Origin of the sequence: Bradyrhizobium algeriense (assembly GCF_036924595.1) — a bacterium.
Taxonomy (GTDB): Bacteria; Pseudomonadota; Alphaproteobacteria; order Rhizobiales; family Xanthobacteraceae; genus Bradyrhizobium; species Bradyrhizobium algeriense.
Genome location: NZ_JAZHRV010000001.1, coordinates 6566341 through 6624011, shown reverse-complemented (window position 1 = coordinate 6624011; position 57671 = coordinate 6566341). Strand labels below are relative to the sequence as shown.

Annotated in this window: 48 protein-coding genes and 3 pseudogenes (2 of these 51 only partly in view); 20 read left to right on the top strand and 31 right to left on the bottom strand. The window is 63.6% G+C overall.

Features of this window, described 5'->3' with window-relative positions:
• Positions 1 to 788, top strand: the 3' portion of a protein-coding gene (locus V1286_RS31905; RefSeq protein ID WP_334486562.1) for an IS110 family RNA-guided transposase. It extends 226 nt beyond the left edge of the window; only the last 788 of its 1014 coding nucleotides appear in the window; the start codon falls outside the window, past its left edge; the stop codon is at positions 786 to 788.
• A gap of 427 nt (positions 789 to 1215) precedes the next feature.
• A pseudogene (locus V1286_RS31900) lies at positions 1216 to 1845 on the top strand (transporter associated domain-containing protein); the annotation flags it as partial.
• Positions 1846 to 1876: 31 nt separating this feature from the next.
• On the opposite strand, the gene V1286_RS31895 reads toward V1286_RS31900, so the two are convergent.
• Both V1286_RS31895 and V1286_RS31890 read right to left on the bottom strand, forming a co-directional pair.
• The gene (locus tag V1286_RS31895; RefSeq protein WP_334486559.1) at positions 1877 to 2164 is read right to left on the bottom strand and encodes a DUF1330 domain-containing protein; all 288 of its coding nucleotides are present in this window, start codon (positions 2162 to 2164) and stop codon (positions 1877 to 1879) included.
• A gap of 2 nt (positions 2165 to 2166) precedes the next feature.
• A complete protein-coding gene (locus V1286_RS31890; protein ID WP_334486557.1) occupies positions 2167 to 2391 on the bottom strand; it encodes a hypothetical protein in 225 nt (74 codons plus the stop codon).
• Between the two features lie 119 nt (positions 2392 to 2510).
• Between V1286_RS31890 and V1286_RS31885 the strand changes: the two genes are divergently transcribed.
• The 4 genes from V1286_RS31885 to ilvD all read left to right on the top strand — a co-directional run bounded on the left by V1286_RS31885 (position 2511) and on the right by ilvD (position 7777).
• Complete coding sequence (locus tag V1286_RS31885; RefSeq protein WP_334486555.1) at positions 2511 to 3401, top strand: LysR family transcriptional regulator; 891 nt, start codon at positions 2511 to 2513, stop codon at positions 3399 to 3401.
• Between the two features lie 93 nt (positions 3402 to 3494).
• Positions 3495 to 4424 carry a glycine reductase gene (locus tag V1286_RS31880; RefSeq protein WP_334486553.1) on the top strand — a complete coding sequence of 310 codons (930 nt, stop codon included), beginning with the start codon at positions 3495 to 3497 and terminating at the stop codon, positions 4422 to 4424.
• A 178-nt stretch (positions 4425 to 4602) separates the two neighbouring features.
• On the top strand, positions 4603 to 5796 hold the full coding sequence (locus V1286_RS31875; RefSeq protein WP_334486551.1) for a CaiB/BaiF CoA transferase family protein: 1194 nt from the start codon (positions 4603 to 4605) through the stop codon (positions 5794 to 5796).
• Positions 5797 to 5932: 136 nt separating this feature from the next.
• A complete protein-coding gene (gene ilvD, locus V1286_RS31870) occupies positions 5933 to 7777 on the top strand; it encodes a dihydroxy-acid dehydratase (RefSeq protein ID WP_334486549.1) in 1845 nt (614 codons plus the stop codon).
• A gap of 3 nt (positions 7778 to 7780) precedes the next feature.
• Here ilvD and modC read toward each other — a convergent pair whose 3' ends face one another.
• The 7 genes from modC to V1286_RS31835 all read right to left on the bottom strand — a co-directional run bounded on the left by modC (position 7781) and on the right by V1286_RS31835 (position 13849).
• Positions 7781 to 8440, bottom strand: a complete 660-nt coding sequence (modC, locus tag V1286_RS31865; protein WP_334486547.1) for a molybdenum ABC transporter ATP-binding protein — start codon at positions 8438 to 8440, stop codon at positions 7781 to 7783.
• A gap of 2 nt (positions 8441 to 8442) precedes the next feature.
• Positions 8443 to 9138, bottom strand: coding sequence for a molybdate ABC transporter permease subunit (gene modB / locus V1286_RS31860; protein ID WP_334486544.1), 696 nt, complete (start codon positions 9136 to 9138; stop codon positions 8443 to 8445).
• Positions 9138 to 9923, bottom strand: coding sequence for a molybdate ABC transporter substrate-binding protein (gene modA, locus V1286_RS31855; RefSeq protein WP_334486541.1), 786 nt, complete (start codon positions 9921 to 9923; stop codon positions 9138 to 9140). The genes modB and modA overlap by 1 nt, the downstream gene beginning before the upstream one ends.
• 199 nt (positions 9924 to 10122) lie before the next feature.
• Entirely contained in the window at positions 10123 to 10647 is a 525-nt protein-coding gene (locus tag V1286_RS31850) for a Spy/CpxP family protein refolding chaperone (RefSeq protein ID WP_334486539.1), read from the bottom strand.
• Positions 10644 to 11624, bottom strand: a complete 981-nt coding sequence (mepA, locus tag V1286_RS31845; RefSeq protein ID WP_334486537.1) for a penicillin-insensitive murein endopeptidase — start codon at positions 11622 to 11624, stop codon at positions 10644 to 10646. The genes V1286_RS31850 and mepA overlap by 4 nt, the downstream gene beginning before the upstream one ends.
• A 187-nt stretch (positions 11625 to 11811) precedes the next feature.
• Positions 11812 to 12618 (bottom strand): phytanoyl-CoA dioxygenase family protein, encoded by an 807-nt coding sequence (locus tag V1286_RS31840; RefSeq protein WP_334486534.1) that lies wholly within the window; start codon positions 12616 to 12618, stop codon positions 11812 to 11814.
• A 229-nt stretch (positions 12619 to 12847) separates the two neighbouring features.
• The gene (locus V1286_RS31835) at positions 12848 to 13849 is read right to left on the bottom strand and encodes a Bug family tripartite tricarboxylate transporter substrate binding protein (protein ID WP_334486531.1); all 1002 of its coding nucleotides are present in this window, start codon (positions 13847 to 13849) and stop codon (positions 12848 to 12850) included.
• A gap of 170 nt (positions 13850 to 14019) precedes the next feature.
• On the opposite strand from V1286_RS31835, the gene V1286_RS31830 reads away from it, so the two are divergent.
• Both V1286_RS31830 and V1286_RS31825 read left to right on the top strand, forming a co-directional pair.
• Positions 14020 to 15204: an FAD-dependent monooxygenase gene (locus V1286_RS31830; RefSeq protein WP_334486528.1), complete on the top strand. Its 1185-nt coding sequence runs from the start codon at positions 14020 to 14022 to the stop codon at positions 15202 to 15204.
• A gap of 317 nt (positions 15205 to 15521) precedes the next feature.
• Entirely contained in the window at positions 15522 to 17732 is a 2211-nt protein-coding gene (locus V1286_RS31825; RefSeq protein ID WP_334486524.1) for a putative bifunctional diguanylate cyclase/phosphodiesterase, read from the top strand.
• A 144-nt stretch (positions 17733 to 17876) separates the two neighbouring features.
• Here the strand turns inward: V1286_RS31825 and V1286_RS31820 are convergent, their stop codons facing one another.
• The 5 genes from V1286_RS31820 to V1286_RS31800 form a co-directional block, all read right to left on the bottom strand.
• Positions 17877 to 18350, bottom strand: coding sequence for a DUF1801 domain-containing protein (locus V1286_RS31820; RefSeq protein WP_334486521.1), 474 nt, complete (start codon positions 18348 to 18350; stop codon positions 17877 to 17879).
• Between the two features lie 73 nt (positions 18351 to 18423).
• Positions 18424 to 18822: a hypothetical protein gene (locus V1286_RS31815; protein WP_334486517.1), complete on the bottom strand. Its 399-nt coding sequence runs from the start codon at positions 18820 to 18822 to the stop codon at positions 18424 to 18426.
• A gap of 97 nt (positions 18823 to 18919) precedes the next feature.
• Positions 18920 to 20887, bottom strand: coding sequence for a methyl-accepting chemotaxis protein (locus tag V1286_RS31810; protein WP_334486515.1), 1968 nt, complete (start codon positions 20885 to 20887; stop codon positions 18920 to 18922).
• Between the two features lie 104 nt (positions 20888 to 20991).
• Positions 20992 to 22164 carry an acyl-CoA dehydrogenase family protein gene (locus V1286_RS31805; RefSeq protein WP_334486513.1) on the bottom strand — a complete coding sequence of 391 codons (1173 nt, stop codon included), beginning with the start codon at positions 22162 to 22164 and terminating at the stop codon, positions 20992 to 20994.
• A 100-nt stretch (positions 22165 to 22264) separates the two neighbouring features.
• Positions 22265 to 23500 (bottom strand): MFS transporter, encoded by a 1236-nt coding sequence (locus tag V1286_RS31800; protein ID WP_334486511.1) that lies wholly within the window; start codon positions 23498 to 23500, stop codon positions 22265 to 22267.
• A 169-nt stretch (positions 23501 to 23669) separates the two neighbouring features.
• On the opposite strand from V1286_RS31800, the gene V1286_RS31795 reads away from it, so the two are divergent.
• Both V1286_RS31795 and V1286_RS31790 read left to right on the top strand, forming a co-directional pair.
• On the top strand, positions 23670 to 24779 hold the full coding sequence (locus V1286_RS31795) for a DUF2652 domain-containing protein (RefSeq protein ID WP_334486509.1): 1110 nt from the start codon (positions 23670 to 23672) through the stop codon (positions 24777 to 24779).
• A gap of 493 nt (positions 24780 to 25272) precedes the next feature.
• Complete coding sequence (locus V1286_RS31790; RefSeq protein WP_334486506.1) at positions 25273 to 26532, top strand: hypothetical protein; 1260 nt, start codon at positions 25273 to 25275, stop codon at positions 26530 to 26532.
• Positions 26533 to 26751: 219 nt separating this feature from the next.
• Here the strand turns inward: V1286_RS31790 and V1286_RS31785 are convergent.
• Both V1286_RS31785 and lepA read right to left on the bottom strand, forming a co-directional pair.
• Positions 26752 to 28499 (bottom strand): annotated as a pseudogene (locus V1286_RS31785) (adenylate/guanylate cyclase domain-containing protein).
• A 456-nt stretch (positions 28500 to 28955) separates the two neighbouring features.
• The gene (lepA, locus tag V1286_RS31780; protein WP_334486504.1) at positions 28956 to 30767 is read right to left on the bottom strand and encodes a translation elongation factor 4; all 1812 of its coding nucleotides are present in this window, start codon (positions 30765 to 30767) and stop codon (positions 28956 to 28958) included.
• A 115-nt stretch (positions 30768 to 30882) separates the two neighbouring features.
• On the opposite strand from lepA, the gene V1286_RS31775 reads away from it, so the two are divergent.
• Together V1286_RS31775 and V1286_RS31770 are read left to right on the top strand one after the other, a co-directional pair.
• The gene (locus V1286_RS31775) at positions 30883 to 32481 is read left to right on the top strand and encodes a glycosyltransferase family 39 protein (protein WP_334486502.1); all 1599 of its coding nucleotides are present in this window, start codon (positions 30883 to 30885) and stop codon (positions 32479 to 32481) included.
• Between the two features lie 34 nt (positions 32482 to 32515).
• Positions 32516 to 33313 carry an SDR family NAD(P)-dependent oxidoreductase gene (locus V1286_RS31770; RefSeq protein ID WP_334486499.1) on the top strand — a complete coding sequence of 266 codons (798 nt, stop codon included), beginning with the start codon at positions 32516 to 32518 and terminating at the stop codon, positions 33311 to 33313.
• A 175-nt stretch (positions 33314 to 33488) separates the two neighbouring features.
• Here V1286_RS31770 and V1286_RS31765 read toward each other — a convergent pair whose 3' ends face one another.
• The 5 genes from V1286_RS31765 to V1286_RS31745 form a co-directional block, all read right to left on the bottom strand.
• Positions 33489 to 33815, bottom strand: a complete 327-nt coding sequence (locus V1286_RS31765) for an HPr family phosphocarrier protein (RefSeq protein ID WP_108512340.1) — start codon at positions 33813 to 33815, stop codon at positions 33489 to 33491.
• Positions 33812 to 34213, bottom strand: coding sequence for a PTS sugar transporter subunit IIA (locus V1286_RS31760; protein WP_024339151.1), 402 nt, complete (start codon positions 34211 to 34213; stop codon positions 33812 to 33814). Before V1286_RS31760 ends, V1286_RS31765 begins: the two co-directional genes overlap by 4 nt.
• A 132-nt stretch (positions 34214 to 34345) precedes the next feature.
• Positions 34346 to 34870, bottom strand: coding sequence for an HPr kinase/phosphorylase (locus tag V1286_RS31755; protein WP_334486493.1), 525 nt, complete (start codon positions 34868 to 34870; stop codon positions 34346 to 34348).
• Positions 34867 to 36684 carry a sensor histidine kinase gene (locus V1286_RS31750; protein ID WP_334486490.1) on the bottom strand — a complete coding sequence of 606 codons (1818 nt, stop codon included), beginning with the start codon at positions 36682 to 36684 and terminating at the stop codon, positions 34867 to 34869. The genes V1286_RS31755 and V1286_RS31750 overlap by 4 nt, the downstream gene beginning before the upstream one ends.
• 92 nt (positions 36685 to 36776) lie before the next feature.
• The gene (locus tag V1286_RS31745; protein WP_027541437.1) at positions 36777 to 37478 is read right to left on the bottom strand and encodes a response regulator transcription factor; all 702 of its coding nucleotides are present in this window, start codon (positions 37476 to 37478) and stop codon (positions 36777 to 36779) included.
• A 216-nt stretch (positions 37479 to 37694) separates the two neighbouring features.
• Between V1286_RS31745 and V1286_RS31740 the strand changes: the two genes are divergently transcribed.
• On the top strand, positions 37695 to 38429 hold the full coding sequence (locus V1286_RS31740) for a HugZ family pyridoxamine 5'-phosphate oxidase (RefSeq protein ID WP_108512339.1): 735 nt from the start codon (positions 37695 to 37697) through the stop codon (positions 38427 to 38429).
• 101 nt (positions 38430 to 38530) lie between these two features.
• The gene (locus V1286_RS31735) at positions 38531 to 39430 is read left to right on the top strand and encodes a tetratricopeptide repeat protein (RefSeq protein WP_417021202.1); all 900 of its coding nucleotides are present in this window, start codon (positions 38531 to 38533) and stop codon (positions 39428 to 39430) included.
• On the opposite strand, the pseudogene V1286_RS31730 reads toward V1286_RS31735, so the two are convergent.
• Positions 39378 to 40061, bottom strand: a pseudogene (locus V1286_RS31730) (CHAT domain-containing protein); the annotation flags it as partial. The gene V1286_RS31735 and the pseudogene V1286_RS31730 sit on opposite strands and share 53 nt — an antisense overlap.
• 393 nt (positions 40062 to 40454) lie before the next feature.
• On the opposite strand from V1286_RS31730, the gene V1286_RS31725 reads away from it, so the two are divergent.
• The gene (locus tag V1286_RS31725; RefSeq protein WP_334486486.1) at positions 40455 to 42071 is read left to right on the top strand and encodes a phosphoenolpyruvate carboxykinase; all 1617 of its coding nucleotides are present in this window, start codon (positions 40455 to 40457) and stop codon (positions 42069 to 42071) included.
• A 70-nt stretch (positions 42072 to 42141) separates the two neighbouring features.
• Here V1286_RS31725 and rocF read toward each other — a convergent pair whose 3' ends face one another.
• From rocF to V1286_RS31710, 3 genes are all read right to left on the bottom strand, one after another.
• Entirely contained in the window at positions 42142 to 43110 is a 969-nt protein-coding gene (gene rocF, locus V1286_RS31720) for an arginase (RefSeq protein WP_334486483.1), read from the bottom strand.
• Positions 43111 to 43256: 146 nt separating this feature from the next.
• Complete coding sequence (locus V1286_RS31715) at positions 43257 to 44075, bottom strand: acyl-CoA thioesterase (protein ID WP_334486481.1); 819 nt, start codon at positions 44073 to 44075, stop codon at positions 43257 to 43259.
• Positions 44076 to 44276: 201 nt separating this feature from the next.
• The gene (locus V1286_RS31710) at positions 44277 to 46817 is read right to left on the bottom strand and encodes a glycogen/starch/alpha-glucan phosphorylase (protein WP_417021294.1); all 2541 of its coding nucleotides are present in this window, start codon (positions 46815 to 46817) and stop codon (positions 44277 to 44279) included.
• A gap of 237 nt (positions 46818 to 47054) precedes the next feature.
• Here V1286_RS31710 and V1286_RS31705 point away from each other — a divergent pair, with 237 nt between their 5' ends.
• Positions 47055 to 47285: a hypothetical protein gene (locus tag V1286_RS31705; protein WP_334486476.1), complete on the top strand. Its 231-nt coding sequence runs from the start codon at positions 47055 to 47057 to the stop codon at positions 47283 to 47285.
• A 20-nt stretch (positions 47286 to 47305) separates the two neighbouring features.
• Here V1286_RS31705 and V1286_RS31700 read toward each other — a convergent pair whose 3' ends face one another.
• A complete protein-coding gene (locus V1286_RS31700) occupies positions 47306 to 47536 on the bottom strand; it encodes a hypothetical protein (protein ID WP_334486473.1) in 231 nt (76 codons plus the stop codon).
• A gap of 169 nt (positions 47537 to 47705) precedes the next feature.
• On the opposite strand from V1286_RS31700, the gene V1286_RS31695 reads away from it, so the two are divergent.
• Positions 47706 to 48137 (top strand): hypothetical protein, encoded by a 432-nt coding sequence (locus V1286_RS31695; protein ID WP_334486471.1) that lies wholly within the window; start codon positions 47706 to 47708, stop codon positions 48135 to 48137.
• A 104-nt stretch (positions 48138 to 48241) separates the two neighbouring features.
• On the opposite strand, the gene V1286_RS31690 is transcribed toward V1286_RS31695, so the two are convergent.
• Entirely contained in the window at positions 48242 to 49051 is an 810-nt protein-coding gene (locus tag V1286_RS31690) for a DUF2865 domain-containing protein (protein ID WP_334486468.1), read from the bottom strand.
• A 169-nt stretch (positions 49052 to 49220) separates the two neighbouring features.
• Positions 49221 to 49784 carry an orotate phosphoribosyltransferase gene (pyrE, locus tag V1286_RS31685; protein WP_214489055.1) on the bottom strand — a complete coding sequence of 188 codons (564 nt, stop codon included), beginning with the start codon at positions 49782 to 49784 and terminating at the stop codon, positions 49221 to 49223.
• Between the two features lie 214 nt (positions 49785 to 49998).
• Between pyrE and V1286_RS31680 the strand changes: the two genes are divergently transcribed.
• Positions 49999 to 50625 (top strand): glutathione S-transferase family protein, encoded by a 627-nt coding sequence (locus V1286_RS31680; RefSeq protein ID WP_334486463.1) that lies wholly within the window; start codon positions 49999 to 50001, stop codon positions 50623 to 50625.
• A gap of 50 nt (positions 50626 to 50675) precedes the next feature.
• On the opposite strand, the gene V1286_RS31675 is transcribed toward V1286_RS31680, so the two are convergent.
• The 3 genes from V1286_RS31675 to V1286_RS31665 form a co-directional block, all read right to left on the bottom strand.
• Complete coding sequence (locus V1286_RS31675; RefSeq protein ID WP_334486460.1) at positions 50676 to 51311, bottom strand: LysE family translocator; 636 nt, start codon at positions 51309 to 51311, stop codon at positions 50676 to 50678.
• 100 nt (positions 51312 to 51411) lie between these two features.
• Positions 51412 to 54486 carry a DNA polymerase I gene (gene polA / locus V1286_RS31670; protein ID WP_334486458.1) on the bottom strand — a complete coding sequence of 1025 codons (3075 nt, stop codon included), beginning with the start codon at positions 54484 to 54486 and terminating at the stop codon, positions 51412 to 51414.
• Between the two features lie 212 nt (positions 54487 to 54698).
• Positions 54699 to 55748 (bottom strand): acyltransferase family protein, encoded by a 1050-nt coding sequence (locus V1286_RS31665; protein WP_334486455.1) that lies wholly within the window; start codon positions 55746 to 55748, stop codon positions 54699 to 54701.
• A 180-nt stretch (positions 55749 to 55928) separates the two neighbouring features.
• Between V1286_RS31665 and V1286_RS31660 the strand changes: the two genes are divergently transcribed.
• Together V1286_RS31660 and hrpB are read left to right on the top strand one after the other, a co-directional pair.
• Positions 55929 to 57239 (top strand): UDP-glucose dehydrogenase family protein, encoded by a 1311-nt coding sequence (locus V1286_RS31660; RefSeq protein WP_334486452.1) that lies wholly within the window; start codon positions 55929 to 55931, stop codon positions 57237 to 57239.
• 173 nt (positions 57240 to 57412) lie between these two features.
• Positions 57413 to 57671, top strand: the 5' portion of a protein-coding gene (gene hrpB, locus V1286_RS31655) for an ATP-dependent helicase HrpB (protein WP_334486450.1). The gene runs 2219 nt beyond the window's last position; only the first 259 of its 2478 coding nucleotides appear in the window; its start codon is at positions 57413 to 57415; its stop codon lies beyond the right edge, outside the window.

The window sequence follows — 57671 nt, the reverse complement described above, 5'->3', positions numbered from 1 at the left end:
CCAACACGGCGGCGATCAAGCAGTACGAAGGACTGAAGCACAGCGGCGACGAGACCGATGCGCAGCACCTTGCGCACCTGCTGCGACTGGGCATCCTGCCGACCGGTACGATCTTGCCGAGGGAGCACCGAGTAGTGCGTGACCTGGCGCGCAAGCGCATGCAGCTGGTGCAGTCATGCACGACACGTGTCCTCGCGGTCGAGAACATCATGGCCCGGCAGCTCGGCGGGCGGATGACCAGCAATCAGATCAAGCGGCTGACCGACGACACGATCGACAGCCTGCCCCTGGCGGCGGATGTAGGCTTGGCAATCAAGGCCAACGTTGCTGTTATCGCGACACTGCAGTCACAGATCGAGCTTCTGGAGAAGCGCCTGCAAGAACGCGTCAAGCCGCGTCCGCAATACGCCTTGTTGACCACCGTGCCGGGCATCGGCCAGACGCTTGCCACGGTCATTGCTCTGGAAACCGGCCCGATCGATCGGTTCGCCGAGGTCGGCAACTTTGCGTCATACGCGCGCTGCGTCGACAGCGTGCACACCAGCAATCGCAAGAAGAAAGGCGAAGGCAACGTCAAGAACGGCAACAAATATCTCGCCTGGGCCTTCGTCGAGGCGGCGAATTTTGCCAGGCGTTTTTGCCCCGAGGCCAAGCGTTTCCATGAGCGCAAAAAGGCCAAGACCAACAACATTGTTGCCACCAAGGCGTTGGCACACAAGCTGGCGCGCGCCTGCTACCACATCCTGAAGGAGGGCAAGCCGTTCGATGTAACGCGCTGCTTTGCCTGAAGGACGACGACGATCCGGAGAGCCACGTACGGTGACTGGGGCTGCAACCAGCTGCACTGAATTGGACGCCGGATCGCCGTCACCAGTTGCGGTGACAGCGGATCGCCCGCACCGTAAGCCATCCGGAGATTGGCGCCGGCCTGCCGGCAACCACAGTTCTGCGAAACTCTTTTGGATACGGGACGGTACCAACGTTCTTCTGGGGCGGCTATGCCGCCAGGGCGCAGGCCTCACTCGGGCCGATGCTTGATCCCGATGGGTGTCTGGCGCGATCCGCAATGCGGACGTAGCCATCAACCGAAGAAACGGGCGCGGTACGAGCACAGTAGCTGAAAGCGACCAATCAAAGATGTTGGCAGCTGCCGCTGCCAAAAAAAAATTCTCTGCATCTTGACGACCGGCCGGCTAATGGGTGTCACCGTAATTCCGGTGGCTGCATGTGGCGCTGCCACGCGTCGACCGCGGTCCGCGGCGCGTCGAGCTCGATCTGCCGGGCCAGCTCGAACAGCAACTGGTCGGCTATCCGGTACGGCCGAAGAGTCTCTACTTCCGGCGTGGCCTGCTGCCATCCTGGTCGAAGCCGACGCTGGTGATCCGCGACGAGCGCATCCTCTCGCCTGTCGAAGCCGATCCGGTCGCGGCCGGCGACTACCTCTATCTGCTGGCGCCGCCGGAAAAAGCCGAGGCGCTGGATCGCTTCTTCGTCGACATGGCGCCGAGCTCGGCGCCCGACCCGCATCTGCTCGGTGATTTCATGGTCTCGGGCGAGCACACGCTCGGCGAGCTGGCCGAGATCTACGGCGTGTCCACAGGCGAAGAGCAGGCGAAGCTGACGCTGGCGGATTACTTCGACATTCATCTCGACCATGCGCCCAAGGAAGGCGCCGAGCTTGTGCTGGATCCCATTGTGCTGGTCGCACGCAGCATCAGCGGCGGGCGGGTCAACGTGGTCGGCCTGCGGCTGCCCGAGGATGAGGAGCAGGTCGTGCCCCTGACGCGCCGGCAGGCGTTCAGGCGCAAGCTGGCCGATATCTGGTCGTCGGTGGCGGGGGTTTGAGCGCACCGTCGCATAGCGCTGCCGACCTTCATCAAGCGCCTTCGACGATGATGAAGTCGGCATCCGCATATTGCTGGCGGATCGTTCTCGCTTTCTGATATTCGGCGCTCCGGTAGCAGGCCATCGCCGTTTCGCGATCGGCGAACTCCACGACGACGTTACGATCGCGCGCATCGCCTTCCATGAGTTCGAATGGGCCGCCGCGCACGATGAACTTCGCTCCGAATTTCTCGAAGGCCGGTCGCGCCGCGGCGAGGTAGTCCGGGTAGCGTTCGGGCTGCCGAACGCTGACGCGCACGATCCAGTAGGCTTTGGGCATGATCAATCTCCGTGTTCAGGTTCAGGCGGCGGCAGGCATGGCGGATGGCTCAGCCGCGTTGCGAAGGCGACGACCGCTGCGATCAACCCGGCAAACGCCGCTCGAACAGCTGCAGCCTGCGCGACCCGCGCTTCCCGAATGAGCTTTTCCTTCATTGCGGCATAACCAGCAGGCGACTTCAGCTGGATTTCGGTGACGCCGGCCTCGGTCCGGTTTCTCATCTGCATCTTGGCCCCCACCGTTCGTGCCCGCGCTCCTCGAAGCGCCGCAATGCGATGGCTTTACGCTGCAGATATAATCACATAAAATGAATTATAATGATAAATATGATCTCCATGAGAGATAGATGGACCTGTCCGATTTGAAGATATTCAGTGCCGTGGTCCGCGAAGGCAGCGTGACCAGGGCCGCGCAGCGGCTGTATCGCGTTCAGTCCAATGTGACGACGCGCATCCGCCAGCTTGAGGAAGATATCGGCGTTTCACTGTTCATTCGCGAAGGAAAGCGCCTGCATCTGTCGCCGGCCGGGCAAATATTGCTCGACTATGCGGACCGGCTCCTTGCGCTGGCCGAAGAGGCGCGCAATGCGGTGCAGGATCCGCGGCCGCGCGGTGTTTTCCGCCTGGGCGCAATGGAGAGCACCGCCGCCGTCCGCCTGCCCGGACCGGTGAACGAGTATCATCGGCTTTATCCGGACGTGGCCTTCGAACTTCGCACCGGGAATCCGCCGGCGCTTTCAAAGGCGCTGCTGGCCCGTGAACTCGATGCCGCGCTGGTGACCTTGCCGGTTGCGGACGCGCTGTTCGAGAAGGTGGCGGTGTTCGAGGAAGAGCCCGTCATCGTTTCCGCCGCCGGCACGCCGGCGATTGGCAAGGGCAAGAACGCCTACTTTCCGCGCACCATCATCGCGTTCGAGCACGGCTGCCCGCACCGCAAGCGATTGGAGGATTGGTATGCGCTACGCGGTCAAATGCCGGAACGCACCATCGAACTGGGCTCCTATCACGCCATGCTCGGATGTGTCGTCGCCGGCATGGGCGTCGCGCTGCTGCCAAGAAGCGTGCTGACGACATTTCCGGAGAGCCGGCGGCTGAAGGTCCATCGCCTGCCGCCGGGCGAGAATCGCGCCGATACCTACCTGATCTGGCGGAAGGGAGCCGATTCGCCAAAGGTGCAGGCGCTGCGCGATCTACTGACCAGGCAACGCGCCCGGAGGCGCGATCCTGCGCAGGTCTGATGCAATATCCGCAGTTGAGGAATGAACGGAGTATCATTAGCCTCAGGGCAAAGGCCGTGTGACGGCCCGGTGGAAACGCAAGGAGACACAACAATGTCCGGCCCCCTCGACGACCAGCTCGGCTTCGCGCCCGACTATGATTCCCCGGTCCCCTATATGCAGCGGACCCGCGACTATTACGCCGCGATCGGCTACACCACGCCCTATCGCTGGGCGCATTATGTCGACGCGCCGTTCCAGCCGCTGAAAAAGCCGCTGGCGAAATCGCGCGTCACCATCATCACGACAGCCGCGAAGTATGATCCCACCAAGGGCGATCAGGGGCCCGGAGCGGCCTACAACGGCAGCGCCAAGTTCTACCAGGTCTACGACGGCGACACCGCCAAGCAGCACGATTTGCGGATCTCGCACATCGGCTACGACCGCAAGCACACCACGGCCACCGATAGCGGCACCTGGTTTCCGTTGCCGCAGCTCCTCAAAGCTGCCGCCGCGGGACGTATCGGCGAGGTCGCGCCGCGCTTCTTCGGTGCGCCGACCAACCGCAGCCACCGCGTCACCATCGATGTCGACGCGCCGGATATTCTCGCCCGCTGCCAGGCCGACAAGGTCGACGTCGCCGTGATCGTCCCGAACTGCCCGGTCTGCCACCAGACGTCCGCCTTGGTGGCGCGTCATCTCGAAGCCAATGGCATCGCCACCGTCGTCATGGGTTGCGCCAAGGACATCGTCGAACATGCCGCCGCGCCGCGCTTCCTGTTTTCGGATTTCCCGCTCGGCAACTCCGCCGGCAAGCCGCATGATGTGGAGTCGCAGGCGCTGACGCTCGAGCTGGCGCTGCGCCTGCTGGAGTCTGCGCCGGGCGCGCGCACCACGATGCAGTCGCCGCTGCGCTGGAGCGAGGATGCCTCCTGGAAGCTCGACTACAACAACATCGCGCAGATGAGCCCGGAAGAACTGGCGCGGCGCCGGGCCGAGTTCGACAAGCAGAAAGAGATCGCGCGCGGCAACCGCGCGGCGTGATGCTCTTCCCCTCTCCCCTTGTGGGAGAGGGTGGCGCCTCACGAAGTGAGGCGACGGGTGAGGGGTTCTCTCCCCGAACACCGAATGCGCGGAGAGAACCCCTCATCCGTCGCTTCGCGCCACCTTCTCCCACAAGGGGAGAAGGGGAGAAAAAAGAAATACGCAGGAGGACGTCCACGTGACCCGACCGTTCGAAGGCGTGAAGATTCTCGACTTCACGCAGGTGCTGGCCGGCCCCTATGCGAGCTACCAGCTCGCGCTGCTCGGGGCCGACGTCATCAAGGTGGAGCGGCGCGAAGGCGAGGACATGCGCCGCACGCCGCTGAGCCGCGAATGGGCCGAGCGCGGGCTAGCGCCGGGCTGGCAGGCCATCAACGGCAACAAGCGCAGCCTCACCCTGGATTTGCAGAAGCCGGAGGCGATCGCCATCGTCAAGCAACTCGCTGCCCAAGCCGACGTTGTGATGGAGAATTTCCGCCCCGGCGTGATGGACAAGCTCGGCATCGGCTATGCCGCGCTGTCGGCGGTCAATCCGCGGCTGATCTATTGCGCCATTTCGGGTTTTGGCCAGACCGGCCCGGAACGATCGGGCGCCGGCTATGACGGCAAGATCCAGGCCCTCTCAGGCATCATGTCGATCACCGGCCACGCCGAGACCGGGCCGACGCGCGCGGGCTTTGCGGTCTGCGACGTCCTGTCGGGCGCCACCGCCGCCTTTGCCGTGTCGAGCGCGCTGTTCCAGCGCACCCATACCGGCAAGGGGCAAATGGTCGATGTCTCCATGCTGGAGGCGACGCTGGCGTTCCTGTCCGGCCAGGTCGCGGACTATTCGGTCGCCGGCCATCGCCAGCAGCTCTCCGGCAACCAGGCGGTGAGCCGCCGCCCCACCGCCAATTTGTTCAGGGCGGGTGAGGGCTATCTGCTGCTCGCGGTCAACAGCGAGAAACAATACCGCGCGCTGATGACCGCGCTCGGCCGTGCCGATGCGCTGGACGACCCGCGCTTCGCCGACTGGTTTGCCCGTCAGGAAAACGAGAAGGCGTTGCGGGCCATCATCGAGGAGGCGCTCTCGAAGAAGGACCCGCGCGAGTGGGAAAAGGTCCTGGAGGCCGCGGGCGCGCCCTGCGCCAGCATCTGGAAGGTCGAGGAGGTCATCGACCATCCGCAGATCGCCGCGCGCGGCGCTATTCAGGAGATAGATACGCCCTATGGACGCCTGCGTTTTGCCGGCAGCGGCTTTCAGCTCGCCCATGGCGGCGGCCGGCTGGATCGGATGGCGCCCGCGCTCAGCGCCCATACCGACGAGGTGCTGGCCTCGCTCGGCTATGACGCGAAAGCGATCGCGGAACTGCGCGCGCGCGAGGTGGTCTAGCGGTAGCCGGGGCAGGGGCGCTGGGCCCTGTCCCGTTTTGGGTGGGCCCGCGCATGGCGACCCTGCGCCAAGCCGCTTTTATCGATCCGGCTCACCGTCTAAAAGACGCCTTTTCCGCTTCCCAAAAGGACAGATCATGCCCGCCTACCGCTCCCGAACCACGACCCACGGCCGCAACATGGCGGGCGCCCGCGGCCTCTGGCGCGCCACCGGCATGAAGAACGAGGACTTTGGCAAGCCGATCATTGCCGTGGTCAATTCATTCACCCAGTTCGTGCCCGGCCACGTGCACCTGAAGGATCTCGGCCAGCTCGTCGCGCGCGAGATCGAGACGGCAGGCGGCGTCGCCAAGGAGTTCAACACCATCGCGGTCGATGACGGCATCGCCATGGGCCATGACGGCATGCTCTACAGCCTGCCGTCGCGCGAAATCATCGCAGACAGCGTCGAGTACATGGTCAATGCGCATTGCGCCGACGCCATGGTCTGCATCTCGAACTGCGACAAGATCACGCCCGGCATGCTGATGGCCGCGCTGCGCATCAACATCCCGACCGTGTTCGTCTCGGGCGGCCCGATGGAGTCGGGCAAGGTGAACATCAAGGGCAAGCTCCGCGCGGTCGACCTGATCGACGCCATGGTCGCAGCCGCCGACAGCAATGTCAGCGACGCCGATGTGGAAGTGATCGAGCGTTCGGCCTGTCCGACCTGCGGCTCGTGCTCGGGCATGTTCACGGCCAATTCGATGAACTGCCTCACCGAGGCGCTGGGGCTGGCGCTGCCGGGCAACGGCTCGGTGCTGGCGACGCATGCCGACCGCAAGGGATTGTTCGTCGAGGCCGGGCATCTGATCGTCGACCTGGCGCGGCGCTATTACGAGCAGGACGACGAAACCGCGTTGCCGCGCAAAATCGCAAACTTCAAGGCATTCGAGAACGCCATGACGCTCGACATTGCCATGGGCGGCTCGACCAATACCGTGCTGCATCTGCTGGCGGCAGCCTATGAAGGGCAGGTGCCGTTCACGATGCAGGATATCGACCGCCTGTCGCGGCGGGTGCCGGTGCTCTGCAAGGTGGCGCCGTCGGTGGCGGACGTGCATCTGGAAGACGTGCATCGTGCCGGCGGCGTGATGGCCATTTTGGGTGAGCTCGATCGCGCAGGCCTGCTCAACCGCGGCCTGCCGATGGTTCACTCCAGGACGCTGGAAGATGCGCTTGGCCGCTGGGATATCGTTCGCACCAAGAGCGAGAGCGTCCGCAAATTCTTCATGGCGGCGCCGGGTAATGTGCCGACGCAAGTGGCGTTCAGCCAGGAACGCCGGTTCGAAGAGCTCGATACCGACCGCGCCACAGGCTGCATCCGCGACGCCGAGCATGCGTTCTCGAAAGACGGCGGCCTCGCCGTGCTGTCAGGCAACATCGCGCTCGATGGCTGCATCGTGAAGACTGCCGGCGTCGATGAGAGCATTTTGAAGTTCGAGGGGCCGGCACGGGTCTTCGAAAGCCAGGACGCCGCAGTCGAAGGCATCCTGGGCAACAAGATCAAGGCCGGCGACGTCGTCGTGGTCCGCTATGAAGGTCCGCGCGGTGGCCCCGGCATGCAGGAGATGCTCTATCCGACCAGCTACCTCAAGTCGAAGGGCCTTGGAAAAGTTTGCGCACTGGTCACCGATGGCCGCTTCTCCGGCGGCTCGTCAGGCCTGTCGATCGGGCATCTCTCGCCGGAAGCCGCCGAAGGCGGGTTGATCGGCCTGGTGGAGGAGGGCGACCTTATCAAGATCGACATCCCCGCGCGTTCGATCAGCCTCGTGGTCGATGACGCCACGCTGGCGAAGCGCCGCGAAGCGATGCTGGCCCGCGGCGCGGAGGCGTGGAAGCCCGCCAAGAAGCGCAGCCGCAAGGTGACGATGGCGCTGAAGGCCTATGCGGCGCTGACGACCAGCGCGGCCCGCGGCGCGGTGCGCGTCGTTCCGGAGTAAGCGCTACGTCAGCACCTTGACGCCGCCGAGCGCGGTCACGCGGCCGCGCTGGAGCATCACGATCTGCGTCGCCAGTTGACGCAGCTCGGCGGCATCGTGGCTGACATAGACCATCGGAATGCCCTCGTCGCGCAGCCGCACCAGGTAGGGCAGGATTTCCTCCTTGCGGCCCTCGTCGAGCGAGCCCAGCGGCTCGTCCAGCAGCAGCAGGCGCGGCTTCGATAGCAGCGCACGGCCGAGCGCGACGCGCTGGCGCTCGCCGCCGGAGAGCTGGCCCGGCCGGCGGCCGAGCAGTTGGCCGATGTCGAGCAGGTCGGTGATACGCTTGTGTTGCCCGGAATCCACGGCAAGGCGGTTCATGCGCCGACCGTAATCGAGATTTTGCAGCACGTTGAGATGCGGGAAGAGCCGCGCGTCCTGAAACACGTAGCCGATGCGGCGCCGGTGCGGTGGCACGTGAATGCCTTTCGACGTGTCGTCCAGCGTATCGCCGTCGAGTGCGATAACGCCACGGTCGGGCCGCAACAGTCCTGCGATCATGTTGATCAGTGACGTCTTGCCAGCGCCGGACGCACCGAACAGGCCAGTGACGCGGCCCTGGCTTTCGAACGCAGCTTCGAGCGAGAATTCGCCGAGCTGTTTGGTGACGTCGACCCGCAGCATGGTCAATTCCCGTGCAGGCGTTTGGTGGCGCGCCGCGCGAACCACTCGGATGCGATCAGGGCGCCCATTGCGATCACGGTGGAAACGACAACCAACCGCCCGGCGGCTGTATCGCCGTCCGGCGTCTGGATCAGCGAATAGATCGCCGAAGAAATGGTCTGGGTCTCGCCGGGAATGTTGGAGACGAAAGTGATGGTGGCGCCGAATTCGCCGATCGCCTTGGCAAAGCCGAGCACCATGCCGGCCAGCACGCCCGGCAGCGCCAGCGGCAAGGTTACGGTGGCAAACACCTGCCAGGGTGCGGCGCCGAGCGTGCTCGACGCCTGCTCCAGCCGGCGGTCGATTGCTTCGATCGAGAGCCGGATCGGCCGTACCAGCAGCGGAAACGACATGATGCCGCAGGCAAGCGCAGCGCCGGTCCAGCGAAACGCGAACACGATACCAAGGTTGTCGGCGAGCCACGCCCCGACCAAGCCACGGCGGCCGAAGGTCAGCAGCAACAAATATCCGGTGGCGACCGGTGGCAGCACCAGCGGCAAATGGACCAGGGCGTCGAGGACCGACTTGCCCCAGAACTCACGCCGCGCCAGCAGCCATGCCAACGCGATACCGAACGGCGTCGCCACCAGTGTTGCCATGACGGCGACCCGCAGCGACAGCAGGATGGCGGTCCATTCGGCGGGCGAGATCTCGAACATCAGGTTGACGGGCTGACGAGGAATTTGAAGCCGTAGTTTTCAAAAATGGTCTTCGCCGCGGTCGAGCGCAGGAAGGCGAGATAGTCTGAGGCCTCCGGCTTCGCGGTCATCGTCGCCGCGACCGGATAGATGATCGCGGGATGGGAATCGGCCGGAAAGGTGCCGACGATTTTGACGCCGGGCTCGGCCTTGGCGTCGGTGGAATAGACAATGCCGAGCGCGGCCTCGCCGCGCGCCACCAGCGTCAGCGCGGCGCGAACGTCGACGGCCATCGCAAATTTCGGCTCGGCGGCCTGCCATGCGCCGAGCTTCTCCAGCGCTGTCTTGGCGTATTTGCCGGCGGGCACGGATTTCACGTCGCCGGTGGCGATCCGGCCGTCGCCGGCGAGTTTTGCAAGATCGAAGCCGGGGCCGATGTTCACATGGTCGATTTTCGAATCCTTCGGTGCGATCAGCACGATGCTGTTGCCGAGCAAATTGATCCTGCTCGGTTCGTTGACGGTCTTCTTCCCGATTGCGTAGTCCATCCAGTCGGTATCGGCGGAGATGAATATATCGGCCGGTGCGCCCTGTTCGATCTGTCGGGCGAGCGCAGAACTGGCGGCGTAGCTGACGGTGATCTTGATGCCCCTCTTAGCGGCATAGACGGCGTCGATCTCGTCGAGCGCATTCTTCATCGAGGCCGCGGCGAAGATGGTCAGCGATTTTTCCTGCGCGGCGGCGGGTGAGGGGATGGCTGCCAGTGACACGGCGAAGGCCAGGACGAGGCCGGCTAGACGATTCATCGGGCGCTCCATGCATGATTGCGAGCTGCGGTTGCCGCGCGCAAGACAGGCGTTGGTTGGGTAAGGCGACCATCGGAAGCGCCGTTCCGGTATTCCCCGAAAGACTTGCGGTCGATCGGATATCGCCAGCCCTGACCATAGTCAGGATGGGAAAGGAGGTAAAGGCGGCTGCACCGGCTTGCAAGGTGCAGCCGGGCCGTCAATGGTGATGGTGTCGCTTGTGCCCGCCACCGCCGTAACCCCGCAACTCCGCATATTTGGTCATCTGCGACGGGGTCAAAATGCTGCCGGTCGACAAATGATATTTCAGATGGGTCTCGCGCAGCATTCCTTGCGTGGCGGCAACGGCCGCGGTGGACGCCTTCAGGCTTTCGGGCGTGACGGTGCGGGTGGCAAACTGCTTGTCCAGTTCGGCTTCCTGGTCGATCAGCTTGGCGCCCAGCGGCATCGCTTCGGCCTTCATGGAATCGAACAGGCGCTGCATGCTGGCGCGTTGCTCGGCGGAGAGTTCGAGCTTGTCGGCAAGCTCGAGAACGTGCGACGGCCCCGGATAGCCGTTCAGCTCGGCCGCGAGCGCCAGGCCCATTCCGCGGCCGGCGCCAAGATCAGAAATCTGCTGCTCCGATAGCGCCTTGATCGAGCGCGTCTGCATTCCTGCATAAGGGGTCTGTGCGTGCACGCTCGTGACGAATGCGATCGATGCAATCAGGGGCCAAATCTTCATCGTTGTTCTCCGCTGGGTCTGCTTGACACTTCGTGTTTGGCATCCGGCGCGTTCAGCACCGTCTTGCAGACCGGCGGCAGCGCCGCCATGGTCATCGGCGGCTTCGGCTTCGGCGGCACTTTGGGTGGCTTCGGATGCAGCACCGCATCGCTGAACCAATAGGCGAGATCGGCAGGTTGGCAGCCTTCGCCCTCGTTCGGATCGGGCTGGCTTTCGCATTCGCCGGCGCCGGGCGGGCATTTGATGCGGATGTGGAAGTGATAGTCGTGGCCGTACATCGGCCGCACCTTGTGGAGCCAGTAGCGGTCGCCTTTTGCCTCACGGCAGAGCGCCTTCTTGATCGCGGCATTGACGAAGATGCGTTGCACGCTGGGCTCCAGCGCGGCGGCGCGGATCACCGCAAGATGCGTCGGCGTCCAGGCGTGCGGATCGATGTCGAGCCGGTCGGCGCGCACCATCATCACGGCCGACATCTCCTCGCGCTCGTTGCGCGACAATTGTCGGCCCGGCATCGGCGTCAGCCAGATGTCGGCGTCGAGCCCGATCTGATGGCTGGCGTGTCCGGTAAACATCGGCCCGCCGCGCGGCTGCGACATGTCGCCGACCAGTATGCCGTTCCAGCCGGCATCTCTGCGCGCTCTTGCGGCCAGCCGCTTGATCAGCGCGACCAGGTCGGGATGGCCCCAGTAGCGATTGCGCGACAGCCGCATCACCTGCCAATTGTCGCCGTTGATCGGCAACCCTTCCGCGCCCGCGATGCAGCCATGGGCGTAGAACCCGTGCACCCGCGTCGGCATCGCCGCCGGCAGCATCTTGCGGCCGAACAGCTCCTTGGCGGCGATGTTGGGATCGTTCGGGTTGGCCAGCGGCGGCAGCGGTTTTGGATGGACCGTGCCCTTGTCCTGCGCCCATGCGCTCGCGGCACTGGCGGCGATCATCAAGGTCAGGAGGGGGATCAGAATCAGGCGGGGGTTCATCGGATCACTCTATTCGCGAAAAACGTAGCATGAAATTGGCAACGGGCGACAGGCGCTGCAACCGCTATTGCGGTGCTGTTTGCCCTGTTCCAGCGCACCGGTCCGCGCAACACGCGCATCGGGATCAACTAGAACGGGGACACCCCCTCGTTGGTGGCCCCGCCCTAGCTTTCATTCTCGGCTCTTGTTATCCGCGCGCCTGCAAGGCCTGCCGGATGGCTCGCTCAACCGGCGAATAATCGCCGTCCGCTCGCGCAAGCCTGAACGGCTGAGACGGGTGCAGCGGCGGCTGCGCCATGAAACGCGGCGCGGATCCCCGGTGCATTTGCGCGGCGTGAACGAGGAACGGGTGGCACAGATAGACTGTGCCGGTATCGCCGGTCGCCTGCATCTCGGGCCGGCCGCTTCCCATCTCGTCCAGCCGCAAATGCGACATGCCGGCCTCGCCCGCCGGTTCGAGAAAGCGCGCCATGTCCAGATGCGAGCCCGGCCTTATTCGGGTGGGCGCGTCGGCTTCCCCGACATCGGAGAACAGGAACAGCATCAGCAGCGCACGTCCGCGCGACGTCACGTTGACCCGCCATGCGGCGTAATCCTGGCGGCCGACAGGTTCGTCTTCGCCGGGGAAGCTGAGATCGACATGCCAGCCGGCGTCGCCGGGATCGTGCGGGCTCGGAAACCGCACGGGGAAGGTGCCGAGGTCGGCTCGCGGCCACCAGCGTCCCTTTCCGACGAGCTGGTCAAAGGCGGCATGAAGCCGCGGGCTGTTGACGGCTTTCCTGAAGGGGGCGTCGCTGTAATAGCCGAGGCGGATCACTGGCCGCGTCCAGGTTGCGGGGTCGTCGGGGTCGCATGGCAGATCGCGCCACAGGATGGCGCGACCCTGCTCGGCGAGCTCGCGCGAAAAGGCGCGATCGATCCGGACGAAGCCGTCCTGAATGAATTGCTCGATCTGCGCGTCGCTGAGCGCGCGCGCTGGTTTGCTGGCAGGCATGAGAATCCTCTTTATCGCTGGGCAAACGACCGTGGCCTGCGCGAAGCAGGAGCGGCCGGGCTATTTCTGTCGGAAACTTCCGCCCGCCTGAGCGGGCAACGCGGTCAGCGCGCGAGAAAGAAGACAGAAGCGATATGGGAGGTGCGGATCATCATGGCGCGCACAATCTATCACGTGCACGGCGGCGTTCAACCGGCACGTGGCGGATCGAGATCAACTGAGGCCGCGACTACTGTAGCTCGATATTGGCCGACTTGATCACCGCCGCCCATCGGTCGACTTCCTCGCGCATGTATTTGGACGATTTGTCGACCGAGCCGCCGAAAATGACGGCGGACAGCTTCTTGAGTTGTTCCTGCACCGCGGGCTGGCGTAACGCCTCGTTCACATCGGCATTGATCTTGTCGACGATGTTCTTCGGAGTCTTGGGCGGCGCCACGATGCCGTACCAGGCGACCGCTTCAAAACCCGGAAGCGTTTCGGCCATCGTCGGCACGTTCGGTAGCGCCGGCAGACGATCGGATGAGGCCACCGCGAGCAGTTTCAGCTTGCCGGCCTGAACCAGCGCCAGCGAGACGCCGAGATTGTCGAACATGACGTCGACGTCGCCGGCGACGAGACCCTGCAGCGCCGGCGCCGAGCCGCGATACGGAATGTGCCGCAGCTTCACCTTTGCCATCAGCTGAAACAGCTCCGAGGTCAGATGCGAGGTCGTGCCGTTGCCTTGCGTGGCGCAGATGGTCTTGTCGGAATTGCCCTTCAGGTATTCGATCAACTCGGGCACGCTCGATGCCTTGACGTTGTCCGGATTGACGATCAGCGCATTTGGCACCTGGGCCATGACGATGACAGGCTCGAACTTCGTCGGATCGAAGCCTAGCTTGGGGTACAGATTGTGATTGATCACGAGCGGCGGCGGCGGCGACGAGAGCAGGGTGTAGCCGTCGGGCGCCGAATGATAGACCTGTTCAGCGCCGATGTTTCCGGCGGCGCCCGTGCGGTTCTCGATGACCACCGGCTGGCTCCATTTGCGCGACAGCCATTCCCCGACGATACGTGGAATCACATCTGCGGTGCCGCCGGCGGGAAAGGGAACCACGATTTTTACGGCGTGGTCGGGATAGTCACCAGCCCGTGCGGGCGCGTAACCAAGCGCTGATAACGCCATGAGCAGGGTCGAGGCCGCCAGACAACGGCCGGCATGGGATAGCATATGCGCAGAGCCGTGCATCGAAACTCCTCCCGCTGCAGCTTCCAGTCAGCATTGTGGGCTCGGGCGCTGGTGTTTCCCGCTGGGAAGGATAACGTGAAATAGGCAACCGTCGAAGCTCTTTCGATGCTGTTGCTTGCCGGAGTTTACGCGTTTGCGCCTTGTACCTTCACCAAAACGAGGATAGGGCGATGCAGCGGTCGCGGCTGGGAGTAATTGTCGTCGGCGGCGGAATTGGCGGGCTGTTCGCCGCCAACGCGCTGATCGCCCGCGGCTTCGATGTTTCCGTCTATGAGCAGGCACCTGCGCTCGGCGAGGTCGGGGCAGGGGTATTTTTGACGCCGAACAGCGTGCGGCAAATGCAGCGGCTAGGCCTGGGGCACCAGGTCGAACGGTGGGGCGCCAGGGTCGGCCACGGTTCTCACTATTTTCGCCACGACGGCGCGCCGATAGCCCCGGTCCAGGTAACGGATTCTGCCGGCTGGAACGCCACCTTCGGCATGCATCGCGCCGACCTCGTCGAGATGCTGTCGGGCGCATTGCCACCAGGCGTGGTGCGCACCGGACATCGCGGCACGGGCTTTGAGCAGGCCGGCGAGGTCGCGCGCGTGTCATTCGCCAACGGTGCGGTGGCCGAAGGCGATGTCGTCATCGCGGCCGATGGCATTCACTCCGAACTCCGGCCCTATGCCGCGCCGCCGTCGCGGCCGGTCTTCCACGGCTCCGTCGCCTATCGCGGCGTGCTGCCGCATGCGCGCATTCCGCACTGGCCGACCGATTGCTGGCAGATGTGGCTCGGCAAGGGAAAACATTTCCTCAGCTTTCCGGTGCGATCAGGCGAACTCATCAACTATGTCGGCTTCGTGCCGGCCGATGCGGAAATGAAGGAATCATGGTCGGCGCCCGGAGATCCCGATGTGCTGCGCCACGAGTTTTGGGGATGGGACCCGCGCATCGCAACCCTGCTGAGCCAGGTTGAAACGACATTCCGATGGGCGCTGTACGACCGCGAGCCGCTGCCGAGCTGGACGCGTGGCCGCTTGACGCTGCTCGGCGACGCCGCGCACCCGATGCTGCCGCATCTCGGCCAGGGCGCCAACCAGTCGATCGAGGACGGCATGGCGCTGGCGACAATTCTGGCACAGGCGACGCGCGCCAGCGTACCGGCGGCGCTGCTTGCGTATGAGCGGCTGCGACGCGAGCGCGTGGCGGCGGTTCAGCGCGGTGCGCGCGAGAACGGCATGCGCTACGACTCCTCCTATTCCGATCTCGGCGTTCGCGATGCCGAGATATCGGCGCATGCGGCGTTTCGCAGGCGGCTTTACGATCACGACGTCGTGCCCGAAGCGCAAGCCGCGGCGGCTGCTTTGGGTTGAACGGGCGTTATGCCGCCACCGCCCTTAACCGCGCGATAACCCTGTCGATCGTTGACGTATACTCATGCGCACGCGCGGCGTTTCGCGCATTCCTTGTGCATCAGGGATGGCGTCGCACGTCCGCCGCGCGAGCGCGACGATTTTGCCCTGCTAACTTGCGATTTTCGTCAAAAGCGATACACGCAGAGCGTGCGTCCGCCTTTCCGGCGGGCAGTGAATGCGGGCGCGCACGAGCCCTTTATGCGGCAGGAGATACCTTTTTTTCAGACACTTTTCTGCAAACATCGCCCGCAGCAATGCGCGGGGTAGGCCTAGCGATGTCGACGAAGAAGCGAAGAACTCTAGGGAAGCCCAAGCAGGCGGCGATTGTCCGCTTTCGCGGTCGTCCGGCAAAACCCGTGCCCAAGCCATCAGCCAAACGCGAGCGTCGCCTGTCCGCCGCGGCCGGCGAGATCGCGCGCAAGCGCGCCGAGGTCGACGCAGCGCTTGCCGAGGCGCGCAAATCGCACGAGCGCTTGTGCGAGGCGATCGACATCCTGCCGCAGGGCGTCGTGTTTCTCGATGCCGAAGGCCGCTATATTCTCTGGAACAAGAAATATGCGGAGATGTACCGCCGCAGTTCGGACCTGTTCAAGCCCGGCGCGCGGCTGGAGGATACGATCCGCCTCGGCGTCGCGCGCGGCGACTACCCGGAAGCGATCGGCCGCGAGGAAGAATGGATCGCCGCGCGGCTCAAGAAGATGTACCAGCCGGGCGCGCGGCATGAGCAGACGCTGGCCGATGGCCGCGTCATCCTGATCGATGAGCGCCTGACCGAGGATGGCGGCATCATCGGCCTGCGCGTCGATATCACCGAATTGAAGCAGCGCGAGGCTTCGTTCCGGCTGCTGTTCGACAGCAATCCGGTTCCGATGATCGTCTGCGCGCTGGGTGACGAACGCATTCTCGCCGTCAACGACGCTGCGATCCAGCACTACGGTTACAGCCGCGGCGAATTCGAGAAGCTGACGATCCGCAGCCTGCAGGCCTTCGACGCCGAACTGCCGTGGACCGGCGACGAGCGCGCGGCGCGAACCTGGAAGCACGTCAGGGCCGACGGTACGCTGATCGATCTGGCGATCTATTCGCGCCAGCTCGTTTACGGCGATCGGCCTGCGGCCCTGCTGGCGCTGATGGACACCACCGAACGCAAACGCGCCGAGGCGCGGCTGACCTTCATGGCCCAGCACGACGGCCTGACGGGACTGCCGAACCGCAATTTGCTGCGTCAGCAGATGGACGACATCCTGCTGCGCACACGCCGCAACGCCGAGCAGGTGGCGGTGCTCGTGCTCGGCCTCGACCATTTCAAGGCGGTCAACGATACGCTCGGCCATGGCATCGGCGACAAGCTCCTGCGCGGCGTCGGCAAACGATTGCGATCGATGCTGCGCGACGACGATGTGCTGGCCCGGCTCAACTCCGACGAATTCGCCATCGTCCAGAGCGGGGTGACGCGGCCTGAGGATGCAGCGTTCCTGGCGAGGCGCCTCCTGGACGCCATCGGCGATCCCTATCTTCTGGACGGGCATTCGGTCGTGATCGGCGCCAGCGTCGGCATTGCGATGTCGCCCGGCGACGGCGATGAATCCGAGAAGCTTTTGAAGAACGCCGACCTCGCATTGTCGCGCGCCAAGAACGATTCGCGCGGCACATTCTCGTTCTTTGAGGCCGGAATGGACGCGCGCGCCCAGTCCCGCCGCAAGATCGAAACCGAGCTGCGCGAGGCCGTCCAGGGCGATACGCTGCGGCCCTATTACCAGCCGCTGGTCGATCTTTCGAGCGGGCGCATCACCGGCTTCGAAGCGCTGGTGCGTTGGCCGCACCCCGAGCGCGGCATGATCTCGCCGGCCGAATTCATTCCCGTTGCGGAGGAGACTGGACTGATCAACGCGGTCGGCGGTTTGATGCTGCGGCGCGCCTGCACGGATGCGGCGCAATGGCCCGACGACGTCCACGTCGCAGTCAACCTGTCGCCGCTGCAGTTCCGCCTCGGCAATCTCTTGTCACTGGTAACGGATACGCTGAAGCAATCCGGCCTGCCGGCGAGACGCCTGGAGCTCGAGATCACCGAGACGCTGCTCCTGGAAAAGAGCAGCGAGGTGCTGGCGACGCTGCATGCGCTGCGTGCGCTCGGCGTTCGCATCTCGATGGACGATTTCGGCACCGGCTATTCCAGCCTGAGCTATCTGCGCAGCTTTCCGTTCGACAAGATCAAGATCGACCAGTCCTTCGTGCGCGACCTCGCCGCCAACCCCGACGCGCAGGCGATCGTGCGTTCGATCATCAGCCTCGGCAAGGGCCTGGGCGTCACCATCACGGCGGAAGGCGTCGAGACCGAAGCCGAAGTAAACTGCCTGCGCAACGAGGGATGCCACGAGGGGCAGGGCTTTCTGTTCAGCCGCGCGCGGCCCAATGCGGAGATCGTGGGCCTGTTGAAGACGCAGGGCAACTGGAGCTCGCCGGCGGGCGCGGCGCTGGTGGCGTGAAGCTGGCGCTACTTTCGCAGCCGTCATCGCGAGGAGCTCGCGACAAAATTGTCGTAGCAATTTTGCGCTGAAGCGAGAAGCAATCCAACCGCTCAGCGTCTGGTGAGATGGATTGCTTCGCTTCGCTCGCAATGACGGAGGAGGCTACTTCACTCGTCCCGCCTTCTTCCTCGCGTGATACGTCAGCGCCAGCGCGACGCAGTGGCGTAGCGCCGCCTCGGGCAGCTTCTCGCCGGCGTCGAGCAGAATGCTGCGGTTGCCGCCATAGCGCAGTTCCGGATAAAGCTCGCGAAAGGTCTCGACCAGATCGGTCTGGCAGTGAAAATAGACGGCGTATTGGCCGGCTTCCGCCTTCACCTGGTCGATCCGGATCGTGCTGCCGCTCTTGCTCTCGTTGGTGAGATAGCTCGGCTGCCCCCATTTCAGCGTCTCGTCCAGCGCGCCGACGCCTTCGGTGGTATCAGCGGTATCGAAGATCAGCCGGCGCAGCGCCAGCAGCTTTGATTTGACCGGATTGGGGTAGGCACTGAAGATCGCATCCACCGCGGGCTCTGCAAAATGCCCGCGCGGCCGCGCAACGGCGCGCTTTGTGGCTTTCTTCGCTGTCGGCCTCTTCATCCGTCCTTCCGTGTATATCAGCCGCTCGCACAACCCATAGCACGGACAGACAGCCGGAAGCGACTAGTGGCGGCTAGCGCTTCCGCGCAGCCTTGCGTGCGCCTGTCCGCGTCGTCTTGCGAGCACCGGATCGTGTCGTCTTGCGGGCGCTGGATCTCGCGGCCGTCTTTCGTTTGCGCGTTGCAGCCGCCTTCTTGGCCGAGCGCGATCGCGCCGCTGCGGGCCGGCTCGCAGCGGCCTTGCCACCACGCGGCCCGCCGATCCGGCCGCCCTTTTTCGCCGCCACATTGGTGTCCTTGACGCCGCGGCCCGAGCCGCTCTTGTTGCCGCCGCCGGTTTCCTTGTTGACGGTCGCCCAGGCGCGCCGCTCGGCTTCGTCCTTGCTGATGCCGCGCTTCTCGTAGCCTTCCTCGATATACTCGGCCTTGCGTTTCTGTTTGTTCGTGTAGCTGGACTTGTCACCACGGGGCATGCCGTATCTCCCTCGTTGTTGCGGCTGCTGAAGAAGCAACGCAGGCCCAGCGAGGGGGTTCCGAACGCGACGGGAGACGGCCTGCCGTTTCGAATGACTACGCGGCGTCGCGCAGGCCCGCCAGGAACGTGTCGACGCTTTTATTCAGCGCATCGGCCTGCTGGCTGAGCTGGTTGGTCGCGGTCGCCACGTTATCGGCCAGTGTCCGGGACTGGTTGGCGGACTGGCTGGCGCCGGTCACGTTGAGCGAGACTTCGCCGGTGCCGGTGGCGGCCTGCTGTACGCTGCGGGCGATTTCCCGCGTCGCCGAATCCTGCTCTTCCACGGCTGCGGCGATGGTGGTGGCGATCGCGCTGATTTCGCGGATGGTGTCGCTGATGCCGCTGATCGCCGTGACGCAGTCACCGGTGGCCGACTGGATTGCAGCCACCTGTCCGGCGATTTCCTCGGTCGCCTTCGCGGTCTGGCTGGCGAGCCCCTTGACCTCCGATGCGACGACGGCAAAGCCTCTGCCGGCCTCGCCGGCACGCGCGGCCTCGATGGTCGCGTTCAGCGCCAGCAAATTGGTCTGGCTGGCAATCGCCCCGATCAGGCGAAGCACATCGCCGATCTTTTCGGCGGCCGAGGCCAGGCTGCTCACCATTTCGGTGGTCTGTCCGGCCTTGACCACGGCGTTGTCGGCGACCTGGCTGGAATGGGTGACCTGACGGCCGATCTCGGCCACCGAGGATGCCAGTTGTTCGGTCGCGGCGGCAACCGCGTTGACGCTGCCAGACGCCTCGTCGGAGGCGGCTGCGGCTGCGGCGGCCCGCTGCGAGGTGCCGTTCACGCTGGTCGCGATCTCGCCGGCCACACGCTGCATCTCGGTGGTTGCGCGGGCGACCGTGGCGACGACGCTCTTGACGTCGGTCTCGAAACGATCGGCCATCTGACGCTGCAGCGCCTTCTTCTCGAGTTCGGACTGCTGCTTGGTGGCCTCCTGCGCCTCGCGCATGCTGCGCGACTCGATCATGCTGCGGCGGAACACGTCGACTGCGCTCGCCATGGTGCCGAGTTCATCCCGGCGCTCGCTGCCGGGGATCGTGACGTCGATCTCGCCGCCGGAAAGGCGGTTCATGACCGCGGTGATCGCGGCCAATGGGCGCGACAGGCCGCGACCGAGCAGGAACGCCAGCACGATTGCGCCAAACAGGATCGCGATCGTGCCGAGGATAAGGTTGCGCTGCGAGTTCGCCGCTGCGGCCTCGTACTCGGTCGTATCCTTGATGACTTCCAGAATGCCGACCGGCTGGCCGGCGTAATTCTTGATCTGCCCGAGATAGAGCGCGGAGGGGCGTCCGCCGATCGTGGCGTCCCGGCGCAACGGCTGGCCGTCGAACACGCCCTTCAATTCGCCTGATGTCGCGACCACTTCGTCGCCGAAGGTCGAGGATAGCTTCTTGAAGTCCTTGCCGTCGAACGAATAGACCGCAAGGTCGATGCCAAAGCGCTTCTTGGCGCGATCGACGAATTCCTTGCCGAAGGCGGCGCCGACGTCGACATTGGCCAGCGTCTTGCCGTCGCGCACGATCGGCGTCATGCCGAAGATCGAGAGCGCCTCGCGACCGGGCTCGACGCCGACGATGGTTTTGCCGGTCTTTATCGCTTCGACCACCGTGGAACGCCGCGCGGAAGCATCGTCGTCGAACACCTTCGGCGCATGGACGCGGTAAAAGGAAATCGCGGGCGCCCGCCAGAACGAAATCAACGGGATGCCTTGCGCCTTCATCGGCTCCATGGCCTCGCCAAGCAGCTTGCCTAATCCGTCGCGGTCGCCCTTTGCTATGGCGTCAGCGACCGGCGGCAAGGATGCGATCACGGTTGAGACCGCAAGCGCGGCGCGCCCCTCATAGTCGATGGCGGCGATGACGCTGTCGTATTGCAGTTTGAGCTGCTGATCGAGTGCGAGCTGCGTTAGCGAGCGTTGCTGGATGATCGAGAAGGTTCCAAGGATGCCGCAGGCGACGGCTACCGTCAGCGAAATGGCGAGGATCAGCCGAACGGCGATCGAACGAATTTTGAACATGAGAAATACGGAAGCTCCAGCGGACGAGGCTCGTTAAGAGATTTCATGAATTATTTAACAACAGGGGTGCGAGCCGGTCCGTAGAACTACGGATTAAGAATCCGTTACCGCATCGTCGGCGGTGTATCGAGATTGCCTGACAGGATTGCCTTGCCGGCATCTTCATAATGGGCGTCGCGGCCCTGGATCTGTTGCGCGATCGCGTGCATGTCGCGAAAGCGGCGCTCGAACTTGTTGGCGTTGAACACGGCCGTGGCGCCGGCCATGTGATAGGCGGTGTCAACCACGGCCGCCGATTGATGGATGGTCCAGGTGGTGGCAATGCGAAGCGCGATGCGATGCGCCTCCGTGGTGGCCTCGCCGCGCGAAAGGTCGCGCCAGACTTCGGCCGCGGTCGCGTAGAGATAGGCGCGCGCGGCACGCAGGCTCGCCTCGGTGCGGCCGATCAATCCCTGCACGGCATTGTTGTCGCGCATCGGCTTCTGCGCCTGCGGGGTCTTGGCGCGGGCAAGGTCGATCGCCGCATCAAGCGTCGCGCGGGCGACGCCGAGCGAGGTTGCTGCAAAGCCCATGCCGAACACCATGTTGGTGGAAAGCTTGTACAGCGGCCCGTTTTCGCGCCGGGCTTGCGGTTCGTCGCGAAGTGCTGCGAATTTTTCGGGTATGAAGAGATTGTCGACCGAATAGGAATCGGTGCCGGTGCCGCGCAGGCCGATCACCTCCCAGACGTCGTACATCGTGGCGCTGGTCACCGGAAACAGGATGGTGCGGATCTCCGGCGAACCATCCGGCTTGCGCCGCGGCGTGCCATCGGCCTCGACGACGCGGACATGGGCGCCCAGCCAGCTTGCCTGCCGCGATCCGGAGGCAAAATCCCAGCGCGCGCTCGCCTTGTAGCCGCCCGGAACCGCCTGCACTTCATGATTGATCGCGCCCCAGGCCAGAATGCCGGGTGCGACATTGAAGATCTCGTTGGCCGCATCAGGATCGAGATAGGCCGCGGTCATGGCGCAGACGCTGCACTGGCCAAGGCACCACGCGGTCGAGGCATCGGCCTTGGCGATCTCCTCCTGCATCTGCATGAACGCTTCCAGCGAAGCCTCGATGCCGCCAAAACTCTTCGGCAGCAGCGCGCGATAAAGCCCGTTCTCGATCAGCGCCTGTGTCACCGCTGATGTCAGCCGCCGCGTCCGCTCGATCTCGTCGGCGTCGCGAGCGATCAGCGGCGCGAGTGCCCGCGCGCGCTCGACCAGGTCGATGCCGGGAGGCTTGTTCATGCTTCCTCGCGTTTTCTTGTTCTCCGGAGCAACAGTGATGGTGGCCCATCCGCCGCCGCCGATCAAGGCGGCGTGGACAGGCAGTCTTCCGGCTTCCTCCTCACGCCGCTGCGCGGCCGAGACCCAGCGACGGCTGCGATGGCCGCTTTGTCGACGGGAAGCTGAGCGCTACCGCTACCGCCGCTATTCCGATCGCAAAAGAGCCGACATAGAGCCAGTTATAGGCGTGGAAGGTGTCGAACACCCATCCGCCGGCCAACGGCCCCAGCGCCATGCCAAGGCTCGCAAAGGCGGAGACGGCGCCGAACACTGTGCCCATGATCCGCGCGCCGAAATATTCGCGCACCAGAACCGCGTAGAGCGGCATCACGCCGCCATAGGCGAGGCCGAACACCACCGACAGCGCATAGAATTCGCCGAGCTGGCCGACGGCGAGATAGCTCGCGACCGACAAGGCCTGCACGAACAGGCCGCCGACCAATACGTGCTTGGCACCGATTCGATCGGCCAGCGCGCCAAGCAGCAGACGGCCGCCAAGACCGGAGAACCCGGCAAGACTATAGACGGTGACGGCGGTTAGCGGCGCGATGCCGCAGACCATGGCGTAGCTCACCATGTGGAAGATCGGCCCCGAATGCGCCGCGCAGCAGGCGAAATGCGCGAGCGCGAGCGTGATGAATTGCGGGGTTTTGAATGCCTGAGCGGCCGTCCACTGCACGTCAGGCGCGCCGTCCACGCCTGCTGTTGCAGACGCCGCGGCCTGCGGCGCCGGGCGCACCAGCAGCGAAGCCGGAATCAGCAGCGCCAGTGCCACGATGCCGATCACCAGCATCGCCGTGCGCCAGTCGTAAGTGGTGATCAGCCAGCTCGCGAACGGCGCAACCGTCAGCGGCGCCACGCCCATGCCAGCCGACACCAGCGCAACCGCGAGGCTGCGCTGATCCTCGATCCAGGCGCTCGCGGCTGCCATCATCGGCGCGTAGAAACTGCCGGCGGCAATCCCGATCAGGACGCCGAACGCCAACTGAAATTGCCAGAGCATGGTGGCCTGGCTCGCCGCGATCAAGCCGGCTCCCAGCAACAGCGTGCCTGATAGCACGACGGTGCGGGTACCAAACCGGTCGGACAAGGCGCCCCAGAAGAACGCCGCCACCCCCATCGCAAGAAAGTCGATCGTGGCCGCCGCCGAGACGCCGCTGCGCGACCAGCCCATCGCTTCCGAAATCGGCTGCAGGAACACGGCCAGCGACAGCATCGACCCGAACGCGACGCATGTCATCAGCGCGCCCACAGCGACGACGACCCAGCCGTAGGAAAATCCGGAGGACTTGCTCATGCGTTTCCTTCGCTCTTTTGTAGTTATGATCTGAGCAGGAGGATGGTGGCTTATCGAGCCTCGCGGAGCAAGGCGGGGACGGGAATACCTCTCATTCTCCGGCGCGCGGACCGCAACTTTCTGCTAAACTGGCCGCATTTCGCGTCGTAATCCTCCGGGAGTACACGCCATGGCGCAACAGGGCTTTCTGCTCATTGCCGATATTACCGGCTACACCATGTTCCTCACTCGCTCCGAGCTCGAGCATGCGCAGGGAATTCTCGATGCGCTGTTCAAGAGCATTTTTGCCGAGATCAAGCCGCCAATCATCCTGTCCAACCTGCAGGGCGACGCGGTGCTGACCTATCTGCCCGACGCGAATCTGCCGCAGCGCCAGTTTCCGCTCGATGCGATCGAACGCATCTATTGCAGTTTTGCCAATACGCTCGGCGCCATGCGCCTGAACACGACATGCACCTGCAACGCATGCCGCAACATGAACCAGCTCGATCTGAAATTCTTCCTGCATCACGGCACCTATGCCACGCAGGAGATGGCGGGACGTACCGAACTGCAGGGCGCGGAGGTGATCCGTCTGCACCGGCTGATGAAGAACTCAGTGACGGCGGCGACCGGCATCAAGGCTTACGCGCTGGTGACGGAGCAGGCGGCAAACGCGATCGGCCTGCCGGATTTCTTCGCTAGTGCGATCCGTCATGTCGAGAACCTTGGCGAGTTCGGCGACACGGTTTGTTACGTCTACGATCTAGCCCCAATCTTTGCGCGATGGCGCACGACGCGCCGCGTTGTGGTGCAGCACGACGAGCCCTTGGCTTTCGAATCGATGGAATGTGACCTGCCGGTGCCGCCGGCGATTGCCTGGGCCTATGTCACCGACATCGAGAAGAAGATCCGCTGGCAGCACGGCATCGACGGCATGACGATGACCGGACTTGCCCGGGGGCGGATCGGGCTGGGAGCGACGCAGCATTGCGCCCATGGCAAGGATTCGACGGTGCACGATATCGTCGACTGGCGGCCGTTCGACTACGTCACCTGGCATATCCACCTCCCGATGGGCGCCGTCGTGAGGCAGATGGCGGAACTCACGCCGCTCGAAAACGGTGGCACGCATCTGTCGCTACGCTGCGCGAAGCCCGAAGGCCCCAATCCCGTGGCGACTGCGGTGGTGCGGACGATCACGCGGCTCGCGATGGCGAAAAAGCTGGTCAGCGATCAACGCGCCTCGAAGGTCGCGCTGGAGCGTTTGGTAGATGAGGAGACCGCGGCGTTCACTTAAGCCGCCCGCCCGTTCAATCCGCCTCAGCTATCCACCTTCGGCGCCGCGATGAAGGCTTGCTGCGGGATGTCGACCCTGCCGTACTGCCGCATCTTATTGCGTTCTTCTCCAGAAGTCCCTAACGAGCACATGCGCTGCGATGATGGCGTCGTGCCGCTAATTTGCCGATCTGTCAATTTCGGAAAGTTCGCAAAGTATTACGCCGGCGGTCACCGGCTACTTGCATAGGGTCGTTGCGCAGCGCCCGCACGGTCCTGGCGTGGCGCGCTTTGGAGAAGACCAGATTAGGCCGTGTACTTATCATAAATCTGGCGGCGTGCGTGCCGAAGTGCTTTGCTATCAAAGCGACGTGGTTGCTGCGTAGCAGCGATACGACGCGATGGGCCATAAACTGCCATGAAGATGAAGGCACGATTTTTTACTCGATCCTGACCTGCTATCTTCCCTATATCCCAAAGTCTATCTTGGTTGAAAAGACACGAGAGGCAGCGAAATGCTACCGGAACCAATTACTTACTGTTTCTACCGTTATCGCGGGCTCTGTCTTCACACCTCGATTGTCACGACTTTCACAATCATGATGGCCGCCGCTCCACTACAGGCTTCCGTAGCACCAAAAGCGTCAGCGTGCGGATACCTCGCTGGTCTAATTGATAAGGCACCGCCATCGGGACCGTTGTTCCTACCCAGCTATCCGACCGTCGAATCGGGGCCTCTCCATGCCGCCGCCTATCTCTATGACAATGCGGTAGCCGCCATCGCATTGGTCGGTTGCGGTGAGCAGGACAAAGCGTATCGGATTGGCTCGGCGATTCTCTGGGCCATCGATAACGACCGCATCTGGCATGATGGACGGCTCCGGAACGCTTACGCCGCGGGTGTGGTGGCGAATGGCCCCGTCAAACTTCCGGGGTGGTGGGACAATACTCAGAACAAATGGTTAGAGGATCGATATCAGGTGGGCAGCGATAATGGTAACATGGCATGGGCCATGTTGGCGTTGCTGTCGATTGATGATGTGAACACCGGCTCTCGGTTCCGCGATGGTGCAGCACGGCTTGGCGCCTGGGTCGCGCAATGGGCCGATACGCGCGGTACTGGCGGTTTCACGGGCGGTACGTTTGGGCACGAACCGACGCCGGAAGTGCGGACGTGGAAATCGACTGAACATAATACTGACCTCGCCGCCGCGTTTGGCCTTCTTGCGATCCGTACAGGCGATTCGCGCTGGCGTGATAAGGCAACGGCTGCTGAGCACTTCATAAATACGATGTGGGATTCGGCATGCGCCTGTTTCGCCGCAGGTACCGCTGAAGACGGCGTCACGCACAATCCGATTTTGGCTCTCGATGCTCAGGTCTGGCCTTTAATAGCGCTCCACGGAGCGGTCGAGAAATTTGCATCGGCAATTACGACCGCCGAACAGCGAATGAGTGTCGATGAGGGTTTTTCTTACGGTGAAGACCGGGACGGTGTGTGGACCGAAGGAACGGGCCAAATGGCTCTCTTGATGAAATTGCTCGGCAGGACTGGGAGAGCAGACTCGTTGATCGCTGTAGTCGAATCCCAGAGATCGCCCGATGGTGGGTTCTATGCCACGACTGTCCGCGAGTTACCGACTGGGTTCGTGTTGGACACCGACCCGACCAAGCCGCGACTCTATTTCCGATTGTCACATCTTGGCGCAGCTTCGTGGGCTGCCCTCGCGGAACGTGGGTTCAATCCCTTTACGATGACAAAAGGACTTCCGTAGTTGAGCCGCAGCGCTTCTCGTCTCGGCCTTTTCGGTCTTTTTTGATTTCGATATGTCCGCAAAGGGTCACAAGCGGCGGTAGATGCGAGCATGGACCGGCGTCCGGTCTGCCCCTGCCAGCCGACATGACAAAGGCTTGTGCGGTGTTCGGCTTAGGGCCAACAGCAGAAGTCACGCCATTATTCCTCGTCACCACGGCTGAGCACCTGGCTGCGATGGTCATTCCGGCAGCCCGGCTCGCCGCAATCCTTCTTCAAATCGCGAGAGGTCTACCGCCCGCCTAAAAGGGCCCACTACGTCTTTTAGAGTGGAAACACATAGCGTGGGGTTGAGTTGCCGCACCCGAGCCACGGCCTGACGTGCTTGCTCCGGGCGTCCGGCCATCGCATTGCTTGCGGCGGCGATCCGTAATCCAGGTTGATAGTTGTCCTGCAATGCCATTGCCACCCACGATGCCGCTTCGGCATAGCGGCCCAGGAAGAAATGTGCATGCGCGGTCCCAGCCCGCGCGGCTGACGCCCGCGGATCAAGTGGGCTCAAGCGCATGGCGCGCGCGAAGCGCTCGATCGCCAGCTCCGGCTCGCCGAGGTAGTTTTTTGCCCAGCCGCCGTAAAACCATGCCTCGGCCAGATTGGAATTGAGCACAAGCGCGCGATCGATTAAGCCGGCCCCTGCCTCCAGATCGCGAACAACATGCGCTAATGCCCACCCGCTGGCGGCGAGCGCCATCGCATCATCTTTGCCCAACTCAACCGCCCGCTGAGCGAGCCTCGTCGCTTCGGCAATCTCGCTCGGTGTGCCTGAAATCCAGCCATTGCCCTTGGCATAGGCGTAGCAAGAGGCGGCGCGAGCGTAGGCCGACGCAAAATCCGGGTCGATCTCGATCGCGTTGTTGAACAGGCGCAATGCCTCGTCGTTCACTTGCCGGCCAGCAACTGATAAAACCTGGCCAAACCGCGCAAATAGATGGCATAGGCGTCGAGACTCTCGGTCGGCTTGCGCTTGGCACGCTCGATCTCGGCTTTCTCCAGCGCTGGCGCGATCGCCCCGACAACGCTCTCGGTCACCTGATCCTGCAGATCGAAGACGTCGCCGAGACCACCATCAAACCGGTCCGCCCATAGATGTGCGCCGGTGGCGGCATCGACGAGCTGTCCCGTGATGCGCACTCGGTTTGCTGCTTTGCGAACGCTGCCTTCCAACACGTAACGCACGCCTAGTTTTCGCCCGATCTGCTTCACGTCAACGGCGCGCCCCTTGTAGGTGAAGCTCGAATTGCGGGCGATGACGAACAGCGCCTTGAACCGGGATAGCGCCGTGATGATGTCATCGACCATTCCATCAGCGAAGTAGTCCTGTTCCGGATCACCGCTCATGTTGGTGAATGGCAGAACAGCGATGGAGGGTTTGTCGGGGAGAGCGAGCGGCAGGGCAGTCTCGATCGGTGGTTTTGTTAGCTTTGCCGGCGAAAAGCTTGGGCCGGTGCGCACGCGCCAGACGCGCATTGGATCGGCGATATTCTTCAATACCTGCGGACCCATATCGTCATAATCGATACCGATCTTGCCCCGAACTTGCCGATGAGCATCGTCTGAAATGCTGACGCCGCCAGGTTCCGCGATCCCTTCGAGACGCACCGCAATATTGACGCCGTCACCAAAGATATCATCATCTGCGATGATAATATCACCAACGTGAATGCCGATGCGAAATTCGATCCGCCTGTCCTGCGGCACATCGGTATTTTGCTCCGCCATGCTGCGCTGGATTTCGTCGGCGCATCGGATGGCATCGACCACGCTGGCGAACTCAACGAGAGCGCCGTCCCCGGTATTCTTGACGATGCGTCCGTGATGCTCAGCGATTTTGGGATCGAAAAGCGTCTTACTGAGAGCTTTCAGTTGCGCCAGCGTGCCTTCTTCGTCGATCCCTATTAAGCGGCAAGAGCCCGCGACATCCGCCGCCAGAATAGCCGCCAGTCGCCGCTCTACGTGCTCGTTGCTCAAGATCGACCCCCGGGCTCGGGGAAATTGAATGGTTATATAGCAGGATTGTGGGCCGATGTCCGGCTATGCTCATGTCCGAAACGGGTCATTTTAGACCGAGCCTTCGGCCTTTACCTGCCATTTGATGTCCGCTCTGCCCCCAATGCAACCGGTGCCGAGGCCAGGCTAACGGGGCGAGGCGGGATTGCGCCTGTTCGATGGTTCGGAAAGGGCACCACCGATCACACGCCCAGGCGATGATGGCATCGTGCCGGTGATTTGCCCGACGCGTCAAATGATTTCTTAAAATGCGAAGGACGTCGCGCCGGCCCCGCCGGCTACTTTGCATGGGGTTGTTTTCGATATTTTTGTTGTCCAGTCGCGGACGCCTCAGGCCGGACCTGATCTCATCATGCTTTGGCGGTTTGAGCGCTCGCCTCAGCTATCCACCTTCAACGCCGCGATGAACGCTTCCTGCGGGATGTCGACCTTGCCGAACTGCCGCATCTTCTTCTTGCCTTCCTTCTGCTTCTCCAGAAGTTTTCGTTTGCGCGTGATGTCGCCGCCGTAGCATTTGGCGGTGACGTCCTTGCGCAGCGCGCGGACGGTTTCGCGGGCGATCACCTTGCCGCCGATCGCGGCCTGGATCGGGATCTGGAACATGTGCGGCGGGATCAGTTCCTTCATCTTCTCGACCATGGCGCGGCCGCGCCCTTCCGCGCGGGTCCGGTGCACCAGCATCGACAGCGCGTCTACCGGCTCGTTGTTGACAAGGATCTGCATCTTGACGAGATCCGCCACCTTGTAATCGGTCAGATGATAGTCGAACGAGGCATAGCCCTTGGAGACCGATTTCAGTCGGTCGTAGAAATCGAACACGACCTCGTTGAGCGGCAGGTCGTATTTCACCATCGCGCGGGAGCCGACATAGGTCAGCTCCTTCTGCGCGCCGCGGCGGTCCTGGCAGAGCTTCAGCACGCTGCCGAGATATTCGTCGGGTGTGAGGATCGTCGCCTCGATCCACGGCTCCTCGATATCGGCGATCTTGACGACATCAGGCATGTCGACGGGATTGTGGATCTCGATCTCCTGGCCGTCGGTCAGGTGCATCTTGTAGATCACGCTCGGCGCCGTCGCGATCAGATTGAGGTCGAACTCGCGCGACAGCCGTTCCTGGATGATCTCCAGATGCAGGAGCCCCAGGAAGCCGCAGCGGAAGCCGAAGCCCAGCGCGGCCGAGGTTTCCATCTCGTAGGAGAAGCTGGCGTCGTTGAGCCGTAGCTTGCCCATCGCCGCGCGCAGCGTCTCGAAATCGTTGGCGTCGACCGGGAACAGGCCGCAGAAGACGACGGGGATCGCCGGCTTGAAGCCCGGCAGCATCTCGGTAACCGGCTTCTTGTCGTCGGTGATGGTGTCGCCCACTCTCGTGTCGGCCACTTCCTTGATCGCCGCGGTGATGAAGCCGATCTCGCCGGGGCCGAGCTCGTCGACCTGCTCCATCTTGGGCGTGAAGAAGCCGACGCGCTCGACGTCATAGGCCGCATTGGTGCCCATCATGCGGATGCGGCTACCCTTCTTCATGGTGCCGTCGACCACGCGAATGAGCACGACGACGCCGAGATAGACGTCGTACCAGCTATCGACCAGCAGCGCCTTCAGCGTCGCATCGCGGTCGCCCTTCGGTGGCGGCAGGCGGGTGACGATCGCTTCCAGCACGTCGGGCACACCGAGGCCGGTCTTGGCCGAGATCATCACGGCATCCGACGCATCGATGCCGATCACGTCCTCGATCTGCTGCCTTATCTTCTCGGGCTCGGCCGCGGGCAGGTCGACCTTGTTGAGGACAGGAACGATCTCGTGATTGTTGTCGAGCGCCTGATAGACGTTGGCGAGCGTCTGCGCTTCGACGCCCTGGCTGGCGTCGACCACCAGCAGCGACCCCTCGCAGGCCGCCAGCGACCGCGAGACTTCGTAGGCGAAGTCGACATGGCCGGGCGTGTCCATCAGGTTGAAGATGTAGTCCTTGCCGTCCTTGGCGCGGTAGTTCAGCCGCACCGTCTGCGCCTTGATGGTGATGCCGCGCTCGCGCTCGATATCCATGGAATCGAGCACCTGTTCCTTGCCCGCCATTTCGCGATCGGTCAGGCCCCCGGTCATCTGGATCAGGCGGTCGGCCAGCGTCGATTTGCCATGGTCGATATGGGCGACGATGGAGAAGTTGCGGATCTTGGAGATGGGCGCAGTTGTCATGGGGCGCGGGATAGCATTCACATCCCCGTGCGGCAACCATATTGCTGTATTCTAAGGGGGATTCTTCACGCCAAGCTGATTCCACTCAAGCCCAAAACGCGCTACGCACGGGGCCATGTCGAGTACCTCTGTTTCGTCAGCAGCTGCGCGCCCAAAACGCATTCCCTCCCTCCGGCGGCTGGCGGCGTGGCTGGCCTCGCTCGCCAGCGATCCCAAAACCGGCCTGTGGCTGGTCACCGGCTTTGCGGCGGTTCACGCCGTCCTGTGGACGCTGATTCTGGTCAATCTGAAGGCCGGGCAGGACGTTCATATGGACGTCGCGGAAGCCTACGCCTGGGGGCAGAAGTTCCTGCTTGGCTACGGCAAGCACCCGCCGCTGTCGGGATGGGTCGCCGGCCTCTGGTTCATGCTGTTTCCGGTCACCGACTGGGCGACCTATGCGCTGGCGATGGCGACGCTCGGCTGTGGCCTCGTGATCTGCTGGCTGTTGGCGCTGCGCGTGGTCGATCGCCGCCGCGCGTTCTTCGTCGTGGTGATGCTGGCGCTCTATCCGATCTTCAACTTCAAGGGTTTCAAGTACAATCCGGACCTGCTGCAGCTCGTCACGCTGCCGCTCGTGGTGCTGGCCTATCTCGACGCGTTCGAGAAGCGCACCATCAAATCCGGCGTGTGGCTCGGGCTCGCCGGTGCGCTGGCGCTGATGACCAAATATTGGGTGCTGACCATGATCGGCGCCGTCGGCCTTGCCGCGCTGATCCATCCCGACCGTCTGCAATTCCTGCGCTCGCCGGCGCCGTGGGTCGCGATTGCCACGCTCGTGGTGGTGATGCTGCCGCACTTGATGTGGCTGAAGCAGGTGAATTTCGTCCCGCTCACCTATGCCGGCAATACGTATTCGCTCACCGACCGCGCGATGATCGACGATCTCGCGCTCGGCTATGTCTTGCATAATCTGGCGCTGCTGGCCTTGCCGGTGGTGCTCGGCGCGATCGCGCTTGGCTGGCGGCCGCTGCGTTTGACGCCGTTTCCAGCCCTGGCGCGCGGCGCCAACTCCGGCGTGAACACGTCGCAGGCGTTCAATGTCTGGATCGTCCAGGCGGTGGTGGCGATCGGGCCGCCGCTCGGCGCCGTGCTGTTCCACATCTACATCAAAACCGATTGGGGCATCTCGCTGTTCTTCCTGATGCCGCTCGCGTTGATCGCGATATCAGCAGTGCGGGTCCGGAAAATCGCGCTGTTGAACCTGACGGCGACCTGGCTGGTGATTTCGCTCGTCGTGCTGGTGGTCTCGCCAAGGATCGTAGCCTATGAAATGAATGAAAAGCGCACCGCAGGCGCGACCTACCGGGCGCGTTCCGAACTCGCCCACGAACTGACGGAAGCCTGGCACACGCGGTTTTATTCGCGCTGGCCGGTGGTCGCGGCCTATACCGATACCGGCCAGCCCGTTACCTTCTACAGCCCCGATCATCCGGCGCCACTGACACCGGACGAGCCGTGGTCGTCGGGCCTGACCTCGCTCGACGAAGCGAAGCGATCGGGCTTCATCGGCATCTGCGAGGTCGGCGACTGGAAGCTGGAAAAATGCGAGGCGTGGATGAAAGCCCATGCCGCCAATGCCGAGCGCATGGTGATGACCACGCGGCGGTACTTTCTGGGGATGCCCGGCCCCGCGACGGCCTGGAACATCTTCATCGTGCCGCCGGCCAAATAGCAGCGGCCATAAGAAAATCGAAAGAGGGTAACGCATGGATCTCGACCTGACGGACAAGACGGCGCTCGTCACCGGTTCGACGCGCGGCATCGGGCTCGCGACCGCCAGCGGGCTTGCGCAAATGGGTGCGGAAGTGATCGTCAACGGGCGCGACAAGGCGGCGGTCGGCGAGGCCGTGGCGAAAGTCCAGGGGGCCGCGCCGTTAGCCAAGGTGCATGCCGCGGTGTTCGATCTCGGCAATGCGGCCGGCTGTGCCGCGCTGGTGAAGCAATTCCCTGACGTCGATATCCTCGTCAACAATCTCGGCATCTACGATCCAAAGGGATTCTTCGAGATAGAGGATTCGGACTGGTCAAAGATGTTCGAAGTCAACGTCATGAGCGGGGTCCGGCTGACGCGGCATTATTTGAAGCGGATGCTTGAGGACAAGGACTGGGGCCGCGTCGTGTTCGTCTCCAGCGAGTCAGGCGTCTACATACCGAAGGAGATGGTGCATTACGGCTTCTCCAAATCGGCGCAGCTCGTCATCGCGCGCGGCGCGGCGGAGACGACCAAGGGCACCAACGTAACAGTCAACTCGGTGATGCCGGGCCCGACCTGGGTCGAGATGGCGCCGGTCCGTCTCGCCGCGCGCGCAAAGACGATGGGAACGACGGTGGAGGATCTCGTCGCGCGCACCTTCACCGAACGCCGCCCGGCGTCGCTGCTGCAGCGCTACGCCAAGCCGGAAGAGGTCGCCAACCTGATCTGCTACGTCTGCTCGAAAGCCTCCAGCGCCACCAACGGCGCCGCGCTCCGCGTCGACGGCGGGATTGTCACGAATCCGTTTTGAGATGCAGGTTCTGCTCCCTCGCCCCGCTCTTGCGGGGAGAGGGTCGGGGTGAGGGGCTCTCACCACGAGCGCCGTGCGAGTTGATAGACCTGTACCCCCTCACCCGGATCGCAAGAGCGATCCGACCTCTCCCCGCAAGCCGGGCGAGGTAAGAAGAGCCGTCACGCTCTCGGCCTCACACACCTTCTTCGTTGAACTTGTCGGCGACCAGCGCGGCGATCGCATCGACCGCGGCCTGGGCTTCGGGGCCGATCGCGGAGACCGTCACGGAGGTTCCCGGTCCTGCCGCCAGCATCATCAGACCCATGATCGAGGTGCCGCCGACGGTCTCGCTGCCGCGCGTCACCCAGACCTCGGCGTTGAACTTTTCGACCATCTGCACGAACTTGGCCGAGGCCCGCGCGTGCAGGCCCCGCTTGTTGATGATTTGAAGTTCCCGCGAAATGGCGCCCGCAGGCACGGTCGGCCCGAGTTCCTTTTCGGGCGCGGCCTCGTCGCTCATTTGCCGGCGAGTACGCGGCTGGCGATGGTGACGTATTTGCGGCCGGCTTCCTGGGCCATGGCGATGGCATCGGGAAGCGAGCGCTCTTCGCGCACCTTGGCAAGCTTGACCAGCATGGGAAGATTGATGCCTGCGAGCACCTCCACCTTGGGACGGCTCATGCAGGATATTGCGAGGTTGGAAGGTGTGCCGCCGAACATGTCGGTGAGGATAGCGACACCATCGCCACTGTCGACGCGATTCACCGCTTCGATGATATCGCTTCGACACAGATCGGAGTCGTCCTCGGCTCCAATCGTGATGGCTTCAATTTGTTTTTGCGGACCCATGACATGTTCGAGCGCCGCCTTGAACTCGTCGGCAAGGCGCCCATGGGTCACAAGCACTAGACCAATCATCGGAAACTCCTCGCGGGTGCTTTTTGGTGCACCGCACGAACGCGCCACTTTGACCATCCAGAGGCCCCGCGCAAGAGGGCATCTTGGCTATTGTTCCAGTACTTGGCGGTAAACAGTGAGGCCTGTGCCGGTTTAATCGGTGGCGATATTGGGGCTTATATGGTTACCAATCCCCTTCGAACAATCATCCAAAGGTTGGACGGAACCTGAACTTGCGGTTGTGGTCAGGGCTGCTGCAATCATCGGGAGGGGGTCATAGCCGCTTCCAACGGGGATTCGCGGTAACAAAACACCGTTTAAGCGAGTGGAGAGCGCTTCTGGCGGCGGCAGCCGCGCCGCATCGCCGGCCGCCAGATCGACCACAAGCCCAACGATGGCCTCAATGACGACGTCGCAGCGGCGGATTCCGAGGCCCCGAATCTCGATCAGGCCGGCCAGTTCCCGCGCTGGCCGGACCCACAATTGTCCGTCCACTGTGTCGAGATGGACACGGTCATCGCCGACCAAAACGGCCGGCGGAAGCTGCCCGGCGCGTCCGGCGAGAATCAGATCGAAGGCCAGCCGGGACTTGCCGGCGCCTGACGGGCCCCGGATCAGCACGGCGCGATCGCCCACCAGCACGGCGGAGGCGTGCACGCTCGCGCCCTGCGTCATCATGGCGCTGGCAGCCGAACCACGAAGCGCGCGCCGACCACCGTCGGCCTGCCGTCGGCATCAGCCGGGCCGTGGCGATTTTCCGCCCAGACCCGCCCGTTATGCGCTTCGATGATCTGCTTGGAGATCGACAGGCCCAGGCCCGAGTTCTGGCCAAAGCCCTGATGCGGCCGGTCGGTGTAGAAACGCTCGAAGATGCGCTCCAGCGCATCCTCGCCGATGCCCGGCCCGTCGTCATCGACGACGATTTCGATTTCCGAGCGCACGCGGCGGCAGGTGACGCGCACCTTGCCTCCGGGGTTGGAGAAGGATTGCGCGTTGGACAGCAGGTTGGAGATCACCTGCCCAAGCCGCGAATCGTGGCCCGGCACCGAGAACGCGTCGGTTGCGCCGCGGCCTTCGAAGCGCGCCTCGACTGCGACGTCATGACCAAGCCGGGTTTCGTTGGCGACCGAGGCCAGCGTCGTCAGCAGCCGCCGCACATTGACCGGCGCCATGTCTTGGCGCTGCAATTCCGCATCGAGGCGGCTGGCGTCGGAAATATCCGAGATCAGCCGGTCGAGCCGCTTGACGTCGTGCTCGATCACCTCGAGCAGGCGCGCGCGGCTGGTGTCGTTGCGCGCCAGCGGCAGCGTTTCCACCGCCGATCGCAGCGAGGTCAGCGGGTTCTTCAATTCATGGGCGACGTCGGCGGCGAACATCTCGATCGCCTCGATGCGGCTATACAGCGCATTCGTCATGTCGCGCAGCGCGCCCGAGAGATGGCCGATCTCGTCGCGGCGGCGGGTGAAATCGGGAATCTCGACGCGGGTCTGGATGCGCCGGCGGACGCGCTCGGCGCCGTCGGCCAGCCGCCGCACCGGACCCGCAATCGTGCTCGCCAGCAAGAGCGACAGCACGATCATGACGGCGGAGGCGACGCCGCCGACCTTGAGGATCGCCAGCCGCTCGGCGGTCACCATCTGGTCGATGTCGTCGCCCTGCGTCGAGAGCATCAAGGCGCCATGCACGGCGCGGAAACGCTGCACCGGGACCGCGACCGAGACGATCACCTCGCCGCGGTCGTTGACCCGCACCATGCTGCTCTTGACGCCGTCGAGCGCCTGCACGATTTCCTGGTAACCCTTGCCGTTTTCCGGACCCAGCTCGCGATACAGCGGCAGGTCGCCGCGATTGAGCCAGGTGCGGATCGAGATCGTGGCGCGCTCGACAAAGCCCGGCTTCTCCGTCGAAGGCGGCGGCAGTTCGAAGCGCAGCACGTCCCCCTTGCCATAGAGGCTGCGGCTGTCGAGGATCATGCCGCCGTCGCCGCCATAGATGCGCGCGCGGGTCTTGGTCGGCGAGATCAGCCGCCGCAGCACCGGCGCGACGCGCTCCGGATTGATCGGAAAATCGAGCCCCGAAGATTCGTCTGGCGCGCCGTAGCTTTCGCCGGGCTTGAGGTCGAGCAGGCGGTCCGGATCGATAGTGATGGTGTTGGTTTCGACGGTCGCGGAGGCGGCAATCGCGCCGGCGATGATTTCGGCCTGCACCAGCAGGCTCTGCGCCCGCGCGTCGATCAGGCCGGCGCGGAACTGCGAGAGATAGAGAATGCTCGCCACCAGGGCGACGAGGCCGGCCAGATTGAGCGAAACGATCCGGCGCGTGAGGCTGGAGAAGGACAGCGCGAAGAAGAATTGCCCGGCCCGGCGCAACCAGCCGAGCGGCCGCCGCCAGCCCTTTTCGCCCGGGCTATCGTCGGCAACGCTACGCTGCTCGAGGAGCTCGGAAGCATCCTCGTGGTTCAGGCTGGAATCGGGCTGCGTTCGATCTAGCAATGGTCGAGCTGCCGGTTGTGATGCGCCGCTTTTGTAATTCTACGCCGAACGGGCGGATGTGTCAGTCGGCACTTCCGCCCGGAAAACGCAGATCAGGCTTCCTTGAAGCGATAGCCGACGCCGTACAGCGTCTCGATCATCTCGAAATCGTCGTCGACAACCTTGAACTTCTTGCGCAGCCGCTTGATGTGGCTGTCGATGGTGCGGTCGTCGACATAGACTTGATCGTCATAGGCCGCGTCCATCAGCGCGTTGCGGCTTTTCACCACGCCCGGCCGGGTCGCCAGCGCCTGCAGGATCAGGAATTCGGTCACCGTCAGCGTCACCGGCTCGTTTTTCCAGGTGCAGGTGTGACGCTCCGGATCCATCCGCAGCAGGCCGCGGTCCAGCGCGCGCGCATCCGGCTCCTTCGGCACGGCGGTCGGATCCTTGGGCTGGCCGCGGCGGAGCACGGCCTTGACGCGCTCGACCAGCAGGCGCTGCGAGAACGGCTTGCGGATGAAATCGTCGGCGCCCATCTTGAGGCCGAACAATTCGTCGATCTCTTCATCCTTGGAGGTCAGGAAGATCACCGGCAGATCGGACTTCTGCCGCAGCCGGCGTAGCGTTTCCATGCCGTCCATGCGCGGCATCTTGATGTCGAGGATCGCGAGGTCCGGCGGCGAAGTGCGGAAGCCGTCGAGCGCCGAAGCCCCATCCGTGTAGGTCATGATGCGATAGCCTTCGGCTTCGAGTGCGATCGACACGGAAGTGAGAATGTTGCGGTCATCATCGACCAGGGCGATTGTGGGCATGAGCCTGCTTTCGAATAAGAGAGTGGCTTAAACGGCGGGCAATCCAGCCAGACGCCGCATAAATGGGCTTTGTACACGGTCAACGAGCAATGCAAGCTGGGCTGAAGTGTGACCGAGTTCCGCAAAACGTTCCCGCGGAGATGCGCTGTCCCCCATATAGCACCCTGTCTGGTGGAGAAAACCCCCTTTTTGCAATAAGATGGCCGGAAAGGAACCATGCAGCCCACCGCAGATTTTGATGCTTCTAAACTCGCCCGTTCGCTGCTGCGGCGCAGCCGGCAGGGCGCGCTCGCCACCCTTATGCCTGAAAGCGGCGATCCCTACTGCTCGTTGGTTAACGTTGCCAGCCATGCCGATGCCTCGCCGATCCTGCTGATTTCGCGGCTGGCGCTGCATACGAAGAACATCCTCGGCGACGGAAGGGTCTCGCTGATGCTGGACGAGCGCGCCGCCGGCGATCCCCTGGAGGGCGCGCGGATCATGCTGGCGGGCCGGGCCGAGGAGGCCAGTGGCGAGGCTGCGAAAATTCTGCGCCGGCGCTACCTCAACGCCCATCCATCCGCGGAAGCCTTTGTGGATTTCAAGGATTTCTCGTTCTTTCGGATCGCCCCGTCGGGCCTGCATCTGGTCGCCGGTTTTGGCCGCATCATCGACCTCAAGCCAGAACAGTTTCTGACCGGGATCGGCGATGCCGAAGAACTGCTGGAAGCCGAGCAGGGCGCGGTGGAGCATATGAACGAGGATCACCGCGAGGCGATGAACCTCTATGCGACCAGGCTGCTGGGGGCCGAATCCGCCGATTGGCGCTGCACCGGTTGCGACCCCGACGGCATGGACATGCAGGCCGGCAGCGCGACGCTGCGGCTGGATTTTCCGGAACGGGTCACCGGCGCCATGGCGTTGCGCAAGATGCTGGTGCGGCTGGCGGGCGAGGCGCGGGGCAAGGACTAACAAGGGTTAACGCTTGCCGTCATCGATCGCGGATTTGAACGGGCGCAGACCTTTGCGCGACCTAAGGCAAGCCCGCGCAAAGGTGACCAGCGAAAGCCCGCATGAAATCCCGCAATCGAATGATATTTTCAGTGTGTCTCGCGCTGTTGTCGGGCACCTGCCTCTCCGCGCCGTCTTTGGCGCAAAAAGGCGATGTCGCCGCGCTCAGTGCCAAAATCAACGAGCTCGGCCGCGCCGGCAAATATGCCGAAGCCGTCGCGCTGGCGCAGGCACAGGTGGAAAGCCTCGAAAAAAGATTCGGTCCCGCGCACCGCGACGTCGGCGCTGCGCTGAACAATCTGGCGCAGGCCTACGGCAATCAGGGCAGAGATAGCGAAGCGGAGCCGCTGTTCAAGCGATCCATCGCGATTCTGGAGAAGACAGTGGGGCCCGACTCACCCGAGATCGCCGCTGCGCTGAACAATCTGGCCGCGCTGTACCAGCGGCAGCAACGCTTTGCCGACGCCGAGCCGCTGTTCAAACGCGCGCTGGCGGTCCGTGAAAAATCGCTCGGGCGCGGTCATCCGGACCTCGGGCAATCCCTGAACAATCTGGCGACGCATTACGAGAAGCTCGGCCGCCACGGCGATTCCGAGCCGTTGTTCAAACGCGCGCTCGCGATCTACGAAAAGGCCGCCGGCCCGGAGCATCCCGCGGTGGCGACGCTCTTGAATAATCTCGGCCAGGTCGGGAAGGTTCAGGGTCGCTATGCCGAGGCCGAGCCGCTGATCAGGCGGTCGCTGGTGATCCGCGAAAAGGTGCTGGGCCGCGAGCATCCCGATGTGGCGCGCTCGCTGAACAATCTGGCGGACCTCTATGAACGGCAGGGTCGCTACCAGCGGGCGGCGGCGATCCGCGAACAGGCGCTCGGTGCGAACCATCCGGACAGCGCGATCTCGCTGAACAATCGCCGAGGTGAATATCAGCGGCCGCGACGCCAAGGTTTTTGGCTATCGCGTTGAGTTCGTCGGCGGTGTCGGGCAATTGCGCGAGCGCGTCCGAAAGCCGCGCGCGATCGACGCCGGCACCCTGCCAGAAATCCGTGTAGGCGCCGGTCGCAAGGCTGCGCGCGGCGGCCCTGGTGGGACGGTTGCCGTCGCCAGGCTTCACAGCGGGATTGAAAATCGGATCGCCAAAGCCCGTCATCGGCTTGGTGCTTTGCTCACTTCGCGCTGCAAACACCCGCAGCGCTTTCAGGCTCGCGGCCGACGGCAACACCGATACCGCCTGGCGCTTCAGCAGCCAGGCCGCATCGCGATAGCCGTCGAATTTATCCGGAATCGCGGCCGCCGGCTTTTCGGTCACCAGCAGATGGAACGGCAGCGCCGTCAGTGCGCCCGACGCCACGACCAGAAGCGAGGGCTTTTCCTTGATCAGCGCATCGACCGGCGCAAGCAGCGTTCCATACAGTTCATGGGCGAGTGCGAGGTCGAACAGCCCGGACTTGCCGGATGCATCGCTCGCCTTGCCGATGTCCAGCCCGCGGCGGAACGCGGCAATCTTCTGCGACAAGGCATCCGCGCCGAGCGGGATCGAACGCCACTCGACACGCTCGCGCGTCATCGCGAAAACATAGCTTTCCTTCTCGGTAACTCATCCGCCGCATCGGCCGTAAACGATGCGTCCTCGCCCCGCAACGCCTATCCGGCGTTCTGGGGGCCATTTGCGCTGATCGGAGAAGGGGCCGCGCGTTGAAATTTTCTAATTGTGCGACGCAGCAATTTTCGGTCAGGCGAGGCAGCCACGGATGGTCGCGCAACCACGACGGCAAACCCGCTAAAAGCGCTGCAGCAAACGATTGATGCAGATCAACCACTCGCGCCTGAATAAACCAAATCGCGTGGATCGGCTTGGCAAGCACAGCGTTCATCAGTATTAGGTCGCCGGACCGAGGCCGGAAGGCTATATTCAGGGGTCACCGCGACAGAGCGCGTCAAGCGACAGGCGCGCGATTCGAGTAACGCGGGTTCGAGGAGGGATTTCTTCGTGCAAGAGACGGGTCTACGCAACGGTGCCTTCGGCGCCGACAAATTCGGCTTAAAAAATCTCAAGACGGTGCACTGGAATCTCGGTGCGCCGCAGCTCTATCAATATTCGCTCTCCGCGGGTGAAGCCGTACTGTCGGCGGATGGCGCTTTGTGTGCGGACACCGGTGAGTTCACCGGCCGCAGCCCGAAGGACAAGTTCACGGTTCGCGATGCGACCACCGACAAGAACATGTGGTGGGCCGGCAACCAGTCGATATCAGCGGACCAGTTCTCCGCGCTCTATGCCGACTTCCTCAAGCATGCCGAAGGCATGACGCTGTTCGCGCAGGATCTCTATGGCGGCGCCGATCCGAGCTTCCAGATCAAGACGCGCGTTTTCACCGAACTTGCCTGGCACTCGCTGTTCATCCGCACGCTGCTGATCCGTCCCGAGGCTTCGGTGCTCAAGGATTTCGTGCCCGAGCTCACCATCATCGACCTGCCGAGCTTCCGCGCCGATCCGAAACGTCACGGCGTGCGCTCGGAGAACGTCGTCGCGATCGATTTCGCCCGCAAGATCGTCCTGATCGGCGGGTCTTATTATGCCGGCGAGATGAAGAAGTCGGTCTTCACCACGCTGAACTATTATCTGCCCGCCAAGGGCGTGCTGCCGATGCATTGCTCGGCCAATGTCGGGCCCAAGGGCGACACCGCGATCTTCTTTGGCCTTTCCGGCACCGGCAAGACCACGCTGTCGGCCGATCCGAACCGCACGCTGATCGGCGACGACGAGCACGGTTGGGGCAATGACGGTGTCTTCAATTTCGAGGGCGGCTGCTACGCCAAGTGCATCAAGCTGTCGAAGGAAGCCGAGCCGCAGATCTTCGCCGCCAGCAGCCGCTTCGGCGCCGTGCTGGAAAACGTGGTGCTCGGCGAAGATACCCGCGTGCCTGACTTCGACGACGGTTCGAAGACCGAAAACACCCGCTCGGCCTATCCGCTCGACTTCATCCCGAACGCTTCGCGCACCGGCCGCGCCGGCCAGCCGAAGAACGTCGTGATGCTGGCCGCCGACGCCTTCGGCGTACTGCCGCCGATCGCAAAACTCTCGCCGGCGCAGGCGATGTATCACTTCCTGTCCGGCTACACCGCCAAGGTCGCTGGCACCGAGCGCGGTCTCGGCAACGAGCCGCAGCCGGAATTCTCCACCTGCTTCGGTTCGCCGTTCCTGCCGCTCGATCCTTCCGTCTATGGCAACATGCTTCGCGAGCTGATCGCCAAGCACAATGTCGATTGCTGGCTGGTCAACACCGGCTGGACCGGCGGCAAATACGGCACCGGCAGCCGGATGCCGATCAAGGTCACGCGCGCACTGCTCACCGCGGCGCTCGACGGCAGCCTGCGCAACGTCGAATTCCGTACCGACAAGTATTTCGGCTTCGCGGTGCCGACGGCGCTGCCGGGCGTTCCGAGCGAGATCCTCAACCCCGTCAACACCTGGAAGGACAAGGCTGAGTTCGACAAGACCGCCCGTAGCCTGGTCGGCATGTTCCAGAAGAACTTTGCCAAGTTCGAAGCCCAGGTCGACGCCGAAGTCCGCGCCGCTGCACCGGACCTCAAGCTCGCGGCGGAGTAACCGGCAAACGATAACGAACACATTTGAAAAGTGCGGCTCCATGAGCCGCCCTTTTGTTGTGGATACGCAGTCAGCCGTTACCCGGAAGCACCGCATTGCTCGGCGTCCGCCGGTCGGTGATCTGCAGTCCGAACAGGCTGCCGATCAGTTCGACGGCGACACGCGCCGTACGGCCGCGTTCGTCGAGGAACGGGTTGAGCTCGACGATATCGACCGAGCGCACCAGATCCGAATCGTGCAGCAGCTCCATGATCAGATGCGCCTCGCGATAGGTCGCGCCGCCCGGCACCGTGGTGCCGACGCCGGGCGCGACCGCGGGATCGAGAAAGTCGACATCGAAGCTTAGATGCAGCACGCCATTTTTGGCGCGCACGCGATCGATGACTTTGCGGATCAGCACGCCGACGCCGAATTCGTCGATCGCGCGCATGTCGGCGATCGCGATGCGGCGCTCGAACACCAGTTGCTTCTCGAGCGGATCGATCGAGCGGATGCCGAACAGGTCGAGCTGGTCGGGGCCGATCGATGCGCGCGGATGGTTGCCGAGCAGCCCGTCGAGGCCGCCCTCGCCGCACAGAAAGGCCGCCGACATGCCGTGCATGTTGCCGGTCTCCGTCGTCTGCGGCGTGTTGTAGTCGGCATGCGCATCGAGCCACAGCACGAACAGCGGCCGGCCCTGCTCGTGCCAGTAGCGCGCAACGCCGTTCACCGATCCCATCGACAACGAGTGATCGCCGCCCATGAAGATCGGAACGGCGCCGGAACTCGCCAGCGAATAGGAACGCTCGCTGAGCTCGCGGATCCAGCCTTTGATGGTGTCGTAATATTTGGCATTCGCCGGCGGCGGGCCCTCGTCGGGAGCAACGCCGGGTTTGGCCATGTTGCCGTGATCCTCGACGGCAAAGCCGAGCTGATTGAGGATGCGGCCAATGCCCGCGGTGCGCAGCGCGTCCGGTCCCATCAAGGTTCCGAGTTGCGAAGCCCCGATCTCGATGGGGACGCCGAGCAGGGCGATGCGGGCAACGTTGCCGTCGGACATGGAGCGCCTTTGATGAATCGCAGAAAAGGTAGGGTGGGCAAAGCGAAGCGTGCCCACCATTTCGAGGTAATGATCGGATACATGGTGGGCACGGCGCAAGGGCGCCTTTGCCCACCCTACAAGAGAGCCGGCACTTTAATGTTCCGCTACGCCTTGAAATAGGCGATCTGCGTCGTCGTCGCGAGCAACCGCCCCGACGGCGACCACAATTCGCCGTTCTGGTCGCCATAGCTCCTGTGGAAGATCTTGGCATCCGCCACAGCCAGCACCCGCGTGATATCCTCGGCCGCGAGGTCTTCCGACGCCGTATGGAAATACGTCGTGATCGATACCGTGCCGAACGGCATCAATTCCCGGCGCGCCAGAAATACCCGGCCGAAGAACGCGTCCGACATCGACATCAGCGACAGCATGTCGATCTTTCGCGGCACGTGATCGCCGATCCACTGCTTCGAGTACGCATCGACCGGTGGTGACGCCGGCGAGCCGTAGAAACTCGGTTCGCCCTCGACGAAGCGGAAATCATACTGGTGCGTCCACGTCATCGGCGTGTTCGGGAACGCGCGCGCCTGCTCGAACGGCGTAGCGCCGGGAAATTTTGCCTGCTGGTGCGACCAGGACGGACGGCGCTCGGCGAATACGGCGGTTGCCAGCGTCGCGACATCGCCGCCGCCCTGCGTCATCTCCACGCACCAGTGCTGGCTCGAACGGTTGGCCTTGACCAGGCGAACGTCGAGATCGAAGCCGCCTTCGGCCACCGGCGCGCAGAAATTCACGGTCAGCGACAGCGGATCGCCCGCCCGCTGCGGATGGTCGATCAGCGCGCGCAGGATGGTGGCGGCCGTGCAGCCGCCGAACGGCCCGACAAAGGCCCAGTAGTCCGGGCTGGTCCTGCCCTGCCAGCAGCTATCGCCGGCGGTGACGCGTGTGGCGTCGTCGAAAAGATGCGGGGCTTTTGTCAGCATTGATACTCTTCGATCTTGAGAGGCGCGGCGGGTCGCCGCAAGTGCCGTCATTGCGAGCGGAGCGAAGCAATCCATCGCGCCGCAAGCGGAGGAATGGATTGCTTCGTCGCTACGCTCCTCGCAATGACGGCGGATGGAGTATCGCGACTCTTTTGCCGAATTCAATGACGCCCGAGGTAATGGATTTCCGCCCGCCGGGATTTACCGCGTCGCCCCGCGCTGGGCGCTTGGCTCCGGCACCGGCGCGGCCGCGCGCACCGGCACGTGCCAGATATCTTCGGCATACTCCCGGATGGTGCGGTCGGAGGAGAACCACGGCATCCGCGCGACGTTGAGGATCGAGGCGCGGGTCCAGGCCGGCACCACCTGCCAGCGGGCGTCGATGCCGCGCTGCGCCGCGTAGTAGGAATCGAAATCGGCCGAGACCATGTAGTGGTCGAGATAACGCAGCGCGTGACCCATGGAGGCAAAGCGGGCGGGATCGTCGGGCGAGCACGCGCCGCCCTCGATGGCGGTGATGGCCCGCGCCAGCCGCGGCGAGCGGCTGATCACGTCGGTCGCATCCAGGCCCTGCTTGCGCCGGACCATGACGTCGCCGGCCTCCATGCCGAAGATCGCGATGTTCTCCGCGCCGACATGGTCGCGGATTTCGATATTGGCGCCGTCAAGCGTGCCGATGGTGAGCGCGCCGTTGAGCGCCAGCTTCATGTTGCCGGTGCCGGAGGCTTCCATGCCGGCGGTCGAGATCTGCTCGGAGAGATCGGCGGCCGGAATGATCACCTCTGCAAGGCTGACATTGTAGTCGGCGAGGAAGACGACCTTGAGCCTTCCTGCGATGACGGGGTCGTTGTTGACGACTTCGGCAACATCGTTGATCAGCTTGATGATCAGCTTGGCATAGCGATAGCTCGCCGCCGCCTTGCCGGCGAAGATCTTGACCCGCGGCACCCAGTCGCGCTGCGGCTCGTCCTTGATCGCCTGATACAGTGCGACGGTCTCGACGACGTTAAGCAATTGCCGCTTGTATTCGTGGATGCGCTTGATCTGGATATCGAACAGCGCCGACGGATCGATCTTGATGCGGAGCCGCTCGTTGATCAGCCGCGCCAGCGCCAGCTTGTTCTGGTGCTTGACGTCGCGAAACCGCTGCTGGAACGCGTTGTCGCTGGCGCGAGCCTCGAGGCGCTCGAACAGGGAGAAGTCGTCGAGCACTGCCTCGCCGCAGACCTCGCGCATCAGGCCGGTCAGCTTCGGGTTGGCGAGCATCAGCCAGCGGCGGAAGGTGATGCCGTTGGTCTTGTTGGTGATGCGGCCGGGATAGAGATGGTTGAGATCGTGGAACACGGTCTCCTTCATCAGGTCGGAATGCATCGCCGAGACGCCATTGATGCGGTGCGAGCCGACGAAAGCGAGTTGCCCCATCCGCACCCGCCGTCCGGACTTCTCGTCGATCAGCGACACCGAGGCGCGGAAATCGATGTCGCCGGGGCAACGCTGTTCGGCCATCGCCAGATGCGCGACATTGATGCGGTAGATGATTTCGAGATGCCGCGGCAGCAGCCGCTCGAACAGTTCGACCGGCCAGGTCTCCAGCGCTTCCGGCAGCAGCGTGTGGTTAGTGTAGGACAGCGTCGCCACCGTGAGCTTCCACGCTTCGTCCCAGCGGAAATTGTGCAGGTCCACCAGGATCCGCATCAGCTCGGTGACGGCGAGGCTGGGATGGGTGTCGTTGAGCTGCACCGCGACCTTGGAGGGGAGGTTGCGCAACTGCCCGTCGGACGCAAGGTGCCGCTTGATCAGGTCCTGCAGCGAGGCCGAGACGAAGAAATATTCCTGCCGCAGCCGCAGTTCGCGCCCCGCAGAGCTCTCGTCATTCGGATAGAGGAATTTGCAGATCGATTCCGCGCGCGCTTCCTCGGCGACGGCGCCGAGATAATCGCCGGTGTTGAAGACATCGAGCCGCAGCGGGTCGGGCGCGCGCGCCGACCACAGCCGCAGCGCATTGACGTGCTGGCCGCGCCAGCCGACGATCGGAGTGTCGTAGGCGACAGCCTGCACGGTTTCCGCCGGACGCCAGGTGGCGCGGTCGCGGCCGCGGTCGTCGACGTGGTCGACAAAGCCGCCGAAGTGGATGTGGTAGACCACCTCGGCCCGCTGGAATTCCCAGGGGTTGCCAAAACTCAGCCATTCGTCCGGGTATTCGTGCTGCCAGCCCTGCGCGATGATCTGGCGGAACAGGCCGAAATCGTAGCGGATGCCGTAGCCGATGGCGGGAATCGCCAGCGTCGCCATGCTCTCCATGAAGCACGCCGCGAGCCGCCCGAGGCCGCCATTGCCGAGCGCCGCGTCCGGCTCGCATTTGCGCAGGTCGTCAAGCCCGACGCCGAGATCGCCGAGCGCCGCCTCGAACACCGGCAGCAGGCCCATATTGTTCAGCGCGTCGGTGAACAGCCGCCCGATCAGGAATTCGAGCGAGAGGTAATAGACCCGCTTGCTGCCGGCGTCGTAGCTCTCCTTCTCGGCCGTCAGCCAGCGGTGCACGATGCGGTCGCGCAGCGCCAGCGCCGCGGCCTTGTACCAGTCGCGCCGTGTCGCCATGCCGGCGTCCTTGCCGATCGCAAGCCGGAGCTTGGCGAGGATTGCGCCCTTGATTTCGGCCAGCGACAGCTCGTCGATCGGCTGATCCAGCGCCGGATAACTGGTCGGATGGTTTCCTGGGATTTGTTCCTGCAATACGTCGATTCCTGCGATTGAGACTCAGAACGAAGATACGCGCCTTGCCCGGCAATCGAAACGCCGGAGTATGCCGGAGTGCGTTGTGCACTGCGCTGGTATGATTTTATGCAAGGACCGGGCCGATTTCGCGGCACCGGCGGCTGCCTTTGGTGATATAATCGAGTGCGGAAGCCGAGGGATCGCTGGGATAACCGGGTGCCAGTGCGCGATGGAAACGCGTGCCGCCAGAACGGGAGGCTTGCCATGAGATTGACGATCGAGATCGTCGCCGCTGCGTTGTTGGTCGTCTGCATCAGTGCGACCAGCGCCGCCTTTGCCGCCGGCAAGGCCGGCAAGAGCGCCGACGGCCTGAGCTGTTCCTTCAGCGTCGCGCAAGGCGCTTCGCCAGCGGCGCGCTGCGCGGCGATCAAGCGGCAGTGTGGCGGAAAATTCTACGCCAATTACTGCGGCGACAAGCTGCTCTCGGCGATGTGAAGGATTGAGCCCCGGACGGTTCATGCCGTGGCGCCGTGCCAGCCTTCGCCTTCCTCGGCAAGTCCGGGGTAGCGGAGATAGAGCTTTTGCAGCAGCTCGAAATGCAAGGCGGACGATATCTCGTCGAGAGGCTTGGCAAGCAGGGCCCGATCGTCGCTGTCGAGGGCGGACACGATCGCATTCGTGCGGTCGATCGCGTCGGCCGCTTCCAGTAACAAGGTCCGGATCTCGGTAGCCTGCGTCGCGTCCATCGTCCTCGGTTCTTTGCGGCAACTCACCGAAAGACAATCTCTGATAGGGGATATTTTGCTGCTCTACCAGAACAAATTAAGAACACTTTAGCAAGTGTTTGATATATCATTGTGATTCGGCGCACCGCCGGCACAACATCTATGGTCTATCCGAGTTTGTGAGGACTACATGTCCACCATCGCCTACGATCAGTTCGCTCTCACCCGTATCGCCGATTTCGCGCGCTCGCTGTCGCGCCTGCATCAGGCCTCACGCCGCCGGCTCGTCGACGACGACGCGATCGACCGCGAGTTCAACGCGGTCTGCATGTCGGTGTGGGGCTATACCACGGACGATTTCAGCGACGAGCTGTTTTCGGTCGAGGACCACGCCTTTCTCGACGCGCTGGATGAAACGCAGGCACGAATCTTTGCCGCCGAACAAGGCTACGACCTCGTCGACGATCAGGGCATGCTGACGGACTGGTGGGGCTATTGCTGGATGATCCTGGCCGAGAAGCGCGGCCTGCTGACGCCGGAAAACCGCGCCGCGGCGCGTGCGGCGATCGAGGAAAAATATCTGTCCGCGCCGAACGTGATCGGGGTCATCGTCGGGCGGTAATGCTGGCGTCAGCTACGTGAATGCTGCGAGCGGGGCCCATGCTACTTTGCATGGGGTTGTTTTCGCAATTTTGTGTTTGGGCTCCGCGGTGACTGCGGGCGGCCTTATCGCACTTCCGCTCGCTTCGCCGCTTTCGGTACAGCCGGCTTCGGAATCGAGGCGGTCGGCAGGTCGTCGTCGCGTCGTGCTTCGGGCAGCGGCGCGTTGCCGGCGACCATCTCGGCGCTGACAGGCGCGACCTTCATTTCGCCGAGCCGGGCGCGGACATCTGCCGTGAGGCCGGGATAGGAGGCGACGGGGGTGAACTCCGCCGTCTGGTCGGCCCCCAGGCGGACGCCGGTATAGGCCACCAGGCCGTCGGTGGTGGCAACGACATCGCCGGAGCGCAGCGAGGTATCGAGCGTGAGATCGACCGGCGCCAGCCCGGACGGGCTTCGGCCGTTGCAGGTGCAATCGGCGCGCAGCGCCTTGCGATAGGCGAAGGCGTTTTCGCTGTCGGCATAGCGCTCGCCATTGCCTGCGGTCGCGCTGTCGATATGGCTGCCGTAAAAGACCTTGGTGACGCTCGCCGGGCAGAAGGCCTGGCAGGTCTGAACCGGTGTGGCGTTGCCGCGCATGGTCAGCGGAAAATATTTGCCGTCGCAGCTTCGCACACAGAAGGCAGGCCCAGACCCCGCAACGCGCGGCGCCGGCGCGGAATGGGCCGGTTGATTGGTGCCGAACGGATCGGCGAAGAAGTTCGCCTGCGCGGGGGCTTGCCGCGCCTGCGGCTTTTGGGCGCCGCCGAACAGGAAATCGAACAGACCTTCGGCGGAGACGCTGCCGGGTGCCAGCGCAAGCGAGCCCGCAAGGGTGGCGGCGGTCGCAAATGTCGCGCGGCGCCGCACGCGCGAAAAAGCCAACTCTGTACGCAACGCCAACTCCACCCCACCAACGCGCTGAAGCGCCATAGACTTCAGTTCGGGGTAACCTTAACGGGGGATGGTAAACGAGCTTTTACCGGGGGCGGGAAGGCGGAAAAGAAATGCGGGCTTCTTCTTGTCTCGCCCCGCAAAAGAGCGGGCGAGGGAGTAGAAGTCGCAATCACCCCTTCAAAAATTCACCGGCCTTGTAGAGTGAACGAAACTCCAAGCCGGCTTCCGCGAACGTTTCGGTCGCGCCTTCCTCGCGGTCGACCATGGTCAACACCAGCACGATCTCGCCGCCGGCGTCGCGCACGGCTTCCACCGCCTTCAGCGCCGAGCCGCCGGTCGTGGTGACGTCCTCGACGATGACGATGCGCTTGCCCTGCAAGGTCTCGCCCTTGGCAAGCCCCTCCACCGCGAGGCGGGCGCCATGTTCCTTCGGCTTCTTGCGCACGAAGAAGGCGGCGATCGGGTGACCCTTGAGCCAGGACAGCTGCGCGATCGCGCCCGCCAGTGGGACTGCGCCCATCTCCAGCCCGCCGACGAAATCGAGGTTGTCGTCCTTCAGCGCCTCATAGGTCAGCTCCGCCAGCAGCGCCGCGCCTTCGGGGTCGAGCATGGTCGGCTTGAGGTTGAAGTAGAAGTCGCTCTTGCGGCCCGAGGCCAGCGTGATCTCGCCGCGCCCGAACGAACGCTTGCGGATGATCTCGGCGAGGCGGGCGCGGGAGGCGGATTTGGACAAGGCGGTTTCCCCGGGGTTTCAGGCCGGGCGCAATCTATCGGCGCTGCCAGGCACATTCCAGCGCTGATCTCGTGCCGTCAACAGGGCACGGTGTCCCGCGGCGGCCCGATGAACGCAGGGACGGCATTCGGAAAGGACCGTTGTAAGGCCCTTTGGTTCCGCGCTACGGGAGGGCCAAAGCTTCTACCAAAGCTTCTCTTGGGGGAAACCGTAAATGACGATCGAACTGCACACCTGGAACACGCCGAACGGCCGCAAGATCTCGGTAGCGCTGGAGGAAATGGGGCTGCCCTACAAGGTGATCCCGGTGAACATCACCAAGGGCGAGCAGAATGCACCCGCCTTTCTCAAGCTCAGCCCGAACAACAAGATCCCCGCGATCGTCGATCCCGACGGCCCCGGCGGCGAGCCGGTCAGCATCTTCGAATCCGGCGCGATCCTGCTCTATCTCGGCGAGAAGACCGGCAAGTTCCTGCCCAAGCCGCTTGCCGAGCGTATCCCTGTCTATGAATGGCTGATGTGGCAGATGGGCGGCTTCGGCCCGATGCCGGGTCAGGTGCATCATTTCATCGCGCTGGAGAACGAAACCGACCGCGCCTACGGCCTCAAGCGCTACATGGCCGAGACCCGTCGTCTCTACGGCGTGCTGGACCGCCGGCTGGAGGGGCGCGAATTCGTCGCCGACGCCTTATCGGTTGCGGACTTTGCCATCCTCGGCTGGGCCTGGCGCCACCCGCGCCACAAGGTCGAGCTGAAGGATTTTCCGAACGTCGAGCGCTGGTACAACGCCCTGATGGCCCGCCCGGCGACCAAGCGCGGCATGGAAGCCAAGCTGGATTAGCGGACGCGCTTTGCTTTTCCCTTCTCCCCTTGTGGGAGAAGGAAGGAAGATCACGCCCGCCTCGCTTCAAACGCCATCTTCACGGCAAGCCCCGCCAGCACGGTGCCCATCAGCCAGCGCTGCACCAGAAGCCAGCTCGGCCGCGTGCCGAGAAAGCGCGCGATCGATCCCGCTGCGAGTGCGATCATGGCGTTAACACTGACGCTGATGACGATCTGGATCGCGCCCAGCGCCAGCGACTGCGTCAGCACGCTGCCGACGGCGGGATCGATGAACTGCGGCAACAGCGCCAGATACAGCATCGCGATTTTCGGATTGAGCAGATTGGTGACGAACCCCATCGCGAACAATTTGTGCGGGCCGTCGACCGCGAGCTTCTTCACCTGAAACGGCGAACGCCCGTTGGGTTTCAGCGCCTGCCACGCCAGCCACAGCAGATAGGCGGCGCCGGCGAAGCGGAGCGCGTCATAGGCGTAAGGCACCGCAAACAACAACGCGGTAATGCCGAACGCCGCGCACAGCATGTAGAACACGAAGCCGAGGGCTACGCCGCCGAGCGACACAATCCCCGCTGCCGGCCCTTGCGTGATCGAGCGCGAGATCAGGTAGATCATGTTCGGCCCCGGCGTCAGCACCATGCCGAGCGAGACCAGCGCGAAACCGAGCAGCGTTGCAATGTGAGGCATGGGGGACTCGCGGGCGGAATGCGCAAGTTTCTAGCGCGCGTCGGACCGCGATGTCATTTCGTATATTGCTCCGAGGACATTTCTGTCGATGACAGCGTGGCTAATGCGCCTCTTCCCAATTATTCGCGGCGCGCGCGTCGACCTGCAGCGGCAGCGAGAGCAGCACCGCGGGGAAAGGCGCGTCCTGCATGACGTGCTGCACGACCGGAAGCGTCGCCGCGACCTCGTTGTCGGGCACCTCGAAGATCAGTTCGTCATGCACCTGCAAGAGCATCTGCGCGGAAAGTTTCTTCGCCGCCAGCGCGTCTTCCATCCGGATCATGGCGCGGCGGATGATGTCGGCGGCGGTGCCTTGCAGTCGCGCATTGATCGACGCGCGTTCGTTGAAAGCGCGAACCGACGCGTTGGAGGCCTTGATGTCGGGGTAGTACATCTTGCGGCCGAACAGCGTGGTGACATAACCGTTCGTGCGGCATGATTCCTTGGTCTCATCCATATAGGCGCGGATGCCCGGAAAGCGCTCGAAATACTTCTTGATGTAGGCGGAGGCTTCCTCGCGGGCGATGCCGAGCTGGTTCGCCAGACCAAATGCCGAGATGCCGTAGATGATGCCGAAATTGATTGCCTTCGCCCGGCGGCGCACCTCGCCCGGCATGTCCTTGATCGGCACGCCGAACATTTCGGACGCCGTCATGGCGTGAATGTCGAGCCCGTCGCGGAACGCCTGCTTCAGCACGGGGATGTCGGCGATCTCGGCCAATAGCCGCAATTCGATCTGCGAATAGTCCGCCGACACCAGCTTGTGGCCGGGCGTCGCGATAAAGGCGCGGCGGATCTTGCGGCCGTCCTCGGTGCGAACAGGAATGTTCTGCAGGTTCGGCTCGTTCGACGACAGCCGCCCCGTGGTGGTCGCTGCCAGCGCATACGTCGTGTGCACGCGATGGGTCTGTGGATGCACATATTCCGGCAGCGCGTCGGTGTAGGTCGATTTCAGCTTCGACACCTGCCGCCATTCCAAAATCTTCCTCGGAAACTCATGACCCTGTTCGGCGAGTTCGTCGAGGATCTGCGCCGAGGTCGACCATGCGCCGGTCTTGGTCTTGGTGCCGCCGGTTATTCCCATCTTGCCGAAGATGATGTCGCCGATCTGTTTGGGGCTGCCGACATTGATCGGCTCGCCGGCGATTTCCTGCAGCTCGGCCTCGACGCGGGCCGCGGTCTGGGCGAACTCGCCCGACAGCCGCGACAGCACCTGGCGGTCGATCGAGATGCCGCGCCGTTCCATTCGCGCCAGCACGCTGACCAGCGGCCGTTCGAGCGTCTCGTAGACCGTCGTCATGTGTTCGGCGGCGAGCCGCGGCTTCAGCACGCGATGCAGCCGCAGGATCACGTCGGCGCTTTCGGCCGAATAGGAGGCTGCCTTGTCGATTGGAACCTGATCGAAGGTGAGCTTGTTCTTGCCGCTGCCGGTGAGCTCGCCATAGTTGACCACAGCGTGTCCGAACCAGCGTTCGGCCAACGACTCCAGCGCATGCGAATTGCGCCCGGCATCGAGCGCATACGACATCAATTGCGCGTCGTCGATATTACGTAACGTGACGCCATGCTGAGCCAGCATCACGGCGTTGAACTTGATGTCGAAGCCGATCTTGAGAATGCCTGCCGATTCCAGCAGCGGCTTCAGCGCCGCCAGCGCCTCACTGGCCTTGATCTGGTCGGGCGCGAGGCCAGCGTCGAACAAGCCCGCGCCGCCGCCCGACTGCTTGTGGGTGAGGGGCACATAGCAGGCGTCGTTCGGCGCCAGCGCCAGCGCGATACCACAGATGTCGGCCTGCATTGGATTGTCGGAGCTCGCCTTGGCGTTGATCGCGAAAGTGCCCGTATCGTAGGCGCGCGCGATCCACGCTTTGAGTTCATCCAGGTTGCGGATGGTCTGATACTTGCTGCGGTCGACCGGCAGTTTGCGCGCGGCTTCGGCGCGGGCCGCGGCGAGTGAGATCGGCGCTCCCTTAAGGCTCGCGGCCTTATCCTGTTTGTCAGCGCCCTTGTCCGGCGCGGTCCCTCCCTTGCCCGAGGGCGCAGCGGGAGAGGAGCCGGGAGCATCGAACAGCGTCGCTCCCTCGGAATAGCCCTCCGGCTTCTTGCCTGATGGCGGCACTGCGAAAACGCTCGCGCCGCTCTTGTTACCCGCATCGGCCTCCACGTCGGCCGGGTCGATCTGCGAATATTCGGCGACGCGGCGGGTGAGGGTGGAGAACTCCATCGCCTTGAGGAAGGCGATCAGCTTGCGAGCATCCGGCTCGTGCACGGCGAGGTCGTCGAGCGGCACTTCGAGATCGACCTTGTCGTCGAGCAGCACCAGCTGCCGCGAAATCCGCGCCTTCTCGGCGTTCTCGATCAGCGCCTCGCGCCGCTTCGGCTGCTTGATCTCGCCGGCGCGGAACAGCAGTTGTTCCAGATCGCCAAACTCGATGATCAATTGCGCCGCGGTCTTGACGCCGATGCCGGGCACGCCGGGCACGTTGTCGGTGGAATCGCCGGCCAGTGCCTGCACCTCGACCACCTTCTCCGGCGGCACGCCGAATTTCTCGATCACTTCGGGAATGCCGATCCGGCGATCCTTCATGGTGTCGTACATGGTGACGCAATCGGTCACGAGCTGCATCAGGTCCTTGTCCGAGGACACGATTGTGGCGGAAGCCCCGCGCTCGCAGGCGATGCGGACGTAGGTCGCGATCAGATCGTCGGCCTCGAAGCCGACCTGTTCCAGACAGGGCAGGTCGAACGCGCGCACCGCCTCGCGGATCAGCGCAAATTGCGGGATCAGGTCATCCGGCGCCGCTGTCCGGTGCGCCTTGTAATCGGGATAGAGCTTGTTGCGAAACGTGATCTCGGATTTGTCGAACACGACCGCCAGATGCGTCGGCCGGTTATCCTCCGGCATTTCGCGGAGCAGCTTCCACAGCATGTTGCAGAAGCCGAGCACGGCATTGACCTGCAGCCCGTCGGATCTGCGGTTTAGGGGCGGCAGCGCGTGATAGGCGCGGAAAATGTAGCCGGAACCGTCGACCAGAAAGACATGGTCGCCCTTGCCAGGCTGTTTGGCGGGCGCCTTGGCAGGGGTTTTGGCGGCGGGAGCGGGTTTCGCGGCGGCTTTGGGGGCTGATTTCGGCATGGCCGAAATTTAGGGATTTTTGCGCGGATTGACAGCCTTGGGAGGTGGATTTTGAGCCCAATACACACCCGTCGTCACCCGCACACACCCGTCATCACCCCCGAAAGCGGGTGATCCAGTACGCCGAGGCGGCCGTGTTCAACTGAGGGAGCCCGGCGTACTGGGTCGCCCGGTCAAGCCGGGCGATGACAGCTGAGATGCGGATACAGAACCTACTCCGCCGGCTGCAAGGCCGGGGCGGCCTTTTTGGGCGCGATCCAGAAGGCGGTGGGGCGCTCGAACAGGAAGTCGGCCCGCAGCGCCAGGGCCAGCCGCCAGATCACCACTGCACCCGCAACACCCGCAACGGTGACGATCAGCGAGATCACCCCGATATCGGCGATCAGGCCCGTCTTCAGCAGCAGCGTTCGGGTCACCGCCATCGGCAGGAAGAACGCGAGATAGATGACGATGGAGTGTTCGCCGCAATAGCGCAGGAAGTTCAGCCACTGCATCCGCGCCAGCAGCGTGCCCATGACGATGATGGCGCCGGCGCCGGCGAACCCGAGCGCCAGCGAGATCAGCGGCCAATGGCTGACGTCCGACATCACGAGGCCACCATTGACGAGCGTCCACAGCGCCAGTCCAATCAGCGCCAGCGCCGGCTTCTCCCGCGAACGATCCGCAAGCGCGAACACGTAGGAAGCAAACAGATAGCCGGAATAGAAATAGACGAAGCGTCCGCAAAATTCGTCGATCACCGTCCAGCCGGTCACGACATGCGCCGTCTCGAGCGCCGCGGCGACGAGCCAGATCGCGATGGCGGGGATGTCGCGTGACAGTTTTGTGACGACGAAGAATACCGGCAACAAATAAATGAACCACAGCGTGCCGAACGGCTCGACGAAGGATTCCAGATACAGCAACCCGACATGGCGCCAGCCTTGTTCGGCGGCGAACCCTGGCGCCTTGAAGCCGAACTGGATCGTCATCCACAGCACGTAGAAATAGGCGAAGTGCAGGACTTTGCGATCGAGATAGGTGCGCCAGTCGCGATCGATCACGACGGCGAGAAAAAGGCCCGAAATCAGGAAGAAGTCCGGCATCCGGAACGGCTGCGCGAACATGACGAACGCATGCATGAAACCGGTGTCGCCGGCCGCCTTTTCCACGCCGAGCACCGAATGCATCATCACCACCATGACGATGCAGATGCCCTTGGCGTAGTCCACCCAGTCGATGCGGGTGGAACGGTCGGTGGCGGATGTGCCGTTTAAAGTCATCGGTGTCCCTTTTCGGCGCGAGGCGGGCGCATCTTCGGCCCGATCCGTTGCTTTCTCCTTTATCCATACAAGTGACATGCCGGCTTTCTGCGCTTTTTCCGGTTTCCCCTTTGCTGAAAAATGCTCTAAGACGCCCGCGAATTCGGGATTGGCGTTAACCATCAAATACGGACTGTTTTCATGCGAATCGCCATGATTGGCACGGGCTATGTGGGGCTGGTATCCGGCGCCTGCTTTGCCGATTTCGGCCACCAGGTCACCTGCGTGGACAAGGATGTCGGCAAGATCGAAGCCCTGCGCAGGGGTGAAATCCCGATCTTCGAGCCCGGGCTCGATGCCCTGGTGGCGTCCAACGTCAAGGCCAAGCGGCTGGATTTCACCACCGATCTGAAGGCGCCGGTCGCGGAAGCCGACGCCGTGTTTATCGCGGTCGGCACGCCGTCGCGGCGCGGCGACGGCCACGCCGACCTGACATACGTCTACAGCGCCGCGCGCGAGATCGCGGCTGCGCTGTCCGGCTTCACGGTGGTGGTGACAAAATCGACCGTGCCGGTCGGCACCGGCGACGAGGTCGAACGACTGATCCGCGAAGCCAATCCGTCGGCCGAGGTCGTGGTCGCGTCCAATCCGGAATTCCTGCGCGAGGGCGCCGCGATCCGCGACTTCAAATTCCCCGATCGCATCGTGGTCGGCACTGATGATGAACGCGGGCGCAAGGTGCTCGGTGACGTCTACCGGCCGCTGTCGCTCAACCAGGCGCCGCTGATGTTCACCGCGCGGCGCACCGCGGAGTTGATCAAATACGCGGCCAACGCGTTCCTCGCCACCAAGATCACCTTCATCAACGAAATCGCCGATCTGTCGGAGAAGGTCGGCGCCGACGTCCAGCAGGTCGCGCGCGGCATCGGGCTCGACAACCGCATCGGCGCGAAATTCCTGCACGCCGGCCCGGGCTTCGGCGGCTCGTGTTTTCCGAAGGATACCCGCGCGCTGGTCAAGATCGCGCAGGACCATGATGTGCAGTTGCGAATCGTCGAGGCCGTGCTCGGCGTCAACGACATCAGAAAGCGGGCGATGGCGCGCAAGGTTTCCAATGCCGCTGGCGGCAACCTGCGTGGCAAGACGGTCGCCGTGCTCGGTCTCACCTTCAAGCCCGACACCGACGACATGCGGGAGGCACCGTCGATCCCGCTGGTCACCGGCCTGCTCGACATGGGCGCGAAAGTGCGCGCGCACGACCCGGTCGGCATGGAGCAGGCGAAGAAGGAACTGCCCGAGATCGAATATTGCGCCGACCCTTACGAATGCGCGCGCGGCGCTGATGCGCTGGTAATCGTCACCGAGTGGGTCCAGTTCCGGGCGCTCGATCTGGCCCGCCTCAAGGCCGAAATGGCGCAGCCAGTCGTGGTGGATTTGCGCAACATCTACCGTCCCGAGGACATGGCCGCCCACGGGTTTACGTATGAGAGCGTCGGGCGCGTGACGACTTGATCTTCCTTCCCTTCTCCCCTTGTGGGAGAAGGTGGCTTCGCGAAGCGAAGACGGATGAGGGGTCTCTATCCGCGGAGACAGACCCCTCACCCGTCTCGAATGAGCTGACGCTCATTCGATCCACCCTCTCCCACAAGGGGAGAGGGGAAGAGAGCCAATGATACGAGCCGCAATTGCCCCGCACCTTCGACACGCCTCTACCGATCGACGCGGTGCTCGACGAACTTGGCCGCACGCTCGCGGCAAACAACGCCGCGGTACTGGTGGCCCCTCCCGGCGCCGGCAAGACCACGCGGGTGCCGCTGGCGCTGCTCGACGCGCCCTGGCTGAACGGCAAAAAGATCATCATGCTGGAGCCGCGACGGATCGCCGCGCGGGCCAGCGCCGAGCGCATGGCACGGACGCTCGGCGAGCGGGCAGGGGAAACCGTCG

Coding starts and splice junctions, on each gene's coding strand:
- V1286_RS31820 (WP_334486521.1), bottom strand. CDS start 18,350: ATGAAGAGGCCGACAGCGAAGAAAGCCACAAAGCGCGCCGTTGCGCGG.
- V1286_RS31825 (WP_334486524.1), top strand. CDS start 15,522: ATGTCGACGAAGAAGCGAAGAACTCTAGGGAAGCCCAAGCAGGCGGCG.
- V1286_RS31735 (WP_417021202.1), top strand. CDS start 38,531: ATGAAATCCCGCAATCGAATGATATTTTCAGTGTGTCTCGCGCTGTTG.
- V1286_RS31775 (WP_334486502.1), top strand. CDS start 30,883: ATGTCGAGTACCTCTGTTTCGTCAGCAGCTGCGCGCCCAAAACGCATT.
- ilvD (WP_334486549.1), top strand. CDS start 5,933: ATGCCCGCCTACCGCTCCCGAACCACGACCCACGGCCGCAACATGGCG.
- V1286_RS31815 (WP_334486517.1), bottom strand. CDS start 18,822: ATGCCCCGTGGTGACAAGTCCAGCTACACGAACAAACAGAAACGCAAG.
- V1286_RS31895 (WP_334486559.1), bottom strand. CDS start 2,164: ATGCCCAAAGCCTACTGGATCGTGCGCGTCAGCGTTCGGCAGCCCGAA.
- V1286_RS31665 (WP_334486455.1), bottom strand. CDS start 55,748: ATGACTTTAAACGGCACATCCGCCACCGACCGTTCCACCCGCATCGAC.
- V1286_RS31765 (WP_108512340.1), bottom strand. CDS start 33,815: ATGAGCGACGAGGCCGCGCCCGAAAAGGAACTCGGGCCGACCGTGCCT.
- V1286_RS31840 (WP_334486534.1), bottom strand. CDS start 12,618: ATGCCTGCCAGCAAACCAGCGCGCGCGCTCAGCGACGCGCAGATCGAG.
- V1286_RS31835 (WP_334486531.1), bottom strand. CDS start 13,849: ATGCACGGCTCTGCGCATATGCTATCCCATGCCGGCCGTTGTCTGGCG.
- V1286_RS31800 (WP_334486511.1), bottom strand. CDS start 23,500: ATGAGCAAGTCCTCCGGATTTTCCTACGGCTGGGTCGTCGTCGCTGTG.
- V1286_RS31660 (WP_334486452.1), top strand. CDS start 55,929: ATGCGAATCGCCATGATTGGCACGGGCTATGTGGGGCTGGTATCCGGC.
- V1286_RS31680 (WP_334486463.1), top strand. CDS start 49,999: ATGACGATCGAACTGCACACCTGGAACACGCCGAACGGCCGCAAGATC.
- V1286_RS31770 (WP_334486499.1), top strand. CDS start 32,516: ATGGATCTCGACCTGACGGACAAGACGGCGCTCGTCACCGGTTCGACG.
- V1286_RS31850 (WP_334486539.1), bottom strand. CDS start 10,647: ATGAAGATTTGGCCCCTGATTGCATCGATCGCATTCGTCACGAGCGTG.
- V1286_RS31885 (WP_334486555.1), top strand. CDS start 2,511: ATGGACCTGTCCGATTTGAAGATATTCAGTGCCGTGGTCCGCGAAGGC.
- V1286_RS31755 (WP_334486493.1), bottom strand. CDS start 34,870: ATGATGACGCAGGGCGCGAGCGTGCACGCCTCCGCCGTGCTGGTGGGC.
- V1286_RS31700 (WP_334486473.1), bottom strand. CDS start 47,536: ATGGACGCGACGCAGGCTACCGAGATCCGGACCTTGTTACTGGAAGCG.
- V1286_RS31740 (WP_108512339.1), top strand. CDS start 37,695: ATGCAGCCCACCGCAGATTTTGATGCTTCTAAACTCGCCCGTTCGCTG.
- mepA (WP_334486537.1), bottom strand. CDS start 11,624: ATGAACCCCCGCCTGATTCTGATCCCCCTCCTGACCTTGATGATCGCC.
- modC (WP_334486547.1), bottom strand. CDS start 8,440: ATGCTGCGGGTCGACGTCACCAAACAGCTCGGCGAATTCTCGCTCGAA.
- V1286_RS31760 (WP_024339151.1), bottom strand. CDS start 34,213: ATGATTGGTCTAGTGCTTGTGACCCATGGGCGCCTTGCCGACGAGTTC.
- V1286_RS31745 (WP_027541437.1), bottom strand. CDS start 37,478: ATGCCCACAATCGCCCTGGTCGATGATGACCGCAACATTCTCACTTCC.
- V1286_RS31705 (WP_334486476.1), top strand. CDS start 47,055: ATGAGATTGACGATCGAGATCGTCGCCGCTGCGTTGTTGGTCGTCTGC.
- V1286_RS31790 (WP_334486506.1), top strand. CDS start 25,273: ATGCTACCGGAACCAATTACTTACTGTTTCTACCGTTATCGCGGGCTC.
- V1286_RS31810 (WP_334486515.1), bottom strand. CDS start 20,887: ATGTTCAAAATTCGTTCGATCGCCGTTCGGCTGATCCTCGCCATTTCG.
- V1286_RS31880 (WP_334486553.1), top strand. CDS start 3,495: ATGTCCGGCCCCCTCGACGACCAGCTCGGCTTCGCGCCCGACTATGAT.
- rocF (WP_334486483.1), bottom strand. CDS start 43,110: ATGTCCGACGGCAACGTTGCCCGCATCGCCCTGCTCGGCGTCCCCATC.
- V1286_RS31695 (WP_334486471.1), top strand. CDS start 47,706: ATGTCCACCATCGCCTACGATCAGTTCGCTCTCACCCGTATCGCCGAT.
- V1286_RS31715 (WP_334486481.1), bottom strand. CDS start 44,075: ATGCTGACAAAAGCCCCGCATCTTTTCGACGACGCCACACGCGTCACC.
- V1286_RS31675 (WP_334486460.1), bottom strand. CDS start 51,311: ATGCCTCACATTGCAACGCTGCTCGGTTTCGCGCTGGTCTCGCTCGGC.
- V1286_RS31830 (WP_334486528.1), top strand. CDS start 14,020: ATGCAGCGGTCGCGGCTGGGAGTAATTGTCGTCGGCGGCGGAATTGGC.
- modA (WP_334486541.1), bottom strand. CDS start 9,923: ATGAATCGTCTAGCCGGCCTCGTCCTGGCCTTCGCCGTGTCACTGGCA.
- V1286_RS31805 (WP_334486513.1), bottom strand. CDS start 22,164: ATGAACAAGCCTCCCGGCATCGACCTGGTCGAGCGCGCGCGGGCACTC.
- lepA (WP_334486504.1), bottom strand. CDS start 30,767: ATGACAACTGCGCCCATCTCCAAGATCCGCAACTTCTCCATCGTCGCC.
- polA (WP_334486458.1), bottom strand. CDS start 54,486: ATGCCGAAATCAGCCCCCAAAGCCGCCGCGAAACCCGCTCCCGCCGCC.
- V1286_RS31890 (WP_334486557.1), bottom strand. CDS start 2,391: ATGCAGATGAGAAACCGGACCGAGGCCGGCGTCACCGAAATCCAGCTG.
- V1286_RS31795 (WP_334486509.1), top strand. CDS start 23,670: ATGGCGCAACAGGGCTTTCTGCTCATTGCCGATATTACCGGCTACACC.
- modB (WP_334486544.1), bottom strand. CDS start 9,138: ATGTTCGAGATCTCGCCCGCCGAATGGACCGCCATCCTGCTGTCGCTG.